Consider the following 57671-nt stretch of genomic DNA (forward strand, 5'->3'; position numbering starts at 1 on the left):
TCGGATGTCGGATGTCGGCATCAGTATATTTTCCAACACAGGATGGCGGCTCCAACACAAAAAAAGAGCCGCCAAACCTGTCGCTTAACGAGCGGTATAGCCCCCGTCGGCCACCAGACATGCTCCCGTCATGAAGCTGGCCCCCTGCGACAGCAGGAAGGCAATGGCATGGGCAATTTCATCTGAATGCCCCAAGCGGCCAATAGGATGCTGAGTCACCAGATCAGCCCGCGCCGCCTCGTCGTAGTCCGACAGAATCGGTGTATCCACATAGCCGGGGTGAATCGTATTGATGCGTATGCCTTTGGAGGAGTATTCCAGCGCTGCGGCTCGGCTCAACCCCACTACCCCATGTTTCGCCGCGTTATAGCCGGGCAAACGGGCATTGGACACCAGGCCCATGATGGACGACATATTCACAATCGCCCCACCACCCGCTGCCAAAATAGCCGGAATCTGATAGCGCAAGCCATAGGCTACGCCATTCAGATTGGTATCGATCAGGCGATGCCAATCATCCAGATCCATCTCCCCAACCGGCTTGGAGCCGCCCAGAATGCCTGCATTATTGACAGCAAAGTGCAAAGCGCCGAAATGCTCAATGGCACAATCCACCAAGGCTTTCACTTGCTCGGGCTTGGTCACATCGGCTACTTGGGCTACCGCCTTGCCACCCGCTTGTTCGATCTCCTTGACCACCTCCTCCAGGGCACTACGATTTCTACCGGACACCACCACAGACAAACCATTCGCAGCCAGCACACGTGCGGTTGCAGCGCCAATACCTGACGTTGCCCCCGTCACCAAAGCAGAGTGACCAGAGAATGAATACTTCATTGTGGAACTCCTAAAAAATAGGCCCCAGTAAAAGTGGGGCCCGGATTTTCGCTGGCTAATTTTGGATTGAAATACTGATTTTGTTCTCGCAGCGACGTGATCCCCCAACTCAAATAGAGGTGTAGCCCCCATCGGCCACCATGCAGGCGCCCGTCATGAAGCTGGCACCATCCGAAAGCAGGAAGGCAATGGCATGGGCGATTTCATCCGCATGGCCCAAACGACCAATCGGGTGCTGGGCCACCAAAGCAGCACGCGCGGCCTCATCAAAGCCCGACAGAATGGGGGTATCCACATAACCGGGGTGGATGGTATTGATGCGTATGCCTTTGGAGGAATACTCCAAAGCCGCAGAACGGCTCAGGCCGACGACTCCATGCTTGGCCGCGTTGTAGCCGGGCAATGTCGGATTGGCAACCAGGCCCATGATGGAAGACATATTCACAATGGCGCCGCCCCCTGCCGCCAAAATGGCGGGGATCTGATAGCGCAGGCCATAGGCTACGCCGTTCAGATTAATGTCGATCAGGCGACGCCAGCCATCCAGGTCCATTTCGCCAGCCGGGCCGGAATCCCCGCCCACACCGGCGTTATTGACGGCAAAGTGCAAGGCCCCGAAATGCTCAATGGCGCAATCAACAGCCGCCTTTACTTGATCAGGCTGGGTGACATCGGCCACATTGCCCACGGCCTTGCCACCGGCCTGCTCAATTTCCTTGACCACGGCCTGCACGGCATCAGCCTGTACGTCGGACACCACGACCGACAAACCATTGGCCGCCAGCATGCGGGCCGTGGCGGCACCAATGCCGGAGGCCGCACCCGTTACCAGAACAGAGTGACCGGAAAATGAATACTTCATACTCAAAACTCCTTCAAAAATTCATTCACGCCAAATCTCAGGATTTGCGCTGACGAGTCCTGGACGGGGCGCCCGTGCTGGCAGGCTTAGCTACAGACTTGCTCTGTCCGGATGCTGGCGATGGGCTCATGGCAGGTTTAGATACTGGCGATTTGCTTGTAGCAGGAGCTGCCGAGCTTGAATCGGCGGAGGCTGGAGTCCCAGCAACGGGGGTCGCTTCACCCGTTTCCTTGCTGGGCTCCGCCGATTTGGCCTGGGGTTTGGCCGCTGTATTACCCTCTGCTTTTGTCGTGGCGCCAACCTTGGTATCACCCATGGAGCGAGCAACAGGCTTGTCAGCTGCGGGCTTGGCGGCTGCTTTCACTGGTGCTGTTGCCGCTGTTTTAGCGGTCGTAGCTGGTGACGCTGTACCAGTCGATTTCACGACCGTTTTCTGTACTGGCTGGGCCGCCGTTGGCTTTACTGACGCAGGAACAGCCGACTTCTTGGCCACTGCAGGCGTCGTTTTAACAGCTGCTTTCGTTGTGACCTTGCTTGCTGTTTTGGCGACGGGCTTGGTGCCTGCACTGCTCGATTTCTCGCCCTGCTCCTGCTGTTTGGCGGCTGACTCGAACAAGCCAAGAACTTCTTGGGAAGCTTGAGTTACCGCCTCGGAGGCAGGGTCTTGTTCGTCGATGGCGCTGATCAATTGCTTTATCAGGGATGCCACCAGACGAATTTCCTCGGGCGTCTGCTTGCTAAGCAAATGGGGAATCGCTTCCACGGCCTTATGACCGTGGTGCGCCAGCACCAGGGCCTGCTCGCGAATTGCAGCACGCATTTTTTCAATATCAAAACTGCCCGTGTCGTACTGCTCGCGCAAACGCATGGCAGCATGGTGATAACGCTCGTCCACGCTGTTGCGCTGCTTGGCAATATGGAACAAACCACGCAGTGCTGCTTCCAGCAAACCGCCTTCGTTCAACAAGCCATCCAATCTATGCATTTGCTGGCGTACAAAGGCCAGATGCTCGGGCGAACTACCAGGATGGGGACGCGCCGGGATGGAATCGCCCGGTGCATGACCGGCCAGGGCCATCAGCAAAGGAGAGCCATAAACGGTGTCGAACCAGATCTGATAGATGCTGTCGCGACGATCACGGTAATTATTCAAGACCCGTTCCATGGCCTGGGAGAAATTCTCCTGCGCCTCCAGGAAAGGATTATCCTCATCCACAGTCTGACGCTGCTGTGCGATATTCTCGGCCCATTGGTGGATCGTTGCGGCCCAGGGATGGGCGCTGGTCCAGGACTCGTAAGACAAGCGCATGGGATGCAATGCTTCCAGCAACGCGGCGGTATAAGGCGTAGTCAAAGCTTTTACCCAAGGCTGCAAGGTGCTCTTGTAAAAAGCCAGATTGATTTCCGACAGACGGGCAGCGGCAGCAAAGCGGCGATCAGATTCGGGATCAGGCTGCACAATCTCGGCAATTTCAGCCAGGCTGCTTTGACGCACCGACATCAGATAGGGGTCATTCAATAAGGTGTCGTCGTCGGGCGTTTCCTCGACAGTGGCCCGATAAATTCCGGCGGGCAACAGGTCAATTTGATCAATCGTGCTGGCAAATTTGCGGTGCTCTTTACTGCCCACACTGCCCGACACAAAAATACCCAGGTGCCCGATACGATCATGGGTCGTGAACACAATGGTCTGGTCGTGACTGCGTACATCATCGTCGTCCAGATACAAGTCAGTAATCCAGCCCAGGGCCTGTGCAGGCGGCGTGATGTTGTCGCCAAAGGAACTGAACACCACAATGGGCGAGCGAATATTGCGCAGGTCGATACGGATGCCATCCGACGTCAACAACTGGGCTGTAGACAGCTTGTTGCCAATGAACAGGTTGTCCACGATGTACTGCATTTCCACATCATTCAGAAAAACATACCCCCCCCAGTACTTCTCGAAACCAATATAGCGCTCGGCCTCGGTGTCGGCCTTGGCGTACACGTTGTACTGCTTGGACCACAAGGTATTGGCCGGGTCCAGGTTCTCGAAATTCTTGACCAGCCACGCACCATCAAAACGGCCATTGCCCAGGTCGCTGGTCAGGGCGGTCAGCCAACTGCCGCCCAGCAGACCACCGGCATAACGCATGGGGTTGCGACCGGCCCAATAGGACACGGGCGCACCGGCCAGAATCAAGGGGCCAAACAGCTCCGGCCAGACGGCGGCGGCCATCATGACCTGCCAGCCCGCCTGACAATTGCCAATCACCACCGGCTTGCCCTGACTTTCCGGATGCAGCTCTGCCGCCTTGCTGACAAAGGCAGCATGGGCACGCATCACGTCCTCGACGGTCTGACCGGGAACAGGGTCCGGTAAAAAGCCAACAAAGTAACAAGGGTGCCCGGCTTGCAGCGCAGCACCGATTTCACTGTCGGACTTGAAGCCACCGATCCCCGGTCCGTGCCCTGCCCTGGGGTCCACCACCAGGAAAGGACGTTTGCTGGGATCGGTAGGCTGATCTTCCGGTGCCAGAATGCGCACCATCAGATAGTTAACGGGTCGGGGAAGACTCAGGCCCGACATGACCAGTTCAGCCGGGAAGTTCAGCACATTGGGCACCTCAACCTTGCGTTGAGCCTGGTACTGATCCCCGACCTGACGCTCGATATCGGCATACAGAATGGCGCGCTGCCAAGCGTCCACCAGGTACGAGGAGACGGTCTGACCCAGGTTCCAGGGATTCATCATCCAGGAGGACCAGGCCGTGCTGTCGTCACGAGACTTATCTGTCATCATCTTCTCCCTTCCATCAGCTATCTGTTCAAGCGGCCTCAATGGCAATCGCTACGCCTTGACCACCGCCAATGCACAAGGTGGCCAGACCTTTCTGGGCACCACGGCGACGCATTTCATGAACCAAGGTCACCAGCACGCGCGCGCCGGAAGCACCAATGGGGTGACCCAAAGCGATGGCACCGCCATTGACGTTGACCTTGTCCATATCCCACTGCAAGTCTTTGGCCACCGCCAGCGATTGAGCGGCAAAGGCTTCGTTGGCTTCGATCAGGTCCAGTTGATCCAGTTCCCAACCCACCTTCTTCAAGACCTTGCGGCTGGCCGATACCGGGCCAATACCCATGATGGCCGGATCTACGCCCGTGCTGGCCCAGCCACGAATCCAGGCCAGAACGGGCAGGCCCAATTCCTTGGCTTTCTCTGCGCTGGCCAGCAAAAGTACGGCTGCACCGTCGTTGATGGTGGACGCGTTGCCGGCGGTAACCGTGCCGTCTTTCTTGAAGGCAGGACGCAGCTTGGCCAAGGACTCCAGCGTGGTTTGGGCACGCGGCTGTTCGTCGGCCTCAACGCGCACAGGGTCGCCTTTACGCTGAGGTACGTCGATGGGGGTAATTTCGTCCTTGAAGCGTCCGGCTTCCATCGCGGCTACGGCTTTACGCTGGGACTCCACCGCAAAAGCATCTTGTTGTTCGCGGGTGATGCCGTAGCGCTCGGCCAGGTTTTCGGCCGTGATCCCCATGTGGTAGTTGTGGAAAGCGTCGGTCAAACCGTCACGCAACAAGGTGTCATCCATCATGGCGTGGCCCAGGCCCAAGCCGGTACGGGCTTTGTGTACAACAAAGGGAGCCAGGCTCATGCTTTCCTGACCACCGGCCAGCACCAGATCGGCATCGCCCAGGGCGATGGCCTGAGCCGCCAGATGCACCGCTTTCAAGCCTGAACCGCAAAGCTTGTTCAGGGACATGGAGGGAACTTCATAAGGCAGGCCAGCGTTCACCGCGGCCTGACGAGCCGGGTTCTGACCAGCGCCGGCGGTCAGAATCTGGCCCAGAATAACTTCATCAATCTGCTCGGCTGCAACGCCCGTGCTCTGGAGCACGGCACGAATCAGTTGTGCGCTCAAATCGTGGGCGGGCACCGTAGACAGCCCCCCTTGAAAACGGCCGATGGGACTACGAGTCGCAGCAACAATGGCGATATCTTTGTGCATATCCATTCCTTTCATAAGTCGCAGGCCCGACAAGCGGGCCCATACAGGCAGCAGCCGAACCGGATCTGGCTTAATACATATGCTGGCCGCCATTCATGGCGACATTACTACCTGTCATAAATCCAGCTGCTTCGCTGGCAATAAAGGTGACCAGAGCGGCAATTTCCTCGGGCTTGCCCAGACGGCCAACCGGGATGCCCGCGATAATGCTATTACGCACATCTTCAGGCACGGCCATGACCATTTTGGTGGCCAGATAACCGGGGGAAATTGTGTTTACGGTCACGCCCTTGCGCGCCACTTCCTGAGCCAAGGCCTTGGTGAAACCGTGCATCCCTGCCTTGGCGGCCGAGTAGTTGGTTTGACCGAACTGTCCCTTGCTGCCATTGATGGACGAGATATTGATCACTCGGCCCCAGGTACGCTCCAGCATGCCGTCAATAAAAGGCTTGGTGACGTTGAACACCGAGTCCAGATTGACGCGCAGCACATCGTCCCACTTGTCTTTGCTCAGCTTGCGGAACGTGCCATCGCGCGTAATACCGGCGTTATTGACCAGGATGTCGACTTGCAGACCGTCCTTCTCGATAGCTTGCGCCATTTGCTGGCACGATTCGAAATCGGCCACATCAACGTGATAGCCCTGAAACACATAACCTGCATCGGCCTGCTCTTTAAGCCAGACCTGGGCATCGGCCTCGCTGCGCGAGTGAGTCACCAGAACTTGATGGCCCGCATCATGCAGGGCACGGGCGATCTCTTGGCCCAGACCGCCCATCCCACCTGTCACCAACGCCGTGCGTTTAACCGTAGACATACCGCTTATGCTCCCTTTTTAGTGTCAGAGGCGCTGGCAGCGTTTGCCCAAGGTGCGCCCCACTGCTTGAAAATATCCATCATTGGCACGGCCGCACTGGTATTGCTGACCACCGCCATCACCGACTTCTGCCAGGCTTCCAGCGCTTCCTGCAAACCGGAGGTGAACTCGGTCTGGTTCTGAATCGCTAATTGATTGATGGTCTGGCTGTCGTTAACGCCGTGCTGGAACAAGCGCCAGAACGTGTCGGCGGGCAAAGTGGCCAAGGACTGCCAGTTACCCGTTTGCAACAAGCCTTCAATCTCGGCCGTGGTCTGCTCCATGCTGCGCAAATTACTTTTCTGTACGGACTCCAGCCAACGATGGCCGCCCTCCTGCAGCAGGCGCGTGATACGCAGTTGCAACTCAACATTGGCCTTGTACAGATCCAGGGGAAGTGTTTCCATGCTCATCGAAATCTCCTTAAAGGAAAAAAGTGCCCCCTGACGGGGCCCAGTCCATCAAGCCATCTGAGAGATGGTGTTACGAAAACGCCGCAGTGACAGAAGGAACAAAGCCGTCCCGATCACCAGCAGGGCTAAAAAGGGTTGCCATACGGTTTCAATGCCAGCCCCCCGGAACAAGATGGCCTGCCCCAGGGACACGAAGTGTGTAGTGGGAGCCAGTTGCATCAGGTTCTGAACAATTTCAGGCATGCTTTCACGGGGGGTACGTCCGCCCGAGAGCAGGTTCATGGGCAGCAAGGTCAACATCAACAACAAGCCAAACTGCGGCATGCTGCGCGACAAGGTAGCCAGATAAATCCCCATGGAAGTCATGGCAAACAGACACAGAACGGCGCCGCACAGGAATAAGGGAATGGAACCCTCAATGGGCACGCCCAGCAGGCCTCGCACCACAAAATTCAGCGACGCCGCCGTCGCCACCAGGACCACCAGTCCCATGGCCGTGACCTTGGACGCCACGATCTCGCCCGGTGTGACCGGCATCACCAGCAAGTGTTCGATCGTGCCGTGCTCGCGCTCCCGAATCAGGGCGGCTCCAGTCAGGATGATGGACAGCATGGCCACCGAGTTGATGACCTCGGCAATACTGCCGAACCAGGCTTTTTCCAGTGTGGGGTTAAACCGCACCCGCAAGGCCAGATCCACCGGCAAGGTGTCAATGCTGCGATACCGTCGCACAAACTCGTTCACCTCGCCCATCACCACCTGCTGGATGTAGTTATTGCCGGTAAAGGCCTGACTCATGCGGGTGGCATCAATATTCAACTGCACTTCGGGGCTGCGTCCGGCCAGCACATCGCGCTGAAAGTTCGGTGGAATGTTCAGCACAAAGGTGAACTGCCCCGTATCCATGCCCGAGTCCATTTCCCCATACTCGATCATGTGCGGGTGGATGAATTCAGGCGGATAAAAAGCCGAAGTAATGCGCGCTGACAAGGGGCTCTGGTCCTGGTCCACAATCGCGATGGGCGCATTGTTCAGGGTTTCGGGCTGCGCGGTCGCGGAGGTGTAAATCGAGACCGAAAACACGTACACAATGAGCAGCAGCATCATGGGGTCGCGCGCCAGACTCCACAGCTCCTTGCGGCCCAGCAACAGTACATTCTTGAGTTTTCTCATCTCACTTCTCCTGCTTTTTCAGCAGCTTGACCGCCGCGCCCAACACCACCGGAATGGCCAGCAACAAGGCAAACAAGGCCCCGTGCAGATCCGAGAAGGTCAGTGCTTTGTTAAATACCCCGCGACTGATGTTGAACATATGCGTAGCCGGATAAATCTCACCCGCCCAACGGCTGATCCCTTCCATGGAGGACACCGGGTTCAGCAAACCGGACAATTGCGTGGCTGGCAGCATGGTGCCGATCATGGCAAAGAACATGGCCGCGATCTGACTTTTCGTCACCGTGGAAGCCACCAGCCCCATGCCGGTAGAAATCACGCAAAACATCAAGGTGGCCACGCTCAAGGTCAGGAAGCTGCCCTTGATGGGTACATCGAACACCGTGATGGCCAAGAGGCACATGCACAGAAAGTTGATCATCGCCAGGCCGATATAGGGAATCTGCTTGCCCAGCAAAAACTCCACTCGGGTGACCGGCGTAACGTACAGGTTGATGATGGAACCCAGTTCCTTTTCACGCACCACGGACAATGCCGTCAACATCGCAGGCAACATCAGCAGCAGCACCGGAATCACGGCAGGCACCATGGCCGGCAAGCTCTTGACGTCCGGGTTGTAGCGGTAACGGTCCTGAATACTGGCGGGTACGACCAAAGCCCCTGCCCCCAGACGCTCCTTGGCTTGAGTAATCAGCCATTGCTGATGCATGGCCTTCACGTAGCCTTGAATGGTTTCGGCACGGGTAGGCATGGAACCGTCCACCCAGGCGGCGATTTCCGGCTTGCTGCCGCGCAGCACATCACGTCCAAAACCGGGCGGAATTTCGATCGCCAGCGCAATCTTGCCGCGCCGCATTCTGTCGTCCAGATCCTGGTAATCCGTTAAGGGGGCCTGCTCCAGAAAATAGCGCGAGCCGGACAGGTTCAAAGCGTAGTTCTGGCTGATACTGGTCTGGTCGCGGTCCAGCACGGCGTAGCGCAAATCCTCTACGTCCAGGGTGATCCCGAACCCCATCACAAACAGCAAAATCAGGGAACCGGCCAAGGCCAAAGTGGCTCGCACCGGATCTCGACGCAGCTCCAGCGCTTCGCGCCAGGTGTAGCTCAGCAAACGCTGCAAGCTGAAGCGTTCGCGCTTTTCGCTATGAGCTTCGTTTGCCACCACCGCCTGTTCTGTCGCCGGTTCCACTTCAGGCTCAGGGCCACTGGCTTCCAGCAAGTAACCAATAAAGGCTTCTTCCAGATCAGCGGCGCCGCGCTTTTTCACCAGGTTCGCAGGCGTATCGCTATCGAGCACTTTACCGGCATGCATCATGGACATGCGGTCGCAACGCTCGGCCTCGTTCATGAAGTGTGTGGAGATAAAAATCGTGACCTTGTCGCGGCGGGACAACTCAATCAGCAAGCGCCAGAAATTGTCGCGAGCCACTGGGTCCACACCGGAAGTGGGTTCGTCCAGGATCAGCAGCTCTGGCTTATGCACCATGGCCACCGCCAAGGACAGGCGCTGGCGCATCCCCAAAGGAATGGCATCGGGCAAACGGTCCAGAATCTGGCCCAGCTCAAAACGCTCCACCATTTCCGCCACACGGCCTTCCACCTCGTCCTCGGGGACGTGGAACAACTGGGCGTGCAGCACCAGGTTTTGCCGGACCGTCAGCTCGCTGTACAGGGAAAAAGCCTGTGACATATAGCCCACACGACGGCGGGTATCGATGTCTTTGGGATCGACCTCGTGGCCAAACAACCAGGCCTGACCTTCGGAGGCAGGCAACAGCCCCGTCAGCATCTTCATGGTGGTGGATTTACCGCAGCCGTTCGAGCCCAGAAAGCCAAAAATTTCGCCACGACGTATCCGGAAGGACACATTGTCAACGGCGGTAAAGTCGCCAAAGCGAATCGTCAGCCCTTCGGCTTCAATGGCAATATCGTCCGCATCCACATCCAATGGCGGGATTTCTACCGCCTTGTGGCCTTGACGCTTGTCCTCGGGCAAGAGGCGAATAAAGGCCTGCTCCAGACTCTTGCTTTCCGTGCGCTCCAGCAGTTCCTTGGGCGAACCTGTTGCCAGAATCTGGCCGTCGTCCATGGCGACCAGCCAATCAAAGCGCTGGGCCTCGTCCATATAAGCGGTGGCGACAATCACGCTCATGCTGGGACGTTCGATGCGAATACGCTCGATCAGATCCCAGAACTGCTTGCGGGCCAAGGGGTCCACGCCGGTGGTAGGCTCGTCCAGCAGCAAAAAGTCCGGGTCGTGAATCAATGCGCAGCACAGACCCAACTTTTGCTTCATACCGCCCGAAAGCTTGCCTGCTGGCCGTGTCAGAAAAGGATGCAGGCCCGTGCTGCGCGTCAAATCATCAATTCGGCGACGGCGCTCGGCAGCATCGTGCCCGAACAATCGACCAAAAAACTGCAGGTTTTCTTCCACCGACAAGGTGGGATACAGGTTCTTGCCCAAGCCTTGAGGCATGTAGGCAATGCGCGGGCAAATCTGGTCGCGATGGCTTTTTTCCGCCATATCGCCACCCAGCACTTCAATACGGCCTTCCTGAATCACACGGGCGCCCGCCAGCAAGGACAGCAAGCTGGACTTGCCCACGCCGTCAGGACCAATCAGTCCGACCATGCAAGCGGCAGGCACATCCAGGCTTAAACGATCCAGTGCGAGCGTGTCGCCATAACGCTGGCTAAGTTCAACAACGCGAGCAACCGCCGCCGCTTGCTGCTTGGGCATGGTTTACTCCGTCAAGGTGGAAGTCAGCGACTCAGGCCAGCTGGCATTGGGGTCCAGCTTTACCCAGGCCACACCGGGCAAGCCGGTCTTGACTTGCTCCAGGTGCTTTTTCAACAGCTCGGGGGCAATCTGGGCCTTGACGCGGAACATCAGTTTTTGGCGCTCCGAGGCCGTTTCCACACTCTTGGGAGTGAACTGGGCAGAGCTGGCCACGAAGGACACGGTGGCTGGAACCGGGATGTCCGGAATGGCATCCAGCACCAGACGCACCTCGGTACCCAACGCCACCTTGCCGGCCACTTCGCTGGGCAGGAAGAAAGTCATGTACACATCGGACAGGTCCAGCACGTTCAGCACACGGCCACCCGCACCCAGTACTTCACCGGGCTGGGCGACACGAAACTGCACGCGACCATCGCGGGGGCTGACCAGCTCACTGTCGCGCAAGTCAGCTTCGATACGGGCCACAGCAGCCTTGGCGGCCTCCACGGCAGATTGGGCACCGATCAGCTGAGCTTTGGCAGCATTAATGGCCGCTTCTGCGGCATTGGCCTGGGCCTTGGTAGCAGCTACCGCAGCCTGAGCACCACGCACGCGGGCACGGTCATCATCCAGTTCCTGCGCCGAAGCGGCACCTTCTTTGGACAAGGTGGTGGAACGCGCCAGACGACGTTGGGCTGCGTCCAGTTCCGACTCACGTTGACCAATCAAGGCTTTGGCAGCGATGGCATCGCTTTCACGCAAGGCCACTTGGGCCTGAGAGGCCGCCACATTGTTTTCAGCCTGACGCAAACCAGCCACAGCTTCATCGCGGGCCGCTTCCAGACTGTCTTGCTGCATGATGGCCAGCACTTCACCTTCTTTGACGAAATCGCCCTCGTGGGCGGCGATGCTTTGGATACGTCCGGCAAACTTGGTGGAGATATCAATCTCGGTCGCCTCGATACGGCCATTACCACTGACAAAGCCAGCGCCAGGGCCGGTATTGGACATTTTCTGCCATGCCCACCACCCCAGGCCCAGAACACCGGCAACGATTAGGACAGGAACAAGATTTTTTTTCAAAGAGGATTGTTTGCTCATAGCTGGCTCGAGGATGGATCCGAATTAGAGGAGTTATGGGTGTTGGTCAGGGGCTCGGAGGGGTCCAGCCCACCGCCCAAGGCGCTATACATGGCAATCTGGCTGGCCAGGAGCGCACGACGCGTTTGCACCACTTGCTGCTCCACATCCAGCAAGTCACGCTGCGCATCCAGCACTTCCAGATAGGCAGCCGAACCGTTGTCGTAACGCATCTGCGCCAGACGGGCGCGCTCGGTCTGGGCGCTGCGGGCGACCAGCTGAACGTCCAACTGCTGGCTTAACCAGTGGCGTGTCGACAAGGCGTCCGACACTTCACGAAAGGCGGTTTGAATAGTTTTCTCGTATTCCGCAATGCGCATGTCGCGACGCACATAGGAGGCGTCCAGATTCGCGCTGCGGCGGCCACCATCAAAGATGGGCAGGGAGATGGTTGGAGCAAACATCCAGGCCTTGCTGCCGGAATCAAACAAACCATCCAGCTCGGCGCTGGCGGTGCCGAAATTGCCAGTCAAGGCAATACGGGGGAAGAAAGCGGCACGGGCAGCCCCAATATTGGCATTGGCGGCACGCAACTTGTGTTCAGCCGCAATAATGTCGGGACGCCAGACCATCAGGTCCGAAGGCAAACCGGGGGACAGCTCGGCCAACATGATGTTTTCATTCAAAGGCGCACCGGTTGGAGACACGCCCGGATCGGCCCCCAGAAGCTGTTGCAAGGCATGTAGTTGCACCGCACGTTGCTGTTCCAGCTGGGCCAGCATGGACTGAGCCTGCGTCAGCAAGGTTTGCACCTGCGTCACATCCAATTTGGACGTTGCGCCAACTTCATAACGACGGGAGAAAATGCGGTAAGACTCCTGACGAGTCTCTACACTTTTGCGGGCGATCTGCACGCGTTCGTCCAGCTCGCGCACCACAATATAGTTATTGGCCACTTGCGAGACCAAAGCGACATGCACGGCTTGTCGGCCTGCCTCGGTAGCCAGCCAGCCTTGCAAGGCAGCATCTTCCAGGCTACGTACGCGGCCCCATAAATCCAGCTCCCAACTGGTCAAACCGACCTGGGCGCGGTAATCACCCCCTGTCACCGCCTGGCCGCTGGGGTTCATGTCCCCAGGCACACGCGAGCGAGCAGCTTGCCCCCCTACGGTAAATTCAGGAAAGCGTTCGCTGCGCTGCAAATTCAGCATGGCACGGGCTTCGTCCACCCGTAAAACAGCCACGCGCATATCACGGTTATTTTCCAGCGCAGTCTCAATGAGCTTGCTCAGAACCGGGTCTTTAAAGTATTCGCGCCAACCCAGATCACGCGCTCGCACCGCATTGGCCGGGCCTGCGGACAGGTCCGAGTAAGCCTGGGGAACGGGGGAAGCGGGCTGATCGTAATCGGGTGCCATCGAGGCACAACCCGCCAGGGTGACCAGCAAGGCAGCCAGCGCGAAATGAGGGCGACGCGCAGCGCTTCGGTGCTTGAGACTCAAATCGTAGGTCTGTGGGGCCATTGGAAAAAATGCCTAATGAGAAAAAGGGAACTGCCGTCAAGGCAAAACAGCACGTCAGCGATGGGCTTTGCGCCTATCGCCGACATCAAACAGAGCGACAAGCTCACCATTTAGCGAGCTTGTATGAACTGACTGCTTACTTCACTAATACGTATTGACCGGGAGCCGGGCCGATTGGGACGTAGCCCTGTTTGGCGGCACCCATTTGCGGTGGTTTCACCTCCGCTCCCGAGCGCGCCTTGAGCCATTCCGTCCAGGCGGGCCACCAGGAGCCCTGATGCGAGGCGGCTTGTGCCTGCCAGTCGTCCACCAGAACAGGCGCAGTGCCTGCTGCGCGGGTCTGAATCTGATATTTGCGACGCGGATGGCCCGGTTCGCTGACAATCCCGGCGTTATGCCCACCTGTGGTCAAGACAAAGGTGATTTCGGCAGGCACCAGATAATGCAACTTGTAAACAGAGCGCCAGGGGGCAACGTGATCGGAAACAGTACCGACACAAAAAATAGGCAAATTAACTTGCGCCAGAGAAACGATACGGCCTTCAACCGGATAACGGTTTTGACTTAAATCATTATTCAAATACATGCGGCGCAAATATTGCGAATGCATGGTCGCGGGCATACGCGTGGCGTCTGCATTCCAGGCCATTAAATCGTTCAAGGGGCGGCGTTCGCCCAATAAATATTTATTAACCATGGGCGCCCACAATAAATCAGCGGAGCGCAGCATTTGAAAAGCGGCTTCCATCTGATTGGCGCGTAAATAGCCCTCGTCGGCCATCTGAGCTTCCAGCAGGCTGACCTGACTTTCGTCAATGAACAGGGACAAATCGCCCGGCTCGGAAAAGTCGGTTTGGGCCGCAAAGAACGTCAGGGAGGCAAGCCTGTCGTCTCCATCGCGTGCCATGGCAGCCGCGGCAATCGCCAGCAAGGTGCCGCCCAGGCAATAGCCGGTGGCGTGGATTTTCTGGCCGGGAACAATGGCGTTGACAGCATCCAGGCTGGCCTTCCAGCCCAGGCGAATGTAGTCGTCCATCCCGAAGGCATGATCTTCGGCAAGCGGGTTTTTCCAGGACAGGCAAAACACCGTGTGGCCTTGATCCACCAGGTATTTGATCAGGGAATTTTGTTCGGACAGATCCAGAATGTAGTACTTCATGATCCAGGCCGGAACGATAAGCACAGGCTCTGGATGGACCTGCTTGGTAGAAGGCGTGTACTGGATCAGTTCGACCAGTTCGTTACGTAGTACCACCTTGCCCGGCGTGGCCGCCACATCCTTGCCGACCACAAAATCTTCGGTGCCTACGGGCGGTTCACCCGCGAACTGGGCCTGCATATCCTGCTGCCAGTTCGCCAGGCCACGGCTGAAGTTATCCCCCTGTTCTGCAAGGGTTTTATCCCACACCAAGGGGTTGGTCCAGGCAAAGTTGCTGGGGCTGAGCATGTTCAACCATTGCTCTGCACCAAAGGCAATCAGTTTTTGATGATGAGGCTCCACACCGGCTACGCCTTCCGTGGCACTTTGCCACCACTGCTGCTGCGCCTGATAGGTTTGTCGCAGCAAATTAAAAGGCCAACGATCCCAGGCGGGGTCCGAAAAGCGGCGGTCGGTATAGGCAGGCGCTGCAGCTTGCTCTGAGGTTTGCGAAGACGACTGGGCCGATGCGGCCAGCTCCTCGCTCCATTCACGAAATAGCTGTTCCCACTGGCTTTGCGCCAACTGCCGCAACTGTTCTTGTTTGCCAGGGCTAAGGGCCAGATGACGTATCCAGTCCATCCAGGCAAGAAACTGCGATTCGGGGGAGATGGAACTCCAGATACGAGCCCAGGCGGCTCGTGCGGATGCGTCTAACTGCTCAGTCTGATCAAGGGACTGCCTGCTAACCATTGCCACTCCGCAAAAAGTACATACAAAAAGCAGATACGACTGCTTAGTCTTTTTAATAATACACCAGTTTACATCTAAACTTTTTGTATGCAGGCCTTTTAATAAAGAGCCATAAAAAACCTTTGCGTTAGATCAAGTTCATGGCAGATAAAAAACGACCAGCCTCAGCCACATTTGTTGTTATACCGTGCCTGTTATGGAATAGGGAAATAAAAAAAAGTGAAAAAACAAATAAAGCCTCACTAAAAAACTCAGGCTTTTAAAAAAAACAAAGGCGATGCAATCCAGTGAAACAAGCGGTAACCCAGACTCATGGCACAACTATTATTTCCACAGCAATGTGACAAAACAAGCACAGCCCCTCGTCAAGCCCTCAAGCCGCAGCCAGGCTGGCTTGCCATCGGCCTGGGACAAGTGGCCTGATATACTGCAAGCCCCATATCTTGCCCATCCCCACAGGATGACATGACAGACACGCACCAAAATAAACCTCCTAAAAACGAAAGCACAAACAAGCGACGTTACTTACCGTCAGCTGAGCGCAAACGCGAAATCCTGAAAGCCGCTTTTGAAGAGTTTTCTCATCGGGGATTTCTGGGTACTTCGCTGGAGCGCATCGCCGCGCGCGCCGGGATATCCAAGTCCGGCATCTACGCGCACTACAGCAGCAAAGATGAAGTGTTCGAGGACATGCTCCACAGCACTCTGCTGCCGCCTGATGGCAATACCTTTGAGTTATCCGATACCTCCGAGGCAGACACCCTGTCCTGTATCGTGGATGAGTACCTGCACCAGTTGTATGAACGCCTGTCCAACCCGGACGTGCAAGCCATGTTCAGGCTTTTGATGACAGAAAGTGGCCGCGTGCCGGATCTGGCCCATTACTGGGGCAAACAGCTCCTGAGCCAGAACTACACCGCCAATCAGGCGTTTTTTGAACTGGGCATACAGCGAGGTCTCATCCGCCCCGACGTCAGTTCCTCCGACTACATCCTGGCCGCCTCTCCCTCCCTGATGTGGCTGATGGTTTTGCTGGTTCTGGGACCACAGAACTCGCCCGTGCCCTTTGAAGAAGTACACCAGTTGCACAAGCGCTTGCTGATAGAGTGCCTGCAACCTGCATCGGCCTAAGGGCTGCTCATCAAGAACGAGCCAAACAAGTTCGTTTGCTTTGGCAAGCGGGCTTGTTTGAGCCTCTGCAAGCCCCCTACCCCTTTTTTGTGCCATAAGCCTCATCAAGGCAGACGTATAAGCGCGTCTGATGCACACGCTACACTTGCGGGCAACAACCATTCCATCGAACCGCAACTGACCGTACAATAGTAGGCTGCAGTCCATTTCCAATGGGTTCCCTCACCCCATCCACCAAAAAGGTCCAGACATGACTCTGCCTACCGTGCCGTCTTCACGGCTGTCGTTCTACGTGCGACTTCTGATTGCCTTTCACATTTTTATTGTGATTGCCAGCAATTATCTGGTTCAACTTCCTATTGAACTATTCGGCTTTCATAGCACCTGGGGAGCCTTCAGCTTTCCCTTTGTTTTTCTGGCTACCGACCTGACCGTCCGCTTGATGGGCAAGTCCGAAGCGCGCCGCGTGATTACCCGCGCGATGTTTCCAGCCCTGATCGCCTCTTATGTGGTCTCGGTGCTTTTTAATGAAGGCCAGTTCAACGGTTTGCAAGCACTGGGCGAATTCAACAGCTTTGTGTTCCGTATTGCCTTGGCCAGCTTTGCCGCCTATGTATTAGGGCAACTGCTGGATGTACAGGTCTTTGATCGCATCCGTCGCGACTACAAACAATGGTGGCTTGCTCCAGCGGCCGCCTCGATCTTTGGGCAGGCACTGGATACCTTGGCCTTTTTCGGCATCGCTTTCTGGCACAGCAGCAATCCCTTCATGGCCGAACACTGGGGCGAGATCGCCGTCGTCGATTACGTCATCAAACTGGGCGTCAGCCTGCTGCTGTTTGTACCCATGTATGGCGTACTGCTCAACTCCCTGATCAGCACCATGAAGCGCCGTGCCCTGAGCACCGCACAGGTCAAAGCATGAAGCCACACACTCCCCGCCGCCGGGCACTGGTTCTCTTTTCGGGCGGACAGGATTCGGCCACCTGTCTGGCCTGGGCTTTGGACCGCTTTGCCTTTGTAGAAACCGTGGGCTTTGACTACGGCCAACGCAACCATGCGGAATTGCAGTGTCGACAGACACTAAGAGACAAGCTTTGCCAGCAGTTCCCGCACTGGGCAGAGCGCCTCGGGCAAGACCATGTGCTCGATGCCAGCGTACTGGCTCAGATAGGCGGCAGCGCCATGACTGAATCCATGACTATCGCCATGCAGGAAGATGGTCTGCCCAATACCTTTGTGCCGGGTCGAAACCTGCTGTTCTTTACCCTGGCTGGCGCACTGGCCTACCGTCGGGGACTGGATACACTGGTTGGCGGCATGTCTGAAACCGATTATTCGGGCTACCCGGACTGCCGTGACAACACGCTGAAAGCACTGCAAGTGGCATTAAGCCTGGGGATCGAGCGCCCACTGACCGTGGAAACACCACTGATGTGGCTGGATAAAGCAGATACCTGGGAGCTGGCCCACCAGCTGGGCTCGGATGCTTTAGTGAAGCTGATTCAGGAAGACAGCCATACCTGTTACCAGAACGAGCGGGAAACCCTGCATGACTGGGGATATGGCTGCGGGCAATGCCCGGCTTGTGAGCTGCGGGCTAAGGGGTATGGGGATTGGAAGCTGTGGGGCTACTAAGCCCCCAATTCCCTACCCCAGAAACCAACTACGGCTTATTGACCAACTTGTGTACTCGAGAAGCGGTTGAAAAAGATGAAAGTTCAATTTTAAAAACAATTAAAAAATAAAAAAAAACAAAAAAAGAAAAAACCCCAAAATATTTCTGAGCAGCCATCCCTGAGCGAAAACTCTTCAAATAACTCTCACTACCCATATTCATACACATATAATCAATTTCATCCGGACTCAACGGTAAATCCGCCCCTTTAAAACCACCAAAGCAATCTTTTTTCCGAAGAACCCAATCCTGCTCATTTGTTAGCGGAAATGCACTGAAGTAATCTTCACCTTGCCATGCCCAGACTTTACTTTCTTTAAATTGCACCAGAACCCTGGAGCTTAATGAAAAGCCAACTGACATAATGAGCAGCATAAGCACTAATAAAGCGGCTCCAAAAACACCTCCCCCATAGCACTTCGTCGGCTCCGTGACCTCTTGCTTATCCCAATCTACCCACTTGCCAGCTTTACCTAATTCTCGTAAAGAGACAGACAAGCGCTTGGACCACCGCACAGCCCTTTGTACCGAATCAATAGACTGCACACCTTTCACGCCAAACATCAACTTAAACCGTTCTACATCCAAATTGTCTCTACGTTCCTTTTCCAAAAAATCATGATAATAATTTTCTTTATTAAAAAATGACCATAAATAATCCATAAGAACGAAATGGGCACCTTTTAACTTAAAAATCAAATATCCTAAAAAAGCCACCGTGAAGTAAAAACCAACCAAGATACGACCACTCAAGTCCACAGCGATTTCAATCATAAAAAAAACCCAACCACCAAAGCGGCTGGGCTCCTATAAAAAATTTATCAAATCAAAGCTGCGCTGGTTCCGTCTGCACCTGATACACCGGATAGCTTCGGCACAGACTCACAATTTTTTCGCGGATCTCGTGCTTGACCTTATCTAAAGTGCCAGCCTCATAGGCATCAAGCACATCACACAAGTAATGCGCCAGCTGCTCGCAGTCCTCCACCGTAAAGCCACGTGTCGTTACAGCCGGTGTTCCGATACGAATACCTGAGGTCACCATGGGCGAACGGGGATCATTGGGCACCGAGTTCTTGTTCACGGTGATATAGGCATCTGCCAAGGCATCACTGGCCTCTTGCCCGGTGTAGGGCTTGGTCGACAAGTTGATCAGCATCATGTGGTTATCTGTCCCGCCTGACACGATGTTGTGACCACGCTGCATCAGTACCGCCGCCATGGCGCGGGCATTACGCACCACGTTTTGCTGATAGGTACGGAATTCCGGCTGCAGAGCCTCTTTGAAAGCAATGGCTTTGGCTGCAATCAAGTGCATCAAGGGGCCGCCTTGCACGCCGGGGAATACAGCGGAATTCAGGCGTTTGTAGAAATCTTCGCTTTGCCCTTTAGCCATGATCACGCCACCACGTGGACCGCGCAGAGTTTTGTGCGTTGTGCTGGTGACCACATGGGCGTGTGGCAAGGGGCTGGGGTACTCACCCGCCGCCACCAGACCAGCTACGTGGGCCATATCCACCCAGAACCAGGCACCGACCTTGTCGGCAATCTGGCGCATACGCGCCCAATCCTTTACACGCGAATAGGCGGAGAAACCACCAATCAGCATTTTGGGCTTGGTCTCGATAGCAATGCGCTCCATTTCGTCGTAATCGATCAGCCCGGTTTGGGTATCAACGCCGTAAGGAACAATGTTGTAAAGACGCCCGGAAATATTGATGGGGTTACCGTGGGTCAGGTGACCACCCTGAGCCAGGTTCATCCCCATCACCGTATCGCCCGGTTTGAGCAAAGCCAGGAACACAGCAGTATTAGCCTGCGCTCCAGCATGAGGCTGTACGTTGGCGTAATCACAATCGAACACCGCTTTCAGGCGCTCGATAGCCAGACGTTCGGCTACATCTACAAATTCGCAACCGGCGTAGTAACGCTTGTCCGGATACCCCTCCGCGTATTTGTTAGTAAACACGGAGTTCTGAACCTGCATAACCAAAGGGCTGGCGTAGTTTTCCGAGGCAATCAGTTCTACGTGATCTTCCTGACGGCTTTCTTCGCCCTGAATGGCCTGAGCCAATTCCTTGTCGAATTCAGCCAGGTTGAGTGTGTTGTCGTACATCGCTTTTCCTTAAAAAAATTTCTACCCTCGTCGCGGCTACTTACTTGGCCGCCTTGCAAAGCAGGCGCACGCCCTAACCGTGCGTGCGCTTGAACTCGCGCATGAACTCTCCCAGCGCCTGTACCGCATCCAAGGTAACGGCGTTGTAGATGCTGGCGCGCAAGCCCCCCGTTGACTGATGGCCCTTCAAGCCGTGAAAACCATTCTTTTGCGCTTCTTCAACAAATAAAATATCTAAATCAGTTTCAGCAATATGGAATGGGACATTATTTATAGATCGATAGTCAGGCAAAACATTGTTGATATAGAAACCATCACTGCTATCAATAAGCTCATAGAGCAGCTGCGATTTTTTCTTATTTATTTTGTGCAATACTTCTATTCCACCAACACGCTCTATCCATTCCAGCATCAAACCCAGCACATACCAGGAAAAGGTTGACGGCGTATTTAATAGCGATTGCTTTTTTGCTTGAATGGAAAAATCCAAAGCTTGTGGCGTATTTGCCAAAGGCCTGTCTAAAATAGCGGGATTAAGTAATACCAGCGTAACACCGGCAATTCCCATATTTTTCTGAGCCGAGGCATAAATCAAATCGTGAGCCGAGACATCAATCGGTTTTGACATCAAGCTGGAGCAAGCATCACACACCAAGGGAATAGGTGAAGCAGGTGGTTTTGAAAATTGCAAGCCCTGTGCAGTTTCGTTCTCTGTGTAATGCAAGTACGCTGCATCCCGATTAATATTAGATTCATTAATCTCGGGAATACGATCAAATCCAGTTTCATAAGAACTGGCTACGATTTCGACATTCCCATATTGCTTGGCGGCATTAGCCGCCTGTTCCGACCATAAACCCGTATGTATATAGTCCGCTGTGTTTGCTTGATGAAGCAAGTTCATCGGTATTTGAGAAAACTGCAGGTACGACCCTCCTTGCAGGAGCAAGACGTGATAGTCCGTTGGCACGGCCAGAACACGACGCACAGCGGCGTCGGTACGATGGGCAAAATCCATGAAAGGCTGGGAACGATGGCTGATTTCCATCACGGACACCCCTGTGCCCGCAAAATCAAGCAGCTCATCACGTATTTGCAATAGAACATCCATTGGCAAGGCGCTGGGCCCTGCGCTGAAATTAAAGGCTCGGGACATACTTGCTGAGATCCTGTACAAACCTGAACGCCGGAACAGGCCCCCCCCTATTTCGGCAATGACAATCAAGTCTACGAGCACAATGGTCTGACTAGTCAGACCATTAATATTCTCTGGAGCAGACCGCATGACGCGTTCGTTTGAACTGGACACCTTGAAGATGCGTCTTAACGATGACGAACTTCAATCCCTGGATCTTCACCAGCGCATTCAGCGTGCCTTGCGGGCATTGATTCTGGATGGCGCCCTGGGTCCGGGGGTCAAGCTGCCTGCCACACGCTCCCTGGCCAAATCCTTGGGCATGGCCCGCGATACGGTTGAAAACGCCTATGTTCAACTGCATCGAGACGGCTTTATCGTGCGGCGCGAGGGCTCGGGCAGCTATGTTTCCGAGTCGGTCGGCACGGAACTGCGCGGCAGTGCCTATCGCCGCATCAAAGCCCAGGATCTGAAACGCAGCGTAATGGAACCCGGTACGGGCTTAAGCCGTCGGGGTCGCGCCGTGTTTGAAAGTGGCGGCATTGCCGATCAACAGACCATCAAGGCCTTTGCCACTGGCCTGCCGGAAACCCGCAACTTCCCCACCGATGTGTGGGAACGCCTGCAGCGTCAGGCCATGAAAGACTATCGAGCCAACATCCTGCTGCATGGCGATCCGCAAGGCACCGAGTCCCTGCGTAAAGCGATTGCCGTGTACCTGAATCTGGAGCGTGGTGCGAAGGTCTCCGCTGATCAGATTTTGATTCTGAGCAGCACGCGCCAGGCCTTGTTTCTGTGCGCGCAATTACTGGTCGATGCTGGCAAACCTATTCTGGTTGAAAATCCTGGCTACTTCGGCGCCCGCAAAGCCTTTGAAGCAGCCGAGGCTCGTGTCGTACCAATTGGCGTGGACGAGCAAGGCTTGCGCACCGATCTGCTGAATGAAGATCGCAGCGGCGCGAACTGCATTTACGTGACACCCTCACACCAGTACCCCACCGGGGCCACCATGTCCCTGGAACGTCGTCTGGAGCTCATACACTGGGCGGCTGAAAATGGCCGCTGGATTATGGAAGACGACTACGACAGCGAATTTCATTACGACGGCTTACCCACGGCGTGTGTGCAGGGGCTGGATAAATACCAACGCACAATTTACTTGGGCACTTTCAGCAAAACCCTGTATCCAGGCCTGCGCATGGGCTATATGGCCCTGCCACCCGAGCTGGTCAAACCATTCACCCAGGCACGCAGCATCATGGATGGTCACACACCGCAAATCCTGCAGCTGACGCTGGCGCGTTTTATGGAAGACGGACATTACAACTCGCATATTCGCGCCATGCGCAAGCTGTATGCCGGGCGGCGGGAGATCATGCTGGAAGCCATCGAGCAGCACTTGCAAGGAATCGTTCGTGCGGCCCGACCTGAAGGCGGTTTGCAGATTCCCTGCTTTCTGGAGCCGGGCTGGTCAGAAGAACACACGCTGCGCCGCGCTTTGAGTGCTGGCGTTCAACTGCCGGGTTTGAGCCGTCTGTACATTGGTGAAGAAAAACAACAGGGCTGGCTGCTGGGCTATGCCTCCCTGACCGCCTACGAGATCGAGTCCGCCATGTTGCGTCTGGCCAACGCTCTGCGTCAGGGCAAAGGCTGAGCCGGGAAAAATCAATACATCAAGGGATATCGCCGGTTCAGGTCTGCGACCCCTTCCAAAATGGCATTCTCGGTGCGGGGATTGCGCGAACCACTGCGCACCCCGCCCAGCAAGGCCAGAATCATGTCGCCAATTTCCTTGAAATCATCTTCGCCCAAACCGCGAGTCGTACAGGCGGCACTGCCGACCCGTACCCCCGAGTAGGCGCCAGAGGCTTGCTCATACGGCACACGGTGTTTACTCAAGCTAATGCCCAGCTGAGCCAGAACCTGCTCCACCAAAGGCCCGGACAGCCCCCAAGGGCGCAAATCCACCACACCAAAATGACAGTCTGTTCCCCCTGACACCACCGTCAGCCCACCTTCGGACAAGCGGCGACACAAGCTGCGCGCATTGATGATGACGGACTGGGCATAGGCTTTATAGGATGGGCTCATCGCTTCACCCAAAGCCACCGCCTTGGCGGCCAGAATGTTCAGCAAAGGTCCGCCTTGCAGCCCTGGATATACGGCCTGACTTAAGCGCTCGGCCAGCTTGGGCTCATTGCTCAAGATAATCCCACCCCGCGGTCCGCGTAAGGTGCCATGTGTGGAAAAGGTCGTGACATGGGCATGTTTGACAGGTGATTCCATCAGACCGGCCGCCACCAGCCCCGCGCCGTGGGCCAAATCCACCATTAAATAAGCGTTGATTTCATTGGCGATATTTCTGAATTCGGCAAAATTTGGCGTACGTGAATAGGACGAACCTCCGGCAATGATCAACCGTGGCCGTTCCTTGTGGGCCAGGGCACGAACCTCGTCCATATCGACCCACTGCGTTTGACGATCCACTCCATACGAGCAAGTCTGAAACCAGCGTCCGGACACATTGAAATGCGAACCGTGGCTAAGGTGCCCGCCCGCACTTTGATCCAGCGCCAGAATCGTGTCGCCCGGTGAGAGCAAGGCCAGATACACCGCCAGATTGGCCTGGCTGCCCGAGTGCGCCTGCACATTGGCGTAAGAGGCCCCAAAAACCGACTTGGCCCGCTCGATAGCCAGCTCTTCGGTTTGATCGGCTTGTTCGCACCCGCCGTAAATCCGTTGCCCAGGATAGCCTTGCGCCTGCTTGTTGCTGAGCAAGGAGCCCTGCACATCCAAAACGGAGCGGCTCAGGTAATTCTCGGAAGCGATCAGCTCAATGGTGTGTTGTTGGCGACGCCGTTCGGCTTCGATGATGTCCCAAAGATTGCGATCACTTTGCTGTAGAAATTGCGAACCCGCCAGAGGCTGGTGGGGGGTGTCGCCACCGGCAAGACTCTTCATGGGAGTTCCTGTTTAGAGATTAGCCACGATAGGGTCGTGGCTCATTGCCCGATACCAGGCAAAAGTGCTGCCCTGGACGCACGGACTCCAAGGGCGAAAGATAAACATCCTATTCTGTTTATCGACCTATAAAACAGTCCATTAAAAATTAATTCACCAGACCACTTTTAATTATTGTTATTTGAATAAACATTCAAAGCATAAAGAATTCAAAATCCTCTGAAACACAGAGAGAACGCCAATCCCGATTATCCTGGTCAAGAATTAAAACAAGATTCAAATTTTTATTATTAAGTGGTCTGTCAAATGATCTTGAAATGGTCTGTCATTTATTGTCATAGGATCATTAGAATGCAGCCAACGAATACTCAACACCCATACTTCTAAACGCTCAAGCAGATTATCACCTTTCTCAATCTGTGCACGATAAAAAACATCCCCAGTTTTCCCACGACTACAGGAAACGCCATTGCTTTAACGGCAGTTCAACCACGCTGATCCCCACGGTTCAAGAAACCCGGCAACGGGATTTTTTTGGGCCTTGTCCATAAGAATCGGCAAATCCTTTTAAGCCTGCGATTTTCCATTTGGAAATAAAGATAGGTGGAATAAAGAAACGACCTGTTCATTTCGAACAGATCGCAATCAACAGCAAGGAAGTTTGAAATGACAATCAAAAGCTACGAAACTGATGACGCCGTACGTAATATGCTGCAAAAACTGTCGGTACTTTGGAAAAACCGGGCTGCCGTGAATCAGGAACTGCCTGACTACAACAATCTGGCTTTCGATCCCAACAAGGCCGATTTCAGCGAATGCCTGCTGCCTTTTCGCGAGCATCAGGCCTGGCTGGAAGCTCCTGAAGAATTGAAATCGCAGTGCTTGTCCTATGCCTGGGGCATTTACAACCTGAAGACCATTTACGTTGAGTGCAACGTGGTCACGCCTTCTTGCGAAGACATCATCAAGACCCCGCCCCCAAGCGCCAACCGCAATCTGCTGCAAGACGTGATGTCCCAGGCCTTGCTGGACGAGGCCCTGCACACTCGCATGTCCATCATGGCCTGCAACTACATCTACTCCATGCGTGGTCTGACGCCCCTGGATTTCACCAATTTCAACCTGGTGCAGTGGCGCAATGACATCCTGAGCCAATGCGGTTCCGAATCCGAGCGTCGTCTGACCCGCTTTGCCATTGCCTGCGCATCCGAGACCCTGATTACCGACTACCTGAAGACCATGGCCGAGGACAAGAGCATCCAGACCGTGTGTCATGAAGTTACCCGCACCCATGCCATGGACGAGTGGAGCCACTCCAGCGTGTTCAGCTTTGTGGCGTCGGACATCATTCACGGACTGAGCCAGAAAGAGCGCGAGCATATGCGCGCCGTTATTTTGCGCACCGTAGAAATGTTCGCCAACAATGAAATGGGCGCCTGGGAAAAAGTCTTCTCCATGGTGAATTTCCCCCATGCCCGCGACATTTTGCACGACACCGGCGACTCCAACGAAATTGGCGTGTACACCGGCTCGGTAGAAAGCCTGATCGAGCGCATTGGCCTGAACAGCAAGTCCGGCAAGGCTCCTGCCGAGGCCGAACAACAGGAGGCGCTGCAATGACAGCCATGATTCAGGCGCGCTGCGAGACCGTTCGCCCCGAGGCCGGAAACGTCAAAGTGTTTACCTTGCGGGTGCAGGGCGGCCATTTTGATTTTCTGCAAGCCTTGCAGGCAGGCAAGCACGTCGCCCTGAGCTACCCCGATACCGGCGGCACCATTCAACAGCGTATGTATTCGATCACTCGTGTGGCCGATCCAGACCTGATTGAAATTGCCGTAAAAGGGTCGGGGCGCAATAGTGTTTCCGATCACTTGCACGCCACCTTGCGCGAGGGCATGAGTGTGCCCCTGCAATATGTGGCGGGTGAAATCTCGGTGAACTCTATTGTGGGTTACGAGCGTATCGCCATGATCGCAGGCGGCATTGGCATTACCCTGCCCATTGCCTTGCTGCGTGAGTTGGCGGCGCGAGCCCAGGACGGCTTGCCTGTACCACAAGTACATTTGCTCCTCAGTATTGCCCGTATTGCCGACATTCCCTTCCTGCATGAACTGCTGCAACTGGATCTGGGCACCAGCTGGTTCACGCTGACCGTGTTTGTCACACAGGAAAAGATTCGCGAAAGCGCTCATTTCAAAGTGGGTCGCCCCTCTTTTGAAAATATGGAGCAATTGAAAGACCCGCAGGCCGTGGTGATTTGCGGCAGCCATGGGTTTGCCCAGGCCTTGCGCGAATACACCATTCAGGCGCACCCCATCTCGCACATGTTGATTGAAGCCTTTTCCCCGCCCGCCAGTTCCGGCGTGGAAATCCTGCCTGAAGCAGGCAGTCCCCCCTTGCAAATCAATGTGCGCAGCACCGGGCAAACGCTCTCGCCTGAACCGGGCAGCAGCTTGCTGGAAATGCTGGAGGCCGCCGATGTGCCTATTCGCAGTCAATGCCGCTCGGGCATTTGCGGCGCGTGCCGGGTACAGATTTCGGAGGGCGAGTACCGCTCTGAACCGGATTTTTGCCTGAGCGACCAGGACAAGGCCCAGGGCCATGCACTGGCATGTTGCACCTTCCCCTTATCGGGTGCCATTAATGTAGACATCGGTACCACGAGCTGACATCCTTACCATCTGGATTGAAAGAACCTCTTATGAAGAAAGTCATCGCACTGCGTCATATCCATTTTGAAGACTTGGGCACACTGGAACCTGTTCTGATCGAACAGGGCTACCAAGTTCAATACATTGACCCTTCCGTCGAGTCACTGCGTCACGTGGGTGAACAGGACGCTGACCTGCTGGTTGTATTGGGCGGGCCAATCGGCGCCTACGACGAAAAGATTTACCCCTTCCTGTCTGATGAGCTGGAACTGATCAACAAGTTCTTGCTGGCAGGCAAACCTTTGCTGGGCATTTGCCTGGGCGCACAACTGATTGCGCGCGCCCTGGGCGCCAATGTCTACCCCCTGGGTGTGAAAGAAATCGGTTTCTCTCCGTTGAAACTGAGCGAAGCGGGCAAAGAATCGCCCCTGGCCGCCGTTAGCGGCATTCCCGTCCTGCACTGGCACGGGGATCAGTTCGATATTCCAGACGGAGCCATTCACCTGGCCAGCACGGACGTAGGCCCCAATCAGGCCTTCTCCTTCGGAACCCAAGTACTGGGCCTGCAATTTCACCTGGAAGCCGACACCAGCAAGCTGGAACGCTGGCTGGTTGGTCATGCCAACGAACTGGGACAAGCTGATATCGATCCGCAAATGCTGCGTCTGGAAGCCATGGCGGTACAAAAACGCCTGCACGCCGCTGCCGCTACGGTCCTGACCAGCTGGCTCAGCCAACTTAAACAGGCCAGTTCCGCTGATTGCACTGCATGAACACTGCTGCTGTAACGTTTGTCGATCGTGAACGACATCCCTACCATGTGGATGTCGTTTCGATTCAGTCTCAAGTCGTCTACGGTCGGGTAGGCAACAATGTTGCCGGCCCGACTTTGCGTAGACACGGCTTTAAAGTGGCCGCCGTTCCCACCGTGTTGCTCAGCAACAACCCGCAATACCCCACGATGCACGGCGGTGCTGTCCCCGATGAATGGCTGGAAGGCTTTCTGAATGATCTGGTCTTGCGCGGTGCGCTGGACAAGGTACGCGCTGTCCTGATCGGTTATCTGGGCAGCGCCAATCAAGCCGTCATCATTGCGCGCTGGTTAAAAGCGTTGCTGCAAGAGCACCCTGACACTCTGGTGATAGTGGACCCGGTCATCGGCGATCTGGATGTAGGCGTCTACGTAGACCCGGCACTGATCCCCGCCTATCACGAAACCTTGCTGCCGCTTGCCACGGGCCTGACCCCCAATAATTACGAGCTGTCCTTGCTGTCCCAACAGCCTTGCGACACCATCCAGGGCAGTTCCAGTGCCGCGCACGCCTTGCTAAATGGCCGGACCGAATGGGTCATTGCCACCAGTGCCGCCCCCGACTCCTGGCAGGATGGTCAGATCAAATTATTGATGTCCCGCAAGGAGCCGCGTGCCGACACCCTGCTTAGCCATCCACGCGTGGATTGCGCTGCCAAAGGCACCGGAGACCTGTTTGCCTCCACCTTGCTGGCCCATCTGATTTTGGGTGCAGACCTGCATTCTGCGGTGCATACGGCCAGCGCCAGTGTGCTGCATCAGTTGGAATTAACCCGCCAGGCCGGACATCAGGAATTAATTTTGCCAATAGATCCTTTCCGAGCCTGAGCAAATATTTCCTAATCTAACAAACCTTTCAACCGGCAGTCGTTCTCGTTAAGCTGTGCCCTCTTAGTTACAAACGGAGCATGACATGGGGCTGCCTTTTAAAAGCACGCTACATCCACGGGTGTTCTGGGGATCTACCTTTATCGTCCTGGTCTTTTTGCTGATCGGGATTATTTTCCCTAAAGACGCCGCACTTATTTTTGAGCAGTTACAAAACTGGGTCATCAAAAGTTTCGGCTGGTTCTATATCCTGGCTGTGGCCCTGTTTTTCTTTGCCGTCGTCTATCTGGCATTAAGCCGCTACGGCAATTTGAAATTAGGGCCGGACGACTCGGAGCCTGATTACCCCTATCTCACCTGGATGGCGATGCTATTTGCTGCCGGTATGGGGATTGGCCTGATGTTCTTTGCCGTGGCCGAGCCACTGCAACACTTCTCGGCCCCGCCCTCGGGCCTGGCCAGCACAGTGGAAGCCGCCCATCAGGCGCAGATCATCACCTTCTTTCACTGGGGCGTTCACGCCTGGGCCGTCTATGCGGTCGTTGGCTTGTCGCTGGCTTACTTCTGCTTTCGCTACAACCTGCCTTTAACCATTCGCTCGGGCCTGTATCCCTTGTTTGGCAAGCGTATCGAAGGCTGGATTGGCGATAGCGTGGATATTTTCGCTGTTTGCGGCACGCTATTTGGTATTGCTACCTCCATGGGTTTGGGCGTACTTCAAATCAATGCTGGTCTGGAGCATTTATTTGGCTGGCCGCAGGAAACCTGGCTACAAATTATTTTGATTGTGGTGGTTACTTCGCTGGCTACCCTATCTGTTGTCAGCGGATTGGATGTTGGCATTCGCCGCCTGTCCGAACTGAATTTGCTGGTTGCCATTGCCTTGATGCTGTTTGTGCTCGCCGTGGGCCCTACAGCCTTTTTGATGAATGCTTTTGTACAGAATATCGGCGGTTATCTCGATAACTTCTTTGCACGCTCATTTAGTACACAAGCATTCCGCGGGCAAAGCTGGATGAAAGCCTGGACCCTGTTTTACTGGGCCTGGTGGATCGCGTGGTCGCCCTTTGTCGGCATGTTCATCGCCCGCATCTCGCGTGGCCGCACCGTACGTGAATTCGTACTGGGCGTCTTGCTGGTGCCCACCGTCTTCACCTTCTTCTGGATGACCGTTTTTGGCAACACTGCCATCTTCCTGGATATGGGTGTGGCGGCGGGCCAACTGGCCCAGGATGCTGCCGCGAATGCATCCGTGGCCCTGTTCGAGTTCCTGGAATACCTGCCTTGGTCCAATGTAACCTCGACCTTGGCAATTATTCTGGTAGCCATTTTCTTTGTGACCTCGGCCGACTCGGGCTCTTTGGTTATCGATACCCTGGCTGCCGGTGGGGTGGAAGACGCTCCAGTCTGGCAACGCATTTACTGGTGCGCGCTGGAAGGCACCGCTGCCTCCCTGCTCTTGCTGGCCGGTGGTCTGACAGCCTTGCAAACCGTCACGCTGGTCAGTGCCCTGCCCTTTGCCATCATCATGTTCTTGTTGATCCTGGGGCTGTTCAAAGGCATGAAGGCAGATATGTCACGATTGCGTCGTCAAGGCCCCATGTCCGGCCCGGCTCCCGGCTCGGAAGTGTCCTGGCGTCGACGCCTCTCGACGATCCTGCACACGCCCAACCAGCGGGACGCCCGTCGCTTCATGGGTGAAACCGTGGTTCCCGCCTTGCAGGCCGTGGCCGACGAGCTGGGCAAACGCAACCTGAACGTCAGCCTGGAGACCAGCGAGCAGGATACGGCCCAACTAACCATTCAGGCCGACAACCAGCGCAACTTTGTCTATGGCGTCGAGTTGCGCGCTCGCCGGGTTGCCAGCTTTACCGCGGCAGCAGCACGCAACGAACAGGCTCGCCCTCAAGAATGGCAAGTGCGTACTGTCTTTGCCGATGGCAGTCGGGGTTATGACTTGATGGGCCTGTCCTCCAGTCAGGTCATCAACGACATCCTGAACCACTTCGAGCGCTATCAGTCCCTGGTCACTTCCGAAGCCACCGCGCTGTACGCGCAGTCGCCCGACCCGAGCTAAGCCTCTGTTCCGGTCTCCAGTTTTCTTTCCAGAATCTGGGGACCGGGCCCTTGCTGGCCCAGAATATCGGCCGGATTACGCAAGGGACACTCACTCATGGACAAGCACCCACAGCCAATACAGTGGGTCAGCTCATCGCGCAGTCGCGTCAACTGCTCAATACGATCATTCAAACTGGCCTGCCAACGGCTGGACATGGCTCGCCATTGCTTGCTGGATGGCTTGCTGCCCGGTGGCAAACCACGCAAGGCCTCGTGGATTTCCTCCAGGGGAATCCCGGTACGCTGCGCCACTTTGATGATCGCAATATAGCGTAAAACCACCGAATCAAAACGACGCTGGTTCCCGCTATTCCGCGTACTGGCAATCAAGCCCTTGGCTTCATAAAAATGCACGGTCGAGACAGGGACACCACTGCGTTTGGCCACTTCTCCCACCGTCAAGGCACGACTGAAATCCACTGTTTTTGCCATCTTGACACCCCTTGACCTCAAGTTAACTTGAGGTTTTATAGTCCAGGTACCTAATTAAGGCAAGCCATGTTGGCTGCCTCTTTGTTGTCACAGGAACCTGCCATGCCTCCCCTCATTTGGATTCTGTTTGCCGGACCTCTGTCATGGTTACGGCAAGCCCAGCTTGTGTCAGCCACCTACTTCAAACCCGAAGACTGGTCGCAAAGTGATCAGCGATTCGGCTGGACTCTTCCCAACAAACAGCCTTTGTGGCCTTCTTCCCTGACAGGAGGGTCGGCAGCATGAGTTCGCGTCGTACTTGGATCATGATTCCCGTTCTGGCCGGCGTATTGGCCATAGGCTGGCGTTTGCTGCCAGCCTCGCAAGAAGCTCAAGCAGGGGGAGCCTATCCGCCTGCCGTCGTCGAACTATCCAGCGTCGAGTCCCAGACCGCTCCTCGTCTTTTGCATGCCGTCGGTGCACTGGAAGCCTGGCAGCAAGTGCTGCTCAGTGCAGAGACCAGCGGCCGTATTCGCAAGATTGATTTCACCTCCGGACAGCAAGTCAAGGCAGGCCAGCCACTGGTTTTGCTCAATGACGAACTGGAACAAGCCAGCGTGCGCCGCGAGCAGGCACAGGTCAAACAGGCCGCCATTCAGCTCACCCGTGTACGCAAGCTGAAGGAACAGCAAGCCGCTACCCAGGAGCAGTTGGATCAAGCCCAGGCCGATCACGCTGTGGCCCAGGCCCAACTGCAATATCAACGCGCTGAACTGGCCTTGAAACAGATTGCCGCCCCCTTCTCGGGTCGCATCGGTATCACCAGCTTGCATCAGGGCCACTACTTGCAACCCGGCCAAGCCATCGCCAGCCTGGTCGATGACAGTCAACTGCGTGTGAATCTGACCGTGCCAGAGCAAAGCCTGCCGGACCTGAAGGTGGGCCAGACCCTGCACGTACAGGTGGACGCCTGGCCAGGCGAGAACTTCCAGGCTGAAATCAGCGCCATCGATCCCTTGATTGGAGATTCGCGCACCGTGCGCCTGCAAGCGCTGCTGCCCAACCCGGACAATCGCCTGAAAGCGGGGATGTACGCCCGTGCTCAATTGAAGCGCCCCGCCGAAGCGCCCGTCCTGACCGTGCCCGAAACCGCATTGACCTACACCGCCTACGGCCAGACCGTGTTTGTGGCCTCCCCCACGGATCAGGGTCTGTGGCAGGTCAAGCGCGTGGCCGTACAAACTGGCGAGCAATGGGATGAGCGTGTCGAAATCATTGATGGCTTGAAAGCAGGCGACAAGGTTGTGAGCGCCGGCCAGATCAAGATTCAGGACGGCTCCACAGTACAAACCGCCAAGGACAAGGAGCCCGTATGAACACCACCTCCCGTCCCGGCTTTACCGACTTGTTCGTTCGTCGGCCGGTACTTGCCCTGGTGGTCAGCGCTTTGCTCCTGATGTTGGGGCTGTTCTCTTTGGACAAGCTGCCCATCCGGCAGTATCCCCTGCTGGAGAACTCCACCATCACGATTACCACCGAGTACCCCGGCGCCTCTGCACAACTGATGCAAGGCTTTGTCACCCAGCCCATCGCCCAGGCTCTGGCCTCGGTGGAAGGGGTGGATTACCTGTCCTCCAACTCCGTGCAAAGCCGCAGTGTCGTGACCTTGCGCATGGAGCTGAACCGCGACTCTACCCAGGCCCTGACCGAAGTCATGAGCAAGGTCAGCCAGGTGCGCTACCGCCTGCCTGAAGGCGCCTATGACCCGGTTGTGGAACGTTCCTCCGGGGACTCCACTGCGGTGGCCTATGTAGGCTTTTCCACGACGTCAATCTCCATCCCGGAACTGAATGACTATCTGTCCCGCGTAGTGGAGCCCATGTTCTCCACGATTGATGGCGTGGCGAAAATCCAGACCTTTGGTGGTCAAAAACTGGCCATGCGACTGTGGCTGGACTCGGACCGCATGGCGGGCTATGGACTGACAGCTGCCGATATTGCCCAGGCTGTGCGTGCCAACAACTATCAGGCCGCCCCCGGCATGGTCAAAGGCCAGCATGTCTTGAGCAATATTCAGCTCAATTCGGACCTGACCAGCGTGGCCGAATTTCAGGACCTGATCGTGCGCGAAGACGGCACCTCGCTGGTTAGACTGCGCGACGTAGGCAAGGTAGAGCTGGGAGCAGCAGCGACGGAAACCAGCGCCCTGATGGATGGCCTGCCCGCGATTCACCTGGGCTTGTTCCCCACTCCCGGCGGCAACCCCTTGCGGATTGTGGAAGGCATTCGTGATCGCCTCCCAGCCATTGAGGCCACCTTGCCTCCCGGCGTGGAAGTGGCCCTGGCTTTTGAAACCGCCCGCTTCATCCAGGCCTCGATTGATGAGGTGCTCAAGACCCTGACCGAAGCCATGATTATCGTGGTGCTGGTGATTTATCTGTGTCTGGGTTCTTTCCGCAGCGTGCTGATTCCGCTGGCTACCATTCCCTTGTCCATGTTGGGAGCAGCCGCCTTGATGCTGGCCTTTGGTTTCAGCATCAATTTGCTGACCTTGCTGGCCATGGTGCTGGCTATCGGACTGGTAGTGGACGATGCGATTGTGGTGGTTGAAAACGTACACCGTCACATTGCCGCCGGACGCTCACCCGTGGTGGCGGCTTTATTGGGCGCACGTGAAGTGGCCGGCCCAGTGATCGCCATGACCCTGACCCTGGCCGCCGTCTATGCCCCGATTGGTCTGATGGGTGGCCTGACTGGAGCACTGTTCAAAGAGTTTGCCCTGACGCTGGCCGGTGCCGTGCTGGTATCCGGGGTCGTGGCCTTGACCTTGTCCCCAGTGATGAGTTCCTTGCTACTGCCCTCACAGCAAGATGAAGGTCGCATGGCGCACCTGGCAGAGAGCTTCTTTGGTGGTCTGTCGGCCCGCTACGGTCGATTGCTGGCTCGCTCCTTGCGCCATCGCTGGATCACGGGCGCCATGGCCTTGCTGGTCTTTACCAGCCTGCCCGTGCTCTATCAAATGACGCACAGCGAACTGGCTCCCATTGAAGATCAGGCCAGCGTGCTGACAGCCGTGAAAGCTCCGCAAAATGCCAACCTGGCCTATGCCGAGCGCGACGGCAAGCTGCTGGATGACACGTATCGTGAAGTGGCCGAAACCGAAAGCACCTGGTTGATTGTGGGGACAGACGGCCCGGCTGCCAGCTTTGGCGGGATCAACCTGAAGGACTGGAGCAAGCGCGAGCGCGATGCCAGCGCCGTACAGGGTGAGCTGCAAGGACGTGTCAGCGCGATTCCCGGCAGCAGTATCTTCGCCTTCCAGCTTGCCCCCTTGCCCGGTTCCAGCGGCGGTCTGCCGGTTCAACTGGTGCTGCGCAGCCCCGGCGACTACCGCACGGTGTACGACACGATGGAGTGGGTCAAACAGCAAGCCCGTGAAAGCGGATTGTTCGTCGTGGTAGACAGCGATCTGGACTACAACAAGCCCGTTTCCCGCGTGGAAATTGACCGCAGCAAAGCGGCCAGCATGGGGATCAGTCTGCGAGATATTGCTGATTCCCTGGCCGTACTGGTGGGCGAGAATTACCTGAACCGCTTTTCGCTGGATGGTCGCTCGTATGACGTGATTCCACAAAGCCAGCGTGAACTGCGCCTGACGGCTCAAGCACTGACACGTCAGTTTGTACGCAGCGCCAATGGCGAGCTGGTGCCCTTGTCGGCCATGGTTCAAATCCACAGCGAAGTGGAGCCCAACAGCCTGCGCCAATTCAACCAGCAAAACTCGGCCACGCTGCAAGCCATTCCAGCACCGGGCGTCACGCTGGGACAGGCGGTGGGCTATCTGGACGACATCGCCCGTCAATTGCCTGCAGGATTCACGCATGACTGGCAATCGGAGTCGCGCCAATTCACCCAGGAAAGTCAGTCTCTGGTGTGGGCCTTCCTGGCCGCACTGGTGGTGATTTACCTGGTACTGGCCGCACAGTACGAAAGCCTGGTGGACCCCATCATCATTCTGGTGACGGTGCCCTTGTCCCTGTGCGGTGCCCTGCTGCCTTTGGCCCTGGGATTTGGCACGCTCAACATCTACACCCAGATAGGTCTGTTAACGCTGGTCGGCCTGATCAGCAAACACGGCATTCTGATGGTGGAGTTTGCCAATGAACTGCAATTCAAAGAGGGCCTGAAAAAGCCCGAAGCCATCTTGCAGGCCGCCCGCATTCGTTTGCGCCCTGTGCTGATGACAACCGGGGCCATGGTCTTTGGTCTAGTGCCTCTGCTGTTTGCCTCGGGTGCGGGTGCTAACAGCCGCTTTGGCCTGGGCGTAGTGCTGGTCTCGGGCATGTTGATCGGCACAATATTCACCCTGTTTATCTTGCCGACTTTGTATACCTTGCTGGCGCGTGATCACGCCCATCAAGCAGACACCCCGCGGGCGCGCGATTTGGCGCAAGCCCTGCGCCCTTCGACTGGAGAACACTCATCATGACGCCACAACTATCAAACAGGCTAGCGCCTGTGGCGCGTGCTCTGCGACTGGTGATCCCCAGCCTGATCCTGAGCGGTTGCGCTGTGGGGCTGGACACCTCCATTCCCACCGCTCCAAGCTTGGCCGACACCAACTGGAACAGCCAGTTCGCTCAAGCCACCGAGCAACGCGAAAACTGGTGGACCTTGCTGCAAGACCCGCAACTGAACGCCTTGATTGCCAAGGCCCTGGACCACAACCTGGATATTGCCCAGGCACAGGCCCGCTGGCGGGCCTCCCGCGCCCTGATCGACGAGCGCCAACACGACCGTCTACCCGCCATCACGGCCCACGCCAGCTACAACCGTAGCGGTTCACAATTTGCCGCGCCCGATGGCTCCATTGATCACGGTATTACCGAGAACTGGCGCCTGGGCATGCAGGCCACTTGGGAGATCGATCTGTTCGGTCGTCTGGAGCAACTGGCCCGTTCTGCGCAGGCTCGCAGCGAGGCCAGTGCAGACCAACTGGATCTGACTCGCCAGGCTATCGCGGCTGAACTGGCACGCCAATACGTGCAAGCCCAAGGTTTGCAACGGCAACTGGCTCTGGCTGAGGATGACGTACGCAGCTGGGAGCATACGATCAGGCTGGTGCAGGCTGGCGTCTCGCTGGGTCGGGAATTGCCGGAGAATCTGGACAATGCCCAGGCTGGTCTGGAGCGCGCCAAAACCCTGGTGCCCCAACTGCGCAGCGACCTGGAACTGGCTCGTTTGCGCATCCAGGTACTAAGCGGCGGGCAAGCCGGGAGCATTGATACGCCATTGCCCAGCGCCAAGGCACCCTTGGCCGCTTCCTTGCCGTTAGGCGATGTGAACGCCATGCTGTTCAACCGGCCTGACGTACGCGCCGCCCGGCAAGAAATCCTGGCCAGCTCGCACGAAGTGGCCGCCGCCACCGCCGAGCTGTACCCCCGCCTGGATCTGGCTGGCTTTATTGGCTTTTTTGCTTTGCGAGGTAGCGACCTGGGCCATGCTGCCCGTGCCTTTGATGTTTCACCTGCCATGCAATGGCCTGCCCTGCGCCTGGGCCATGCCAAAGCGCGCTTGCGTGGCATGGAGGCGGTGGCCGATGAATCACGCCTGCACTATCAACAAGTGCTGTTGCAAGCTCAGGAAGAAATTCAGGGCTCTTTGCAAAGGCTGACTCAACATCAGGAAAGCCTGCTTAGCCTGACGCGGGCGGCGTCACATCTGGAAAATGCCCATGAGCGTGCCTTGACGCGTTATGAAGTGGGAGCCGGTGCCTATCAGCAAGTGCTGGAAAATCAGCGCAGCCTGAACCAGACCCGGCAAGAACTGGCAATAGCGGAAACCGGCTCGTACCTGAATGTAATTGCCTTGTATCAGGCCTTGGGTTGGGGAGTGGCGACACCAAGCTCCACTGAGTAACTTCAAGCTTGATCGGATTGGGGGTGGTCTGTCTCGAAGATAGGCCGCCCCTTTTCTATTTGTGCATCCGTCTGTTGCAAAAACTCGGATAGATTCGCAATCTTGCTTTGCATTAGCCGATCCAGCAGCTTTCCGCCAAACCACAACAAGGCGCAGCAGAAAAACGTAATCGGCAATACATACCAACGCAGCCAGACCGATGCATCCAGCAACCAGCCAAGCGCGGTAAAAATCACCACTAAAGTGCAGGCAATCCAATTATTGCGTTTGGCCTTGAGCAAGAATTTCCTCAAATCCAGGTGGCCACGGTTCAGAGTCTCTAATTGCTCGTAAAGCTGATCGCGGTCTTTTTGCAGTTGCACCCAGGCTGCGCGCTGCTCTGATGTCACCGCAAGGGCAGATCGGGGTTGTTCATATTCCTGATGGCTCATTATCTCTACGCTGGGGCAGCGGCGTACTCTAGAAAGTCGCTATTGTAGGAGGAATGAAAACGGGTAGTGTTTCTGCCTTTTTCTCTTTACCAAGCAAGCCTATGCCTACCACTTCAATCACGCGCCTGCTCTAGCCAGCCACCGCAGCTCAGCCTGGCCAAAACGCCTTACTAGTTCCCCAGCAAGGACGAACCTTTTTGCCCCAGGGACAGCACTTCACTGGCATTCACAATGGCAATCGAAATATCCTCAATCGTGCTGCGCTTGTTCATGGCCTGCTCACGAATCAAATCGTAGGCCTGGTCCTCGGACACCTGATGGGTACGCATCAAGATCGTCTTGGCTTGCGCCACATGCCGCTGCCCCATCAGTTTGGTTTGCAGCTTGCTGATCAGCCGACGTTGCTGGCGCAGTTCTTTATGGTATTTACGCGCCAGCACCACCGTGGACAACAAGCCAAAAGAGCGTATGGGCGAAGGCAGGATCGCCTGAATATTCAAATCCAGCACGGCCGACACTATCGTGGGATTTTCATAATTGACCACGGCAATAATCGTGGGTGCTTCCTCCTCGCAGACCCAATCCAGGCGCAGGTGCAAAAGATCAGGCTGCACGGCCAGAAAGACCAGATCCGTTCCTGAAGGCAGGTTTTGCGTGGGTGGCCAGATCGTCTGGACCGAACACCCGATACGCTGCAGTTGCTGGGTCAGCAAGCGGCCATCGCTATCGTCCGGATGCATGACCACCATCGTCAATTGCCGCAGTTCCTTGAGCTGCGGCGAGGTGGCATGCGGAAAACGATTCCGCATTCGCAAAGGCTTGTTTGCCGGCTCATCACCGTAGGAAGAGGAGTTGGCCACGCTTTATGTCTCCAAAGTATCCAGCTTGGCAGTCCAGTCGCCCAAGGAATGGGTAACCAGATACGGGTCGGGCGAGACCGGGCGCGTTGCCTGGCGCACAATCGCAAACTCGCCGTCGGCATTGATGCGGCCAATCCGTGGATAAAGCCAAGTATGGTGATTATTGGGATCGATCTTGATCCGCCCCTGAGGTGCATCCAGTTCACTGCCCAACAGGTAGGGCAGCAGATCTCCGATCGCATCACTGGCGGATTGTCGATACGCATTGGCGAACAAATGCATCTGTGAATAGGCAGCTTCCCAGCACAGATTAGGGTGGCAGTCGGCCCCAAAGCGCTTGCGCAAACTGGCCAGACAACGCGCATTGACCTCCGACTCGATGGACTGAAAATACGGTGCAGCGGTGAAGTGTCCACAGGCAATATCCGCGCCCATCTGGGCAATCTCGGCCTCGGAGGTCGTCAAACTGGCAATGGGCATGGTTTGCGGATTAAAGCCCGCATTGGCATACGCACGATACAGATTGGCAGTGGAGTCCCCCACCACGGTGGAGAAAATAAAGTCCGGCTGTTTCTGGCGTATGTCTTCCATGATCAGGCTGTAATCGCTCTCGCTGGCATCCAATGGCAGATAGTGTTCGCCCAGCACTTTGCTATCGGGATGCTGCATGACCAGCTCGCGCATGATGCGATTGGACTCATAGGGGTAGATATAGTCCGAGCCAATCATGTAGACCCGCGCGCCAAAATTGCTGGTCATGAAATGCGCCAGCTGCACACTGTTCTGATTGGGCGCCGCGCCGGTATAGATCACATTGCCCGAAAACTCGAAACCTTCGTACAGGGTGGGATAGAACAGCAGCTTGTTCCACTTCTCCACAATCGGGATCACGGCCTTGCGGCTGCTGGACATATAACAGCCAAAGATCACGTTGACGCGGTCCTGCACAATCAGCCGCTCGGCCTGTTCAGCGTAGCAAGCAGGCCTGGACGCCGGGTCGTAGCACACCGCCACCAGTTCACGCCCCAGCAGGCCACCGGCCTCGTTGATTTCCTCAATCGCCAGTTTGGTGCCCTGCCATTGCGACTGACCAATGGTAGAGGTCATGCCGGTTGCGGAATAAAGAACGCCGACGCGTACGGGTTCGTTGTGAGCCAAAGTCCATCTCCTGTCTAGCATGGTAGGGGCGCAGGTCGACGGACCTGCCGGTAAACACTACGAGCGAGCATCAGGTTACTCCAAAAAACTGCATTACTCTGGCCCCCACCACGCTTGCACTCCTATGAAAACTACCAGGCATCCATCATGATCAGGGTGCCGGGCAACCAGCAGGTCAAGGCCCCGATCAAGACGGTATACGCAGGCAAGATACGCAAGGACCGTCCCAACCCCAAGGCCAGGAAAAACAGAAACCACAGGCTGGACCACAAGAGCCACATGGCGATCAAACGCGGATCGCTGGCAGAACCGGCAAAGGCCAGTGCGCTGATGGCAACGAACAGGCAATACCAGCCAAAGCCCACTCCTTTCAACCCATACCACTGCACCACAGCCAGATACAGATAGGTGAAGGCAAACAGCAGCCCACCAGCAACGGCAAAGTAATCCGCCATTTGCTCGCCGCGCTGCAAGCCCAGCAAATTGATGAACAGGGCCAACAGCCCCACCAGCAAGTTAAAGGGGGCCAGGTCCCGACTTTCAATACGTCCAGTCAAACCCACGCCATTCACAATCAGCACAGCCCCAATAAAGAAAAGCGCAACACCCAACATGGCATAAGCCTCCAAAACAAGGTGACGATTCCGGCCTGGCTGGCGTCAGATCTTGCTGACGCTGCGTGAGCTCTGTGTATCGCGATGGCATCGTGCCGCGAAGCAAGGTTCCAGATAGTTCGCAACCTAACTACGAGGTCGGATTTATTTCAGGCAAACAAAAAGGCCCAGACCGGTTCAAGCATTGAACCGGTCTGGGCCTTTTTGCCCGGCATCGGCGCTGGCAGCATTGGCAGCGGATGTCGTATCTATTTGGAAATGTCGCAGCGATCTGAAATCGCGATCGGTGCAATTCTTACATAGCCCGGACTATCGCCTGTACTAGCGATTACCCTAGCGGCTGATGATTGGCGTGCTGAATATATTTTGTGCTACAGTACTTCATCGATTTAACGATCTGATTCTTATTTCATGAACCGCCCCGCATCCTCTTTGCCAAGCACTCTGCCCCTGTCGCGGGCCGCGTCGCTGCGGGCGGGCTCCCCTCCATCTGTCTTGCTGTTGACTGTCGTCGCCCCAGGCGTCGTCAATCAAGCCGCAGTCGTGTCCGACGTCGTCGTCGACACACGCGTCTACAGCGTCTGCTCCTAAGACCTCTTTTTCTTTTCCTGCGCCATTGATGCGCCTGGAATGTCTTTGCAGACAAACCTAATTTATTTAGACAGATAAAGAACATCATGACTTCTTCTTCTCGCGCCCAAGCGGGTGCTATTGCCTTGTTCGTGCTGCTTTGGGGCAGCGCGGGTATTTTCACGCGTATCGGTCTGGATCATGGCTCGGTTATGGCCATGCTGATCCTGCGTTTTGCCATCGCCCTACCTATGGTGATCATGCTGGGGCACTTCAATGGCGGCTGGCTGCCACCCAAAGGGCAACGTCTGCTGCCAGCTATCAGCGGTTTGCTGATGATCGGGCTGTATTCGTTTTTCTATTTTGAAACCCTGGCTCAAGGGATCACACCGGGTCTGCTGGCGACGATCCTGGGTGTACAGCCGATTCTGACCTTGGCTTTGACCGAGCGGCGTTTTTCTTTGAGCCGTGTGGCCGGTTTGGCACTATCGCTGACAGGACTGATTCTGGTGGTGTATCAAAGCCTGATTGTCAGCCGTTTGTCCGTGATGGGTCTGGTATTTGCAATTGCTGCTTTGTTGAGCATCACTGTGGGGACCATTGTTCAAAAGCGTCAGCCCGTGGGGGCGTTGCAAGGAATGCCTTTGCAGTATTCCTTGTCTCTGGGCTTGTTTATTCTTGCGTCCCTGGGTTTGGGACAGGAAATCCGCTGGGAGAACACATGGGGCTTTTGGGGGCCGGTGGTCTGGCTTGGTCTGGTGATCTCCGTGCTGGCCCAGTTGCTGCTGTATCGCATGATTCGCAGCGGGAATCTGGTCAACGTTACTAGCCTGTTTTATCTGGTTCCTGTGGTGACAGCCGGGCTGGATTTCCTGATTCTAGGGAATACCTTGGCGGCTCGCGCTGGGTTGGGACTGGTGGCTATCTTGGCTGGTCTTTGGCTGACGTTACGGAAGAAAGCGGCGTAAGTCTGCCTGTATATGTGGGGATTCACGGAGAGTGAAATCGGTCTTTGAATGATGAGATCGGTCTCCGTGAAGCCACCACTTGGGTCCCTCTGCCGGGATCGGGCTGAGCACTTGCCGGTGCTACGCACCGGTGCCCTTGTCAGGAGATAGCTACGGGCGCATCCTGAACTCGCCGGGTACTTGGTCCCCCGGACCAAGTACAAGCGTCCGGCTCAAACAGCAGGATGCTTGCACCCCTACGCTATCTCCTGCCCGCGGCAAGTACTCTGATCCGCCCAATCCCGGCAGAGGGACCCAAGTGGTTCACAGTGATGCATTTCCACGATTCAAGTCGGTTTGCTTCCCAAATCCAGGCACAGCATGGACAGATCTCAATGCCTAGATCTTTATTCTTAAGCGGCAACCCTCAAAGCGCCCTTCTAAAAACTACTGATTTACGAGCTCTCGCTACAGATCGATACCTATCATCAGCGTGTGAATACTGCAGGCATGCTAATTATCATTGCTGAATACTTTTGGGCTTTTTCAACTGGCCGCACTCCGCCCAATCGCAGTAGCCCTTCAACTCATCACAACAACTCGGCCAACCACAAGCCCTAGCCCCACCAAGCGCCAAACCAAAAAACACTAGACAGCCCCCGTCCGCGCTACAACCAGCACTTCCTTCCACCCCAAATCGGTTTTCTTATATTTCTCCGTTGTGAGCCGCTTGGGGGCCGGGTCCAGGGGGGCGGGCGATTCAGACTGCTTGCCGCAGGCGGTTCTGATATCCGGGATGCAAGCCCTGTGCTGTTTGAGCCCGACGCTTGTGATTGGTCCGGGGGACCAATCACCGGGCGAGTTCACAGGGCGCCCGGATATCAGAACCGACAAGGGTACCGATGCGCAGCATCGGCAAGTAGTCAAGCCCGCCCCCCTGGACCCGGCCCCCAAGCGGCGTCCCCACAGAGACACCCAACAAAAAAAAACCGACATCTCCAACCCTGGGGTCGGGCGAGATATCGGTTCAAAAGCCGGGGGCCTGTTCCCGGCGTGCTACCGTTTCAAAACGTGCTTCTAATTATTAATTCCAGAAGAACTCATCGCAGCCACCTCAATGCGCCGCAATCCACTCCAACAGTTCCTTCTCCCCTTGCCAAGGCTGACTACGATCCCCACTGGCAGCCCGCTCCTCGGCAACAAACTCGGGGGTAATGGCATCCTCCTCATTCCCCCACTCATGGCGAATAAAGCTCAACACAGCCGCCAGCTCCGCATCACTGAACTGCTCTGCAAATGCAGGCATCGCCCCCTGATATTCCTGGCCTTTCACCGTGATAGCCCCCGTAACCCCGTGCAGCACCAATTGCGCCAGTACCTTGGGGTCACCCTTCACCCACTCTGAATCCGCCAAAGGCGGGAACACCCCTGGCAAACCTTGCCCCGTCGCCTGATGACACGCCACACAGGCATTGGCATATAGCTGCTTGCCATCCGCAGATGCACTGCCAGGCGCAGGAGCCAGAACCGCCAAAGGACGCTGATCCCCCAAACGCGGAGAGCTGTTGGGCTGAGCCGAGACGATGTAATACACCGCCCAGGCCAGCAAGGCCAAAATCACCAGAATCACTATGCGCGGAATCGGGTTGTACTGCTCGTGGGGATCAGCATTCTCGCTTTGACGACTTTGAACAGGCCGGTTCATTCCTCACTCCCCACCACATCAGCACTCAAGATCGGATACACATGCTTGAGTGACTGCAAATACACCACCAGATCCAAGGCCTCCGGACGGGCTACCACCACCTTGCCCTCCGGTGCCACACCCGGCGGCAGACTCACGACGCGCTCGTCAGGCTGCATCTGATCCGGGTTCTTGGCTTCAAACAGGAAGCGATAGGGAGGCATATTGCTGCCCGGCGAGTAAGCGCGCGGATCGTACAAGTGTCCCAAATGCCAATCCTGACTAGGCTGACGCACACCAATATTGAACAGATCCGGCCCGGTGCGCATGGTGCCCAGCAAAGGTGGATCGTCGTAGTGATAATCCCCGGCGACCGAAGCACGCCCCCAGCCACGGCTCGCATCCGCTACACCCGCGCCCGTTGTACTGGGCTGCTGCGTGTGACAAGTAATGCAGCCATTGCCCCGATACACCGCCCGACCCCGCACTTCCTGACTGGTATAGGGCGACAAACCTTCAGGGGCAGGCTCGTCCTTCAACTGCAAAAAAGGCACCACAATCATGGCGGCCGTTGCCAAGGACAAGGTCACCATGGACCCGATAATCAACTTCAGTTCGTTTTCCATGTCCTTAAACCTCCAGCTCAGCGGTACGGCGCACTGCAGCCGAGCGGGACTCGGTCAAGGCAAACGCACCCGACTTCACAATCATCAGCAATACGTGCAGGGCGAAGACCAGATGGCCCAGCGTCATCATGGCGCCGCCAATAGAACGGCCTTGCAACCAGGGCATGGTGACTGCCACCGACTCCATAAAACCACGGGCAGGATCCAGCAAGGCCAAACCTTGCAGCACGCCACCAATGCTGAGCGTGATCATGTACACCGCAAAGCCAGCCACCACCAGCCAGAAGTGCCAGGAGATCAAGGCAGGCCGGGGCCAGGCCGTGTTCAGAATGCGAGGCAAGGCAAAGTACACTCCGCCGAAAATCACCATGGTCACAAAGCCGTACATACCCAGATGAGCATGAGCCACCGTGAAGTGCGTGAAGTGTGTAATGGAGTTCAGCGAACGCAAGGCCTCAGCAGAACCTTGCAAGGACGCGACGGTGTACATCATGGCGCCAAAGACAATAAAACGCAGAACGGGCGAGTGACGCAGCGCACTGAAATGCCCCTTCAACGTCAAATGCTGGTTAGCCGAGAAGGCCAGCACCGGAATCACCATCATCACGCTTTGCACGATGGACAAGGTAATCAGCCATTCAGGAATAGGACCACCAATCAAATGGTGCGCACCCACCTGTCCGTAGAAAAAGGCCAGCGTCCAGAAGCCCAGCAGCGACAAGTTGTAGGAGCGCACAGGGCGTCCAATGACTTTGGGCAGGAAGTAGTAAATAGCGGCAATCGACATGGGGGTATAGAACAGGCCCAACACGTTATGCCCGAACCACCAGTTCATGGTGGCTTGCTCCACCCCGAAGTGCACGCCAGGAACCTTGGCGACCAGATACAGAATGGGGAACCAGAACAGCGCCGCGCCGATGTACCACACCGACACGTACAAGTGCTTGACCTTGCGTTGCGAGAGCATCAAGGCCAGCGGCATACCGATCATCATGCCGCCAAAGGCGAACAGCACACCGATTTGCCAGGGGATTTCCAACCACTCCAAACCCGCATTCAAGCCTATGGCCAAAGCACCAATCCCCGCCACCAGCGCAGCATTCCAGACCAGACCGCCCACCATCACCAAACGGCCACCCAGCAAAGGGGTTTGCAGCAAGCGCGGCAACATCCAGATTGTTAGCCCCAACAAGCCCATGGGTGCCCAGCCATATGCCACGCCATTCAGGTGAATCGTGCGCAGACGGCCAAAGCTCAACCAGGAAACGTCACCCAGAAACTCGGGCCAGTGCAGTTTCAAGGAGCTGATCAAACCCGCAAACGAGGCCACCACCAGCCAGACCACCGCACAGACAATCAGTAAGAACGCAGGCATGGAACTGGAACGATCGGCCTGTTCACGCGCCGCCATTTCAAGCGCGCTGGTTTGCTGACCATGGTTCTCTGCAATATGGTCGGCCGCCGCCAGGCTTAGCGCCTGCCGTTGGGCAGCATCGGCCGAGGGTTCTTCGGGCTGGCCGATTTCGCCCTTGTGAAAAATAGTGCGCGCACCACTGACGTCAGCATCGAACAGGCCCTTGCGCAAGGACCAGATAAAGGCAAAAAGCCCGGCAATCGACAGGATGAATGCGGCAAGCAAAAGCGCCGTCGGGTTCATGGTATTCCTCTGATTAGATAGGCCCGCAGCCCACACGGGCACGGACGAAAACACCCGGCAAGGCTACCTGTCGGCACAGAGCATTCCAAGAATCAGTTAAAGCTTAAAAAACCCTATCAGTTGTCCTGAAAGCCCCGCAAATTGCCGTTTGCTTGTGCTTGAAGACATACCCATCAGATAATAAAAAAACCACATTTATTGAAATTACCGTATCAGATGGAGCACAGAAGGACATGAAACTGTACGAGACGCTGGCCAAGGAACTAGCCCAGGCCATTCTTGACGGCACAGTTGCCGCAGGCGAGCGCATGCCCTCTGTGCGTCAATTGATGGATAAGCACAAGATCAGTGCCTCGACGATTTTCCAGGCGTATTACCGACTGGAAGCACAAGGCTTGATCAAGGCGCGTCCTCGTTCGGGCTACTACGTCTGCTCCAGCCTGGCGCCTCATACCTTGGAGGCGGACACGGCCTCCCAGCCACCGCTGCAAGCGACCAGCGTCAACAATAGCGACCTGATCATGGCGATCCTGCAATCCAGTTCAGAGCGCTCCGTAGCGCCTTTAGGCTCCGCTTTCCCCAGCCCTGTGCTCTTTCCTCTGGAACGCCTGGGCCGCTTCTTGTCTGCCAGTCTGAAACAGCAAGATCCCTGGGCCAGCGTGGACGATCTGACCCAAGGCCACGCTCCCCTGCGTCGCCAGATTGCCTTGCGCTATCTGGCTCAAGGCATGGCCATCAATGCCAACGATATTGTGATTACCAACGGAGCTCTGGAAGCGCTGAACCTATGTCTTGCAGCGGTAACTCAACCGGGTGACATCGTGCTGGTGGAATCGCCCACCTTTTATGCCGCGCTGCAATCGCTGGAACGCATGAAGCTGCAAGCACTGGAAGTGCCCACCCACCCGCGTGAAGGCATTGATCTGGAAGCGCTGGAACACGCGATCAAACATCACGCCCCCAAAGCCTGCTGGCTAATGACCAACTTCCAGAACCCGCTGGGCAGCCTGATGCCCGATGCGAAAAAAGCCCAATTGGTCGAGCTGCTGGCCCGCTATGAAATCCCCTTGATCGAGGACGATGTTTACGGCGAACTGTACTTCGACACGGAGCGCCCCCGCCCCGCCAAAGCCTTTGACCGTCAGGGACTGGTGATGCACTGCTCCTCTTTTTCCAAAACCCTGGCACCCGGCTATCGCATCGGCTGGGCTGTGCCGGGACGCTATATACGTGAAGTCGCCCAGGCCAAACTGACCACTACCCTGACGTCTCCCGTGCCCACCCAATTGGCCCTGGCCAGCTACCTGGAAAAAGGTGCGTACGAGCAACACCTGCGCCGTTTACGCACTCAACTAAAAAACCAGTATGCGCAGTTCTCCAAAGCCTTGGGACGCTACTTCCCCGCAGGAACTCGGGCCACCCGCCCCGAGGGCGGCTACTTCCTGTGGGTAGAGCTGGAAAAAAGTGTGCAGACCTTGGAACTGCATCGCCTGGCCCTGTCACAAGGCATCAGTCTGGCACCAGGCTCCATCTTTTCAACTACCCAGAATTACAGCCATTGCCTGCGTCTTAACTTTGGCCATCCGTGGACAGAACACAGCGATCACGCGCTGGAAATACTGGGTAATTTATGCCGACCATTGCCACTTAAAAAGTCATGAAGCGTAGTGCCTGACGATAGAAAATAAGAATAGGCAAGTCATTGAATAACAAACGAAAAGACAGCACGATGACTCAGTTACATAACGCAACAACACTGTCTATTCAGGAGTTTTTGATGGCCCATACCTTACGTAGCAAGCTGATCGGTGTCTGGCAATTGGTGTCCTTTGATTTTGTCCCGGAAGATGGCTCGCCCAGCTATCCCGGACTGGGGCCTAATCCTATCGGTCAGCTGATCTATACAGAAACAGGTTATGTAGGGGCACAACTGGGCAGCAGCACCCGAACAGTACAAGACAGCTGTCAATCGCTACTGGATACGTATCTGGCCTACGCTGGGACGTTTGAAGTGGATGAGGCCACCCAGTGCGTTACCCACTTTGTTGATATGTCCCTGTACCCCGATTGGGTAGGGGTTCCCCAGCCACGACTGGCGCGCTTTACGCAAGGCGCTCTGGAACTGATCACCCGTGACCCCGTGGTAGTCGCCGGCAAATTGGGAGTGGGCACCTTGTTGTGGCACCGAGCCTGACCAGGTCAAGCAGACGCTCCCTCACTAGCGGCCAGCCCTTGCTGGCCGCCTCAGTTTTGAGCCTCGTTATCGAGCAGGCCCAGAAAATAATCCACAATCGCGTGTGCACGCCTGTCCTTACGCATGGCCAAGGACAAGGGAATCGTGAACTGACGCTGCTGCGGGTCCACCGCAATCATCTGGCCCTTCTCTACCCAGCGAGCCGCCACGTGCTCGGGCAAGAAACCGATGTACTCCCCCGTCAAAATCAAAAAGGCGATTCCTTCCCGGTCACTGGCTGTGGCAACACAATTCAGATCCTGGTGTTGTCCGATCGCCTCCGGGCTCATGCGATAAGCAGGCGCAATGGCCGCAGCCCGGCGCAAGGCTTCCTGAGACACTGTCCCTTTTTGCACCGCGGCAAACAAAGGATGCTCCCAGGAGCAATACAGAAAATAAGGTTCGGCATAAAGCGTGCGATATTCCAGCCCGCTCAAGGCATTGGTTTCAGGCAGCACGCCCATATGCAAGCGGCCATCCAGTAAACCACGCTCAATCTCGCCCGGCGTACTCATGCTGATATGGACGCGCACCGCCTCACTGCTTTGGCGCAAGGCACGCAAGGCCGAGGTGATGTGCATATGAGGCTGCGAGATCAGGCTATTCATCAAGCCTATATTCAAGCCCCCCCGCAAACTGGAATGCAGCTGGTTCACCTCACTGCGGAAATTCTCCACCGCAGCCATCAAGGTTTCACTGGCCCGCAATACCTGTCGCCCTTCTTCCGTCAAGGCAAAACCCGCCCGGCCGCGCTGACACAGCCGGATTCCACCCAAACGTTTTTCCAGATCGCTCATATGCAAGCTGATGGCCGAACGTGTAATGCCCAGCACGCCTTCCGCAGCCGAAAAGCTGCCCACTTGCGCCACCGTTCGGAACACACGCAGCAGACGCAAATCAAAATCAGAAACCTGCAAGAGTCCCTTGAGTTGCATATAGGTGAGTAAAACAATAAGTGAAGTTAAATAAAAACGTATTTTACTCAACAACTTAGCTGCCTACACTGGGGGTATTCACCGCCTTGAGGAGACCACCATGAACTCACCCTACTTTGCGCCACAGCAGATTGCCAGTGAACTCAATCTCCAGTCCCACTGGATGCCCTTTACCGCGAACCGATACTTCCAGCAGGACCCGCGCCTGGTCGTCAAAGCCGAAGGCAACTGGCTCTACGATCAGGATGGCCGCCAGATTTTTGACAGCCTGTCCGGGCTTTGGACTTGTGGTGCCGGACATGCTCGCCATGAAATCCAGGCCGCCGTGCATCGTCAACTCGGGCAACTGGACTACTCTCCCGCCTTTCAGTTTGGACACCCCGCTGCTTTTCAGTTGGCCGACAAACTGACGCAATACACCCCCGAGGGACTGGATCACGTTTTCTTTACCAACTCCGGCTCTGAATGTACCGACACGGTCGTCAAGATGGTGCGGGCCTACTGGCGCATCAAAGGCCAGGCGACCAAGACTCGTTTGATTGGCCGTGCTCGTGGCTACCACGGCGTGAACGTGGCCGGTACCAGCCTGGGAGGCATAGGCGGTAATCGCAAGATGTTCGGGCAACTGATGGATGCCGACCACCTGCCCCACGTACTGCAAGCAGACTGCGCCTTCACGCGCGGCCAGCCCGAAACAGGGGGCCTTGCCCTGGCCGACGAACTGCTGAAACTGATCGAACTGCACGATGCCAGCACCATCGCCGCCGTGTTTGTCGAACCCGTCTCCGGATCGGCAGGCGTACTGGTGCCACCTACCGGCTACCTGCAACGCCTGCGCCAGATTTGCGACCAGCACAACATTCTGCTGGTCTTTGATGAAGTCATCACCGGCCTGGGCCGCCTGGGAACCTATACCGGGGCCGAATACTTTGGCGTCACCCCCGACATCATGACCATGGCCAAGCAATTGACCAACGGTGCCATCCCCATGGGCGCGGTCGTTGCCAGCAAGGAAATCTACCAAACCTTCATGGGCCAGGACTTGCCACTGCACGCCGTGGAATTCAGCCACGGGCACACCTACTCTGCCCACCCCGTCGCCTGCGCCGCCGGACTGGCTGCCCTGGAGTTGCTGGAACAGGACAATCTGTTGCAACGCTCCGCTGAACTGGCTCCGCATTTTGAACAAGCCCTGCACCAGCTGCGCGACAGCCCGAATGTCATCGACATCCGCAACTGCGGCCTGGCAGGTGCCATCCAGCTCGCCCCACGGAATGGCGACCCCGCCATCCGCCCCTTTGAAGCGGGACTGCAACTGTGGAAACAGGGCTTTTACGTACGCTTTGGTGGCGACACCCTGCAATTTGGCCCCACCTTTACCTCTACCCCCGAGCAACTCAACTCACTCTTCGATGCAGTGGGAGGCGTCCTGAAGAACCTGGCTTGAACGCAGCAACAGGGCGGTCATGGAAAGACCGCCCCACACACCAACCAAGACCTGGAACAGGGCCTAAAGAAGACAGCCGCTGTAAACCAGGCTGTAGCCTCTGCTCCAAACACGACAAAAGCGCCATAATAGAATTTTTGCCCCACAAGCATCGTTCAGCGCCATGAGTCCATCCCACCCCGCCGTTTTTGCACAAGCCCCTATTGGCGTGTTTGATTCGGGCGTGGGTGGATTGTCCATCTGGCGTGCCCTGCGCCAATCCCTGCCCAACGAGCATCTGCTCTACCTGGCCGATTCCCAATACGCTCCCTACGGAGACCGATCCCCCGAATGGATTGTGGAGCGTACCCTGCAAATGACTCAATTGCTGGTAGACCAGGGCTGCAAGGCGCTAGTCATCGCCTGCAACACCGCCACACTGGTAGCCGCCCCCGCCCTGCGCTCCAGGCTTTCCATCCCCATCATCGCCATCGAACCCGCCATCAAACCCGCTGCCACCTTGAGCCGTAGCCGTAGCGTCGCCCTGATGGCCACCAGCCGCACCCTGGACAGCAGCGGCCTGCAAAGCCTGATTGACCGCTATGCCAGCGACGTGGAAGTCATACGCATTCCCTGTCCAGGGCTAGCCGACCGGGTCGAGGCCCTGCAACTGTCAGGCCCGGAAATCGAAGCAGAACTCAAAGAACGATTGGCCCCCGCCCTGCAAAGCCAGGCCGATACCCTGGTCCTGGGCTGCACACACTACCCCTTTCTGCGTCCCACAATCGAAGCCATCAGCGGCTCGCGCTTCCATATCCTGGAACCGTCCTTTGCCGTCGCCGCGCAAGTGCACCGTCGCCTGGAGCAGGCCAACTGCCTGAACACACAAGCCCAGGCAGGCAACAGCGCCTTCATCAGCAGCGCCCCCGTGGACCAAGCCCAAAAAGTCATCCAAGCCCTGACAGGACTGAGCGAACCCACCATGCTGGCATTCCCCATACATTCGCCAAGCGCGCTGTAGAAATTGTTCATCCTCAATCTCTCGATGTTTCCAGCAAGAGCCGCTTGAGTTGGCTGCTCTAGCTAGCTGACCACTATCTTTAGCGGCCCAACGGCACCCCCCTCCGTTCACCATCTCCACTCGCCTCGACTCTGGGTTCGAACTGACGGGGTGACATGACGCCCTCCCCCCGGACGGTTTTAAAGTCAGCCCGAACAACGATCCTGCCCCATCACAACTCAAACCAGCACTCCACCCAAACAACGATTCCCGACCTCACTCTCGAAGCCATTGAGAGCTGCTCGGGGTGCCGGCACAGGGGCGCGGGGCGAGTCAGACCACTTGCCGCAGGCGGAGTGACGATCGGGGATGCGAGCAGCCTGCTGCTTGAGCCCGACGCTTGTGGTTTGTCCGGGGGACAAACCACCGGGCGAGTTCAGGCTGCGCCCCGATTGTCACTCTGCCAAGGGCACCGACGCGCAGCGTCGGCAAGTGGTCCGCCCCGCACCCCTGTGCCGGCACCCCGAGCAGCGCCCTACGAAGAATGCCTCAGGCCCCCCACTCTGCAGCAACCAACGCCCCCAAGCCTGCTCCACCTTCAAGCTCAGCAAACAACAACAACAACAACAACAACAACAACAACAACAACAACAACAACAACAACAACAACAACAACAACAACAACAACAACAACAACTTTGAGCCTAAAGCATAAAAAAACGCCTAAAACCCCGCCAAACCACGCCACCGTAACAAACCATCCATCAAGCCGCCATATGCCTGCCAAGCCGCAGCCAGACAGCCCTTGAGCCCCCCTGCTCCCACCCCCGCCCGACCCTTCACATAAAACACAATCCAATCATCGGCGGATTTGCTGATCCGTTCACAGGGCAGTCATACGCCCTTCCTACACTGCCCGCAGTCCTGATCCGATGCCAACTGAGCAGCCCACCCCCACGCACAGTCTGGCCTCTCTTTTCACTTTTCTACACGAGTGGCTGTATGACCTTCTCTCCCCGTCTTCCCAAGTCCCCGACATTGCAGCGCATGCAGCAAGCCGGGCTTACTCTGTCCATGGCCCTGCTGCTAAGTGCTTGTAGTGGTGGCTCCGGCGGCAATGATGGCTCCACCAGTCCTGGCGTGGACCCGGAACCCCCTACCGTTGAACCCGGCGACAAACCCCAGGCCCTGGGTGGCAAAAAAGCACTGATCGTCACCATCGACGGTTTGAGCTACGAAGCCTTGTTGCAAGCCCGTCAGGCCGGCCAGCACCCCGCCCTGAAATCACTGACCATCGCCCCCGCACAAACCGGCGGCTATGTCGGCACCAGCAGCGAACAACGCACCCTGCCCGTCCCTGGCTGGGCCTCCCTGATCACCGGCGTTTGGGCAGACCAGCACGGCCTGCGTGGCGTAGGCACTGCCGCTCCCACACTGAGCGCCCCCACCCTGCTAGCCCTGGCTGACAAGCAGCCCCAGGCCGCCATGGCCCTGAGCGCCGCCGACTACCGCAAGCTGCTGGGTGAAGACCTGCAGGCCGGACGCATCGTCGAAGCGGCCAACTGCACCGATTCCGACAGCTGTGTCAGCGAGCAAACCGAAAAATACCTGCAGCAAGGCAAATCCCTGATTCTGGCCCAGATCCAGGCTCCCGCCCGTGCCGCATCCCAGGGTGGCCTGGGTGGCCAGGCCTACCAGCAAGCCGTGCAAGCCTCGCTGGCCTCCGTGGACAAACTGTTTGCCCTGATCGAAAAACGCAAGCAGGCAGACGCTTCGGAAGACTGGTTGGTCATTCTGACCACCAGCTATGGTCTGGACGAATTTGGCGGCACCACTGGCTCGCAATTCAACCGCAACAAGACCAGCTTCATCGCCACCAACAAGACACTGGCCTCCTTGCCAGCCGTTGACAGCGCCGTGACCAGCACGACGGACATGAACACCCTGGCGGCTGTCATCGACATTGCCCCCACCGTGCTGTCCCACCTGGGCATCCAAAGCGAACAGTACCGCTTCCGTGGCTCACCACTGCAAGCTGAAACTCGTGTGCGCAACGTGTCCTTCAGCAAACCCGCCGACAAGAACATGGTGGACCTGAAATGGGTACTGGATGGTGACGCCTCGCAGGAAATTCAGGTCATGCGCGACGGCAAGCTGATCGCTACCCTGCCTGCCGGCACAACCCAGTACTCCGACCCAATGCCCACCTCGGACACCGAGCAGATCTACTCGCTCTACTACTCGATCCAGACAGGCAAGGCAGCGTCCGCCCTGAAAGCAGAAGTAGGTTACAAACCCCCACCCAAACTGGCTGACACCCTGAAAAACGGCCTGCAAAGCTACTACACCTTCAACGCCCAGCCCTTTACCGATAGCAAAGGTGGCAGCAGCCTGCAAACCTCCACCCCATCCGTGCCCGCCGGCCAGCTGATTGCCGCCGACTTCCTGGACCCCAGCACCGCCAAAGGCGGCCTGCGCATCCTGGGCAGCAATGTTGATGCCAATGGCAACCGAGGCTACCGCCTGGCCATGAGCCGCGACCTGTTCTCCCTGAGCAGCGTGCCCAAAATGACCATCGGCTTCTGGTTCCGCACCCCCGACAACTGCCAGGGTTACGGCGCTTCCATCATGGCCAACAAGAACTACGACTCGGGCAACACCGCCGGTTTTGCACTGGGCCTATTCAATTCCGGTGGCTGCGATATCCGCTTTAACACCGGCTACGGCGGTGGCCGTAATGAAAGCCAAGGCTACAACGTCACACCCAACGAGTGGGCTTATGTTGCCGTCGTGATCGACAAGACAGATGGCCGGATGCTGGGCCACGTATTCGACCCCAAGAAAGGGGCGCAATTTAGCTCCGTAGCCCTGGAAGCCCGCACGATCCAGGCCCTGGGCGGCACTGGCACGGGTGAACTGGGCTTGAACGAAGACGTTACCGGCCAGTACTACAAACGCTGGGGACGCAGCGACATCAACATGGACTTTGGCGAGCTGGCCATCTGGGATCGTGCCCTGAGCACGGACGAGCTGACCAGCATCTATGAATCTCGCCAACCTTTGTCCAGCCTCCAACCCTGATCGCCACGCAAGGACTTTTCATGACTCCCAAGAACACCTCACTTACCTTCGAGCGCCTCAAACGCGCATCTGTCTTGCTGATGTTCTGCGGGCTGCTGGCTGCCTGCGGTAGCGGCGGCGGTAGCGGTTCGGATGACACCGGCTCGCCGGAAGGACCGACCGAACCGGGCAAGCCCACTCCAGAACCTGCGCCGCAACTCAAATGCGCCCCTTGATTGATTAAGAGATTAAGCACAATGACTTCACGCCGCACATTCCTACGCAACATGACGGGTGCCAGCCTGGCAGCCGGCTCTCTGGCCGCCTTTCCTCCCAGCATCCGCAAGGCGCTCGCCATCCCGGCCAATAACAAGACGGGCACCATCAAGGACGTAGAGCACATTGTGGTTCTGATGCAAGAGAACCGCTCCTTTGATCACTACTTCGGCACCCTGAAAGGCGTACGTGGTTTTGGTGACCGCTTCACCATTCCACTGCCCAATGGCCGCAACGTCTGGCAGCAAAATGTCAGCTCGACCGAAACCGTGATGCCTTATCACCTGGACAGCACCAAAGGGAATGCCCAGCGTGTCAACGGCACCCCGCACTCCTGGTCGGACGGTCAGGCGGCCTGGGACCACGGCCGCATGGCTTTCTGGCCCAAGCACAAGAACCGCCACTCCATGGGCTTTTATCGCGAAGCCGAAGTGCCCTTCCAGTTCGCCATGGCCAATGCTTTCACCCTGTGCGATGCCTACCACTGTTCCATGCACACGGGCACGAACTCGAACCGCATGTTCTTGTGGACCGGTACCAATGGGCCCTCGGGCAGCGGCGAATGTACGGTGAACAACGCCTGGGACAGCCTGGGCCCCTCGCTACTGGGTTACGAGTGGAAAACTTACCCCGAGCGTCTGGAAGAAGCCGGCATCAGCTGGAAGGTGTACCAGAACCTGCCTGACAACTTCACCGACAACTCCTTGGCAGGTTTCAAGCAATATCGCCGCGCCAATGAGCAGTCCGGCAAGCCAACCAACACCCCTTACGAACCTTCGGATGATGTGGGCAACCCGCTGTACAAAGGCATCGCTAACACCATGCCCGATGGCGGTTTCTTTGGCCAGCTGCGTAAAGATGTAGAAGAAGGCAATCTGCCCCAGATCTCCTGGGTGGTGGCGCCCGCCAATTACTCCGAACACCCAGGCCCATCAAGCCCGGTGCAAGGTGCCTGGTACACCCAGGAACTGCTGGATGCTCTGACAGCCAACCCCGAGGTCTGGAGCAAGACCGTACTGCTGGTCAACTTTGACGAGAACGACGGCTTCTTTGACCACGTGCCTTCGCCCTCCGCGCCATCCATTGATCCGGTCACCGGCAAGCCCGCAGGCAAAACGTCCTTGAGCGAAGAAGAAATCGCGTTCGAATACTACAACTACCCCAGCCCCAAAGGTCTGTTGGGCCAGCCCCCCCGTGACGGCAAGGTCTTTGGCCCCGGCGTGCGCGTGCCCATGTACGTGATCTCCCCCTGGAGCCGTGGCGGCTGGGTGAACTCGCAAGTGTTTGATCACACATCCGTCATCCGCTTCATGGAAGAACGCTTCGGTGTGATGGAGCCCAATATCAGCCCCTACCGCCGTGCCGTGTGTGGCGACCTGACTTCGGCCTTCAACTTTGCCAGCCCGAACGACGAGCCGCTGCCTACCTTGAACGGCCGTCGCAGCCGTCAGGAAGCCGACTCCATCCGCAGCGCACAAGAGCGCTTGTCCCAAGTGCCTCAGCCCGTGGACAACCAGCGTATTCCCGTACAGCAAACCGGTGTGCGTCCATCGCGTGCCCTGCCTTACGAACTGCACGTCAGCGCCCGTTGCGACAGTGAAAAAGGCGTACAACTGCTGTTCTCCAACACAGGTAAAGCCGCCGCTGTTTTCCACGTCTACGACAAGCTGAACCTGGACCGTATCCCGCGCCGCTACATGGTCGCTCCCGACCAGATTCTGGACGATGTGTGGGACGTGCAGGCGAACAATCTGGGGCACTACGACCTGTGGGTATTGGGCCCGAATGGTTTCCACCGCCACTTCCGTGGTGATGTCAGCGTATTGAGCCAGCCCGAAGCCGCCCGTCCAGAAATTCGCGTTTGCTACGAAGTGACCAAGGGCGACATCTATCTGGAAATGATGAACGGCGGCCAGTCTGCCTGCACCTTCACCATCCAGTCCATGGCATACCGCGAAGACGGCCCATGGGAAGTCACCGTGGAACCAGGCAAGCAAGCCAAGCAATCCTGGGTTCTGAAATCCAGCGGTCACTGGTACGACTTTGTGGTGCGCAGCAACAGCGACCCAAGCTACTACCGTCGTTTCGCTGGCCGCGTGGAGTTTGGCGAGCACGGTGTCAGCGATCCGGCTCTGGGCATTCCGGCTTACCTGTAAGACTTAAACGCTGTGCATCTATAGTTCTCTATCGTCTGACTATGTGTGCGTGCGCACCACGCACACGTTTTGCCCCGATGCCTTTGCTTGGCATCGGGGCTTTTTTTTATTGATTGTGAGTGATGTCAAACGGGATCTGAAAGCCCGCTGATCCAGCAAGCTTAGCGGGAAAAGCGCGACCGTAGATTCAAGCCAATGTAATGCCTTCTACGTTGCCGCTTTCTTTTCGTCGCCACTCTTTCCTCTTTGACCTGGACCGGTATCCGGGCGCTGCCCAACTCCACAACCGCGCGCAAAACAGCAGAGTAAGCGGTACGGGCAGGCAAGCAAACGTCAGCCCCTGCATACATAGCACGCTCACTGGACAAGGGGGACTCATCGGCCAGAAACAGAATGCCAACATTATCCAGCTGCCGCATCGCGGAAATAACGGCGTACACATCAAACGCGCTCTCGCCCTCCCCGTCAATAATCAGAATGCGCAAGCGCTTTCCGAAAGTGGCAAGGTCTGTAGGACTGGTTGCTACCGTCGTGCACACCCCGGAGCCGGCCAAATAATCATGCAGGGCCAGCATATCGCCCACACGCGATGATGCAGGCTGTGCAATCAGGAGAAAAACCACATCAAAATCATACATAGGGCGCGATACGCAGTCCTGTTATCACCGACCACCCTGCATCAATTTAATAATGGCCTGTGTATGCTGGGCGTTCTGGGTTCCGATCAGCAAACGCCCATCAGAAATCGTTTCACTGATACGAGCCACACTGACCAACTGCCCCTGCACACTCAAGAGCAGATAATGCCCTCGTGCCTGAGCCGTGACACTGCGCAGTTTGCTAATGCCGTTCTGGTTCATCTCCAGTAGCAAAAACGTACCTTGATCCTGAGTGGTTACTGGCGTGACGCGGTGCAGATCGGATTGC

At 56.6% G+C, this 57671-nt stretch carries 47 protein-coding genes (1 of these 47 cut by a window edge); 21 read left to right on the forward strand and 26 right to left on the reverse strand.

Translation table 11 applies throughout. The features are described from left to right. Positions 1 to 84 precede the first annotated feature (84 nt). The 11 genes from M2Q46_RS07950 to M2Q46_RS08000 form a co-directional block, all read right to left on the reverse strand. Positions 85 to 837, reverse strand: a complete 753-nt coding sequence (locus tag M2Q46_RS07950; protein WP_021446930.1) for an SDR family NAD(P)-dependent oxidoreductase — start codon at positions 835 to 837, stop codon at positions 85 to 87. Positions 838 to 946: 109 nt separating this feature from the next. Further along, entirely contained in the window at positions 947 to 1699 is a 753-nt protein-coding gene (locus M2Q46_RS07955; protein ID WP_060186352.1) for an SDR family NAD(P)-dependent oxidoreductase, read from the reverse strand. A 37-nt stretch (positions 1700 to 1736) separates the two neighbouring features. Next, positions 1737 to 4436: a DUF3141 domain-containing protein gene (locus M2Q46_RS07960; RefSeq protein WP_367997719.1), complete on the reverse strand. Its 2700-nt coding sequence runs from the start codon at positions 4434 to 4436 to the stop codon at positions 1737 to 1739. A gap of 73 nt (positions 4437 to 4509) precedes the next feature. Continuing rightward, positions 4510 to 5694 (reverse strand): acetyl-CoA C-acetyltransferase, encoded by a 1185-nt coding sequence (locus M2Q46_RS07965; protein ID WP_009459302.1) that lies wholly within the window; start codon positions 5692 to 5694, stop codon positions 4510 to 4512. 70 nt (positions 5695 to 5764) lie between these two features. Further along, complete coding sequence (gene phbB / locus M2Q46_RS07970) at positions 5765 to 6511, reverse strand: acetoacetyl-CoA reductase (protein ID WP_026484632.1); 747 nt, start codon at positions 6509 to 6511, stop codon at positions 5765 to 5767. Between the two features lie 5 nt (positions 6512 to 6516). After that, a complete protein-coding gene (locus M2Q46_RS07975; protein WP_230940634.1) occupies positions 6517 to 6957 on the reverse strand; it encodes a phasin family protein in 441 nt (146 codons plus the stop codon). Positions 6958 to 7011: 54 nt separating this feature from the next. Next, positions 7012 to 8136 carry an ABC transporter permease gene (locus M2Q46_RS07980; RefSeq protein WP_302357012.1) on the reverse strand — a complete coding sequence of 375 codons (1125 nt, stop codon included), beginning with the start codon at positions 8134 to 8136 and terminating at the stop codon, positions 7012 to 7014. Position 8137: 1 nt separating this feature from the next. Continuing rightward, complete coding sequence (rbbA, locus tag M2Q46_RS07985; RefSeq protein ID WP_302357013.1) at positions 8138 to 10876, reverse strand: ribosome-associated ATPase/putative transporter RbbA; 2739 nt, start codon at positions 10874 to 10876, stop codon at positions 8138 to 8140. Positions 10877 to 10879: 3 nt separating this feature from the next. Next, positions 10880 to 11959 carry an HlyD family secretion protein gene (locus tag M2Q46_RS07990; RefSeq protein ID WP_009459316.1) on the reverse strand — a complete coding sequence of 360 codons (1080 nt, stop codon included), beginning with the start codon at positions 11957 to 11959 and terminating at the stop codon, positions 10880 to 10882. Further along, positions 11956 to 13461: an efflux transporter outer membrane subunit gene (locus M2Q46_RS07995; RefSeq protein ID WP_302357014.1), complete on the reverse strand. Its 1506-nt coding sequence runs from the start codon at positions 13459 to 13461 to the stop codon at positions 11956 to 11958. Before M2Q46_RS07995 ends, M2Q46_RS07990 begins: the two co-directional genes overlap by 4 nt. Positions 13462 to 13597: 136 nt before the next feature. Then, a complete protein-coding gene (locus M2Q46_RS08000; RefSeq protein WP_302357015.1) occupies positions 13598 to 15352 on the reverse strand; it encodes an alpha/beta hydrolase in 1755 nt (584 codons plus the stop codon). 465 nt (positions 15353 to 15817) lie between these two features. Between M2Q46_RS08000 and M2Q46_RS08005 the strand changes: the two genes are divergently transcribed. The 3 genes from M2Q46_RS08005 to queC all read left to right on the forward strand — a co-directional run bounded on the left by M2Q46_RS08005 (position 15818) and on the right by queC (position 18121). Next, the gene (locus tag M2Q46_RS08005) at positions 15818 to 16483 is read left to right on the forward strand and encodes a TetR/AcrR family transcriptional regulator (protein WP_035272014.1); all 666 of its coding nucleotides are present in this window, start codon (positions 15818 to 15820) and stop codon (positions 16481 to 16483) included. Positions 16484 to 16733: 250 nt separating this feature from the next. Beyond that, positions 16734 to 17408, forward strand: coding sequence for a 7-cyano-7-deazaguanine/7-aminomethyl-7-deazaguanine transporter (locus M2Q46_RS08010; RefSeq protein ID WP_022983354.1), 675 nt, complete (start codon positions 16734 to 16736; stop codon positions 17406 to 17408). Next, positions 17405 to 18121 carry a 7-cyano-7-deazaguanine synthase QueC gene (queC, locus tag M2Q46_RS08015; RefSeq protein ID WP_302357016.1) on the forward strand — a complete coding sequence of 239 codons (717 nt, stop codon included), beginning with the start codon at positions 17405 to 17407 and terminating at the stop codon, positions 18119 to 18121. Before M2Q46_RS08010 ends, queC begins: the two co-directional genes overlap by 4 nt. A 28-nt stretch (positions 18122 to 18149) precedes the next feature. Here queC and M2Q46_RS08020 read toward each other — a convergent pair whose 3' ends face one another. The 3 genes from M2Q46_RS08020 to serC form a co-directional block, all read right to left on the reverse strand. Beyond that, a complete protein-coding gene (locus M2Q46_RS08020; protein ID WP_302357018.1) occupies positions 18150 to 18935 on the reverse strand; it encodes a DUF6216 family protein in 786 nt (261 codons plus the stop codon). A 52-nt stretch (positions 18936 to 18987) separates the two neighbouring features. After that, complete coding sequence (gene glyA, locus M2Q46_RS08025; RefSeq protein WP_302357019.1) at positions 18988 to 20277, reverse strand: serine hydroxymethyltransferase; 1290 nt, start codon at positions 20275 to 20277, stop codon at positions 18988 to 18990. 73 nt (positions 20278 to 20350) lie between these two features. Continuing rightward, on the reverse strand, positions 20351 to 21433 hold the full coding sequence (gene serC / locus M2Q46_RS08030) for a 3-phosphoserine/phosphohydroxythreonine transaminase (RefSeq protein ID WP_302357020.1): 1083 nt from the start codon (positions 21431 to 21433) through the stop codon (positions 20351 to 20353). Between the two features lie 127 nt (positions 21434 to 21560). Between serC and M2Q46_RS08035 the strand changes: the two genes are divergently transcribed. Continuing rightward, positions 21561 to 23066 (forward strand): PLP-dependent aminotransferase family protein, encoded by a 1506-nt coding sequence (locus M2Q46_RS08035; protein ID WP_021446938.1) that lies wholly within the window; start codon positions 21561 to 21563, stop codon positions 23064 to 23066. Between the two features lie 11 nt (positions 23067 to 23077). Here the strand turns inward: M2Q46_RS08035 and glyA (M2Q46_RS08040) are convergent, their stop codons facing one another. Continuing rightward, entirely contained in the window at positions 23078 to 24373 is a 1296-nt protein-coding gene (gene glyA, locus M2Q46_RS08040) for a serine hydroxymethyltransferase (protein ID WP_052159405.1), read from the reverse strand. Between the two features lie 666 nt (positions 24374 to 25039). Here glyA (M2Q46_RS08040) and M2Q46_RS08045 point away from each other — a divergent pair. The 5 genes from M2Q46_RS08045 to M2Q46_RS08065 all read left to right on the forward strand — a co-directional run bounded on the left by M2Q46_RS08045 (position 25040) and on the right by M2Q46_RS08065 (position 30740). Next, positions 25040 to 25993: a diiron oxygenase gene (locus M2Q46_RS08045; RefSeq protein ID WP_226349036.1), complete on the forward strand. Its 954-nt coding sequence runs from the start codon at positions 25040 to 25042 to the stop codon at positions 25991 to 25993. Continuing rightward, entirely contained in the window at positions 25990 to 27042 is a 1053-nt protein-coding gene (locus tag M2Q46_RS08050) for a 2Fe-2S iron-sulfur cluster-binding protein (protein WP_302357021.1), read from the forward strand. Before M2Q46_RS08045 ends, M2Q46_RS08050 begins: the two co-directional genes overlap by 4 nt. Before the next feature lie 32 nt (positions 27043 to 27074). Continuing rightward, positions 27075 to 27797 (forward strand): glutamine amidotransferase, encoded by a 723-nt coding sequence (locus tag M2Q46_RS08055; RefSeq protein ID WP_083053174.1) that lies wholly within the window; start codon positions 27075 to 27077, stop codon positions 27795 to 27797. Next, a complete protein-coding gene (gene pdxK, locus M2Q46_RS08060; RefSeq protein WP_302357023.1) occupies positions 27794 to 28663 on the forward strand; it encodes a pyridoxine/pyridoxal/pyridoxamine kinase in 870 nt (289 codons plus the stop codon). Before M2Q46_RS08055 ends, pdxK begins: the two co-directional genes overlap by 4 nt. 85 nt (positions 28664 to 28748) lie before the next feature. Next, positions 28749 to 30740 (forward strand): choline BCCT transporter BetT, encoded by a 1992-nt coding sequence (locus M2Q46_RS08065; RefSeq protein WP_035271998.1) that lies wholly within the window; start codon positions 28749 to 28751, stop codon positions 30738 to 30740. On the opposite strand, the gene soxR is transcribed toward M2Q46_RS08065, so the two are convergent. Beyond that, on the reverse strand, positions 30737 to 31213 hold the full coding sequence (soxR, locus tag M2Q46_RS08070) for a redox-sensitive transcriptional activator SoxR (RefSeq protein ID WP_009459330.1): 477 nt from the start codon (positions 31211 to 31213) through the stop codon (positions 30737 to 30739). The two genes, M2Q46_RS08065 and soxR, sit on opposite strands and share 4 nt — an antisense overlap. Positions 31214 to 31494: 281 nt before the next feature. Between soxR and M2Q46_RS08075 the strand changes: the two genes are divergently transcribed. From M2Q46_RS08075 to M2Q46_RS08085, 3 genes are read left to right on the forward strand one after another with little or no spacing between them, the layout of a single operon-like run. Continuing rightward, positions 31495 to 32568, forward strand: a complete 1074-nt coding sequence (locus M2Q46_RS08075; RefSeq protein WP_035271994.1) for an efflux RND transporter periplasmic adaptor subunit — start codon at positions 31495 to 31497, stop codon at positions 32566 to 32568. Beyond that, positions 32565 to 35681, forward strand: coding sequence for a MexW/MexI family multidrug efflux RND transporter permease subunit (locus tag M2Q46_RS08080; RefSeq protein ID WP_247966521.1), 3117 nt, complete (start codon positions 32565 to 32567; stop codon positions 35679 to 35681). Before M2Q46_RS08075 ends, M2Q46_RS08080 begins: the two co-directional genes overlap by 4 nt. Then, a complete protein-coding gene (locus M2Q46_RS08085; RefSeq protein ID WP_083053172.1) occupies positions 35678 to 37111 on the forward strand; it encodes an efflux transporter outer membrane subunit in 1434 nt (477 codons plus the stop codon). The genes M2Q46_RS08080 and M2Q46_RS08085 overlap by 4 nt, the downstream gene beginning before the upstream one ends. A 2-nt stretch (positions 37112 to 37113) precedes the next feature. Here the strand turns inward: M2Q46_RS08085 and M2Q46_RS08090 are convergent, their stop codons facing one another. The 4 genes from M2Q46_RS08090 to M2Q46_RS08105 all read right to left on the reverse strand — a co-directional run bounded on the left by M2Q46_RS08090 (position 37114) and on the right by M2Q46_RS08105 (position 40174). Continuing rightward, positions 37114 to 37542: a hypothetical protein gene (locus M2Q46_RS08090; protein WP_137431199.1), complete on the reverse strand. Its 429-nt coding sequence runs from the start codon at positions 37540 to 37542 to the stop codon at positions 37114 to 37116. 170 nt (positions 37543 to 37712) lie between these two features. Continuing rightward, entirely contained in the window at positions 37713 to 38402 is a 690-nt protein-coding gene (locus M2Q46_RS08095; protein WP_143241158.1) for an ANTAR domain-containing response regulator, read from the reverse strand. 3 nt (positions 38403 to 38405) lie between these two features. Continuing rightward, positions 38406 to 39560, reverse strand: a complete 1155-nt coding sequence (locus tag M2Q46_RS08100; RefSeq protein ID WP_257723599.1) for a transporter substrate-binding domain-containing protein — start codon at positions 39558 to 39560, stop codon at positions 38406 to 38408. 131 nt (positions 39561 to 39691) lie between these two features. After that, a complete protein-coding gene (locus M2Q46_RS08105; RefSeq protein WP_060186338.1) occupies positions 39692 to 40174 on the reverse strand; it encodes an AmiS/UreI family transporter in 483 nt (160 codons plus the stop codon). Positions 40175 to 40851: 677 nt separating this feature from the next. Here M2Q46_RS08105 and M2Q46_RS08110 point away from each other — a divergent pair. Continuing rightward, positions 40852 to 41712, forward strand: coding sequence for a DMT family transporter (locus M2Q46_RS08110; protein ID WP_302357025.1), 861 nt, complete (start codon positions 40852 to 40854; stop codon positions 41710 to 41712). Between the two features lie 1093 nt (positions 41713 to 42805). On the opposite strand, the gene M2Q46_RS08115 is transcribed toward M2Q46_RS08110, so the two are convergent. The 3 genes from M2Q46_RS08115 to M2Q46_RS08125 are packed head-to-tail and all read right to left on the reverse strand — an operon-like array spanning position 42806 to position 45658. After that, the gene (locus M2Q46_RS08115) at positions 42806 to 43396 is read right to left on the reverse strand and encodes a cytochrome c (protein WP_083053171.1); all 591 of its coding nucleotides are present in this window, start codon (positions 43394 to 43396) and stop codon (positions 42806 to 42808) included. Then, positions 43393 to 44001 (reverse strand): cbb3-type cytochrome c oxidase subunit II, encoded by a 609-nt coding sequence (locus tag M2Q46_RS08120; RefSeq protein WP_302357026.1) that lies wholly within the window; start codon positions 43999 to 44001, stop codon positions 43393 to 43395. Before M2Q46_RS08120 ends, M2Q46_RS08115 begins: the two co-directional genes overlap by 4 nt. Positions 44002 to 44005: 4 nt before the next feature. Then, positions 44006 to 45658: a cbb3-type cytochrome c oxidase subunit I gene (locus tag M2Q46_RS08125; RefSeq protein ID WP_026484662.1), complete on the reverse strand. Its 1653-nt coding sequence runs from the start codon at positions 45656 to 45658 to the stop codon at positions 44006 to 44008. 233 nt (positions 45659 to 45891) lie between these two features. On the opposite strand from M2Q46_RS08125, the gene M2Q46_RS08130 reads away from it, so the two are divergent. Next, positions 45892 to 47319 (forward strand): PLP-dependent aminotransferase family protein, encoded by a 1428-nt coding sequence (locus tag M2Q46_RS08130; protein WP_226349819.1) that lies wholly within the window; start codon positions 45892 to 45894, stop codon positions 47317 to 47319. A gap of 116 nt (positions 47320 to 47435) precedes the next feature. Further along, positions 47436 to 47852: a lipocalin-like domain-containing protein gene (locus M2Q46_RS08135; RefSeq protein ID WP_035271977.1), complete on the forward strand. Its 417-nt coding sequence runs from the start codon at positions 47436 to 47438 to the stop codon at positions 47850 to 47852. Between the two features lie 50 nt (positions 47853 to 47902). Here the strand turns inward: M2Q46_RS08135 and M2Q46_RS08140 are convergent, their stop codons facing one another. Beyond that, a complete protein-coding gene (locus M2Q46_RS08140) occupies positions 47903 to 48826 on the reverse strand; it encodes a LysR family transcriptional regulator (RefSeq protein WP_302357027.1) in 924 nt (307 codons plus the stop codon). Positions 48827 to 48926: 100 nt separating this feature from the next. On the opposite strand from M2Q46_RS08140, the gene M2Q46_RS08145 reads away from it, so the two are divergent. The 6 genes from M2Q46_RS08145 to M2Q46_RS08170 all read left to right on the forward strand — a co-directional run bounded on the left by M2Q46_RS08145 (position 48927) and on the right by M2Q46_RS08170 (position 56744). Continuing rightward, positions 48927 to 50273 carry an aspartate aminotransferase family protein gene (locus tag M2Q46_RS08145; protein ID WP_302357028.1) on the forward strand — a complete coding sequence of 449 codons (1347 nt, stop codon included), beginning with the start codon at positions 48927 to 48929 and terminating at the stop codon, positions 50271 to 50273. Between the two features lie 163 nt (positions 50274 to 50436). Then, complete coding sequence (gene murI / locus M2Q46_RS08150) at positions 50437 to 51273, forward strand: glutamate racemase (RefSeq protein WP_302357029.1); 837 nt, start codon at positions 50437 to 50439, stop codon at positions 51271 to 51273. A 366-nt stretch (positions 51274 to 51639) separates the two neighbouring features. Then, the gene (locus tag M2Q46_RS08155; RefSeq protein WP_302357030.1) at positions 51640 to 51954 is read left to right on the forward strand and encodes a hypothetical protein; all 315 of its coding nucleotides are present in this window, start codon (positions 51640 to 51642) and stop codon (positions 51952 to 51954) included. Between the two features lie 300 nt (positions 51955 to 52254). Beyond that, positions 52255 to 54333 (forward strand): LamG-like jellyroll fold domain-containing protein, encoded by a 2079-nt coding sequence (locus tag M2Q46_RS08160; RefSeq protein ID WP_302357031.1) that lies wholly within the window; start codon positions 52255 to 52257, stop codon positions 54331 to 54333. Between the two features lie 20 nt (positions 54334 to 54353). Next, on the forward strand, positions 54354 to 54548 hold the full coding sequence (locus M2Q46_RS08165; protein WP_035271967.1) for a hypothetical protein: 195 nt from the start codon (positions 54354 to 54356) through the stop codon (positions 54546 to 54548). Between the two features lie 21 nt (positions 54549 to 54569). Further along, a complete protein-coding gene (locus M2Q46_RS08170; protein ID WP_060186993.1) occupies positions 54570 to 56744 on the forward strand; it encodes a phosphocholine-specific phospholipase C in 2175 nt (724 codons plus the stop codon). Positions 56745 to 56905: 161 nt separating this feature from the next. On the opposite strand, the gene M2Q46_RS08175 is transcribed toward M2Q46_RS08170, so the two are convergent. Beyond that, a complete protein-coding gene (locus tag M2Q46_RS08175; protein WP_035271962.1) occupies positions 56906 to 57382 on the reverse strand; it encodes a hypothetical protein in 477 nt (158 codons plus the stop codon). A gap of 24 nt (positions 57383 to 57406) precedes the next feature. Further along, positions 57407 to 57671: the final stretch of a hypothetical protein gene (locus M2Q46_RS08180; RefSeq protein ID WP_035272160.1), read on the reverse strand. It continues 284 nt past the right edge of the window; the window shows 265 of its 549 coding nt (coding positions 285-549); its start codon lies off the right edge, out of view — the gene reads right to left on this strand; its stop codon occupies positions 57407 to 57409.

Origin of the sequence: Alcaligenes sp. YSL9 (genome assembly GCF_030515105.1) — a bacterium.
GTDB lineage: Bacteria > Pseudomonadota > Gammaproteobacteria > Burkholderiales > Burkholderiaceae_B > Alcaligenes > Alcaligenes phenolicus.

Coding starts and splice junctions, on each gene's coding strand:
- M2Q46_RS07950 (WP_021446930.1), bottom strand. CDS start 837: ATGAAGTATTCATTCTCTGGTCACTCTGCTTTGGTGACGGGGGCAACG.
- M2Q46_RS07955 (WP_060186352.1), bottom strand. CDS start 1,699: ATGAAGTATTCATTTTCCGGTCACTCTGTTCTGGTAACGGGTGCGGCC.
- M2Q46_RS07960 (WP_367997719.1), bottom strand. CDS start 4,436: ATGATGAATCCCTGGAACCTGGGTCAGACCGTCTCCTCGTACCTGGTG.
- M2Q46_RS07965 (WP_009459302.1), bottom strand. CDS start 5,694: ATGCACAAAGATATCGCCATTGTTGCTGCGACTCGTAGTCCCATCGGC.
- phbB (WP_026484632.1), bottom strand. CDS start 6,511: ATGTCTACGGTTAAACGCACGGCGTTGGTGACAGGTGGGATGGGCGGT.
- M2Q46_RS07975 (WP_230940634.1), bottom strand. CDS start 6,957: ATGGAAACACTTCCCCTGGATCTGTACAAGGCCAATGTTGAGTTGCAA.
- M2Q46_RS07980 (WP_302357012.1), bottom strand. CDS start 8,136: ATGAGAAAACTCAAGAATGTACTGTTGCTGGGCCGCAAGGAGCTGTGG.
- rbbA (WP_302357013.1), bottom strand. CDS start 10,876: ATGCCCAAGCAGCAAGCGGCGGCGGTTGCTCGCGTTGTTGAACTTAGC.
- M2Q46_RS07990 (WP_009459316.1), bottom strand. CDS start 11,959: ATGAGCAAACAATCCTCTTTGAAAAAAAATCTTGTTCCTGTCCTAATC.
- M2Q46_RS07995 (WP_302357014.1), bottom strand. CDS start 13,461: ATGGCCCCACAGACCTACGATTTGAGTCTCAAGCACCGAAGCGCTGCG.
- M2Q46_RS08000 (WP_302357015.1), bottom strand. CDS start 15,352: ATGGTTAGCAGGCAGTCCCTTGATCAGACTGAGCAGTTAGACGCATCC.
- M2Q46_RS08005 (WP_035272014.1), top strand. CDS start 15,818: ATGACAGACACGCACCAAAATAAACCTCCTAAAAACGAAAGCACAAAC.
- M2Q46_RS08010 (WP_022983354.1), top strand. CDS start 16,734: ATGACTCTGCCTACCGTGCCGTCTTCACGGCTGTCGTTCTACGTGCGA.
- queC (WP_302357016.1), top strand. CDS start 17,405: ATGAAGCCACACACTCCCCGCCGCCGGGCACTGGTTCTCTTTTCGGGC.
- M2Q46_RS08020 (WP_302357018.1), bottom strand. CDS start 18,935: ATGATTGAAATCGCTGTGGACTTGAGTGGTCGTATCTTGGTTGGTTTT.
- glyA (WP_302357019.1), bottom strand. CDS start 20,277: ATGTACGACAACACACTCAACCTGGCTGAATTCGACAAGGAATTGGCT.
- serC (WP_302357020.1), bottom strand. CDS start 21,433: ATGTCCCGAGCCTTTAATTTCAGCGCAGGGCCCAGCGCCTTGCCAATG.
- M2Q46_RS08035 (WP_021446938.1), top strand. CDS start 21,561: ATGACGCGTTCGTTTGAACTGGACACCTTGAAGATGCGTCTTAACGAT.
- glyA (WP_052159405.1), bottom strand. CDS start 24,373: ATGAAGAGTCTTGCCGGTGGCGACACCCCCCACCAGCCTCTGGCGGGT.
- M2Q46_RS08045 (WP_226349036.1), top strand. CDS start 25,040: ATGACAATCAAAAGCTACGAAACTGATGACGCCGTACGTAATATGCTG.
- M2Q46_RS08050 (WP_302357021.1), top strand. CDS start 25,990: ATGACAGCCATGATTCAGGCGCGCTGCGAGACCGTTCGCCCCGAGGCC.
- M2Q46_RS08055 (WP_083053174.1), top strand. CDS start 27,075: ATGAAGAAAGTCATCGCACTGCGTCATATCCATTTTGAAGACTTGGGC.
- pdxK (WP_302357023.1), top strand. CDS start 27,794: ATGAACACTGCTGCTGTAACGTTTGTCGATCGTGAACGACATCCCTAC.
- M2Q46_RS08065 (WP_035271998.1), top strand. CDS start 28,749: ATGGGGCTGCCTTTTAAAAGCACGCTACATCCACGGGTGTTCTGGGGA.
- soxR (WP_009459330.1), bottom strand. CDS start 31,213: ATGGCAAAAACAGTGGATTTCAGTCGTGCCTTGACGGTGGGAGAAGTG.
- M2Q46_RS08075 (WP_035271994.1), top strand. CDS start 31,495: ATGAGTTCGCGTCGTACTTGGATCATGATTCCCGTTCTGGCCGGCGTA.
- M2Q46_RS08080 (WP_247966521.1), top strand. CDS start 32,565: ATGAACACCACCTCCCGTCCCGGCTTTACCGACTTGTTCGTTCGTCGG.
- M2Q46_RS08085 (WP_083053172.1), top strand. CDS start 35,678: ATGACGCCACAACTATCAAACAGGCTAGCGCCTGTGGCGCGTGCTCTG.
- M2Q46_RS08090 (WP_137431199.1), bottom strand. CDS start 37,542: ATGAGCCATCAGGAATATGAACAACCCCGATCTGCCCTTGCGGTGACA.
- M2Q46_RS08105 (WP_060186338.1), bottom strand. CDS start 40,174: ATGTTGGGTGTTGCGCTTTTCTTTATTGGGGCTGTGCTGATTGTGAAT.
- M2Q46_RS08110 (WP_302357025.1), top strand. CDS start 40,852: ATGACTTCTTCTTCTCGCGCCCAAGCGGGTGCTATTGCCTTGTTCGTG.
- M2Q46_RS08115 (WP_083053171.1), bottom strand. CDS start 43,396: ATGAACCGGCCTGTTCAAAGTCGTCAAAGCGAGAATGCTGATCCCCAC.
- M2Q46_RS08120 (WP_302357026.1), bottom strand. CDS start 44,001: ATGGAAAACGAACTGAAGTTGATTATCGGGTCCATGGTGACCTTGTCC.
- M2Q46_RS08125 (WP_026484662.1), bottom strand. CDS start 45,658: ATGAACCCGACGGCGCTTTTGCTTGCCGCATTCATCCTGTCGATTGCC.
- M2Q46_RS08130 (WP_226349819.1), top strand. CDS start 45,892: ATGAAACTGTACGAGACGCTGGCCAAGGAACTAGCCCAGGCCATTCTT.
- M2Q46_RS08135 (WP_035271977.1), top strand. CDS start 47,436: ATGGCCCATACCTTACGTAGCAAGCTGATCGGTGTCTGGCAATTGGTG.
- M2Q46_RS08140 (WP_302357027.1), bottom strand. CDS start 48,826: ATGCAACTCAAGGGACTCTTGCAGGTTTCTGATTTTGATTTGCGTCTG.
- M2Q46_RS08145 (WP_302357028.1), top strand. CDS start 48,927: ATGAACTCACCCTACTTTGCGCCACAGCAGATTGCCAGTGAACTCAAT.
- murI (WP_302357029.1), top strand. CDS start 50,437: ATGAGTCCATCCCACCCCGCCGTTTTTGCACAAGCCCCTATTGGCGTG.
- M2Q46_RS08160 (WP_302357031.1), top strand. CDS start 52,255: ATGACCTTCTCTCCCCGTCTTCCCAAGTCCCCGACATTGCAGCGCATG.
- M2Q46_RS08165 (WP_035271967.1), top strand. CDS start 54,354: ATGACTCCCAAGAACACCTCACTTACCTTCGAGCGCCTCAAACGCGCA.
- M2Q46_RS08170 (WP_060186993.1), top strand. CDS start 54,570: ATGACTTCACGCCGCACATTCCTACGCAACATGACGGGTGCCAGCCTG.
- M2Q46_RS08175 (WP_035271962.1), bottom strand. CDS start 57,382: ATGTATGATTTTGATGTGGTTTTTCTCCTGATTGCACAGCCTGCATCA.